General features: G+C 41.1%; 53 protein-coding genes (2 of these 53 only partly in view). 20 read left to right on the plus strand and 33 right to left on the minus strand.

Features of this window, described 5'->3' with window-relative positions; all coding sequences use genetic code 11:
* The 8 genes from E0E36_RS01480 to E0E36_RS01515 form a co-directional block, all read right to left on the minus strand.
* Positions 1-337, minus strand: partial view of a cytochrome c oxidase subunit II gene (locus E0E36_RS01480; RefSeq protein ID WP_013664843.1) — the beginning only. It extends 1019 nt beyond the left edge of the window; the window shows 337 of its 1356 coding nt (coding positions 1-337); it begins with the start codon at positions 335-337; its stop codon lies beyond the left edge, outside the window.
* A 50-nt stretch (positions 338-387) separates the two neighbouring features.
* Positions 388-1611, minus strand: coding sequence for a hypothetical protein (locus E0E36_RS01485; RefSeq protein WP_013664842.1), 1224 nt, complete (start codon positions 1609-1611; stop codon positions 388-390).
* Between the two features lie 23 nt (positions 1612-1634).
* Positions 1635-2240, minus strand: a complete 606-nt coding sequence (locus tag E0E36_RS01490) for a c-type cytochrome (RefSeq protein ID WP_013664841.1) — start codon at positions 2238-2240, stop codon at positions 1635-1637.
* Positions 2212-2748: a DUF3341 domain-containing protein gene (locus E0E36_RS01495; protein WP_130854490.1), complete on the minus strand. Its 537-nt coding sequence runs from the start codon at positions 2746-2748 to the stop codon at positions 2212-2214. The genes E0E36_RS01490 and E0E36_RS01495 overlap by 29 nt, the downstream gene beginning before the upstream one ends.
* 4 nt (positions 2749-2752) lie before the next feature.
* On the minus strand, positions 2753-4231 hold the full coding sequence (nrfD, locus tag E0E36_RS01500; RefSeq protein WP_130854491.1) for an NrfD/PsrC family molybdoenzyme membrane anchor subunit: 1479 nt from the start codon (positions 4229-4231) through the stop codon (positions 2753-2755).
* Positions 4232-4261: 30 nt separating this feature from the next.
* Positions 4262-7285 (minus strand): TAT-variant-translocated molybdopterin oxidoreductase, encoded by a 3024-nt coding sequence (locus E0E36_RS01505; protein ID WP_130854492.1) that lies wholly within the window; start codon positions 7283-7285, stop codon positions 4262-4264.
* Positions 7286-7323: 38 nt separating this feature from the next.
* Entirely contained in the window at positions 7324-8595 is a 1272-nt protein-coding gene (locus tag E0E36_RS01510; RefSeq protein WP_013664837.1) for a cytochrome c3 family protein, read from the minus strand.
* A gap of 376 nt (positions 8596-8971) precedes the next feature.
* A complete protein-coding gene (locus E0E36_RS01515) occupies positions 8972-9952 on the minus strand; it encodes a deoxyhypusine synthase family protein (protein ID WP_013664836.1) in 981 nt (326 codons plus the stop codon).
* Between the two features lie 135 nt (positions 9953-10087).
* Between E0E36_RS01515 and E0E36_RS01520 the strand changes: the two genes are divergently transcribed.
* Positions 10088-10882 carry a S1/P1 nuclease gene (locus E0E36_RS01520; protein WP_130854493.1) on the plus strand — a complete coding sequence of 265 codons (795 nt, stop codon included), beginning with the start codon at positions 10088-10090 and terminating at the stop codon, positions 10880-10882.
* Between the two features lie 37 nt (positions 10883-10919).
* Here E0E36_RS01520 and E0E36_RS01525 read toward each other — a convergent pair whose 3' ends face one another.
* From E0E36_RS01525 to E0E36_RS01555, 7 genes are all read right to left on the minus strand, one after another.
* On the minus strand, positions 10920-11498 hold the full coding sequence (locus tag E0E36_RS01525) for a 5-formyltetrahydrofolate cyclo-ligase (RefSeq protein ID WP_130854494.1): 579 nt from the start codon (positions 11496-11498) through the stop codon (positions 10920-10922).
* 96 nt (positions 11499-11594) lie between these two features.
* Positions 11595-12155, minus strand: coding sequence for an elongation factor P (gene efp / locus E0E36_RS01530; RefSeq protein WP_013664833.1), 561 nt, complete (start codon positions 12153-12155; stop codon positions 11595-11597).
* Between the two features lie 81 nt (positions 12156-12236).
* A complete protein-coding gene (locus tag E0E36_RS01535; RefSeq protein ID WP_130854495.1) occupies positions 12237-12860 on the minus strand; it encodes an ABC transporter ATP-binding protein in 624 nt (207 codons plus the stop codon).
* Between the two features lie 60 nt (positions 12861-12920).
* A complete protein-coding gene (lpxA, locus tag E0E36_RS01540; protein ID WP_130854496.1) occupies positions 12921-13715 on the minus strand; it encodes an acyl-ACP--UDP-N-acetylglucosamine O-acyltransferase in 795 nt (264 codons plus the stop codon).
* 1 nt (position 13716) lies between these two features.
* A complete protein-coding gene (locus E0E36_RS01545; protein ID WP_013664830.1) occupies positions 13717-15129 on the minus strand; it encodes a bifunctional UDP-3-O-[3-hydroxymyristoyl] N-acetylglucosamine deacetylase/3-hydroxyacyl-ACP dehydratase in 1413 nt (470 codons plus the stop codon).
* A gap of 50 nt (positions 15130-15179) precedes the next feature.
* A complete protein-coding gene (gene lpxD, locus E0E36_RS01550; protein ID WP_013664829.1) occupies positions 15180-16217 on the minus strand; it encodes a UDP-3-O-(3-hydroxymyristoyl)glucosamine N-acyltransferase in 1038 nt (345 codons plus the stop codon).
* A 79-nt stretch (positions 16218-16296) separates the two neighbouring features.
* Complete coding sequence (locus E0E36_RS01555) at positions 16297-17523, minus strand: HD domain-containing protein (RefSeq protein ID WP_130854497.1); 1227 nt, start codon at positions 17521-17523, stop codon at positions 16297-16299.
* 215 nt (positions 17524-17738) lie between these two features.
* Between E0E36_RS01555 and porX the strand changes: the two genes are divergently transcribed.
* From porX to E0E36_RS01575, 4 genes are all read left to right on the plus strand, one after another.
* Positions 17739-19289, plus strand: a complete 1551-nt coding sequence (porX, locus tag E0E36_RS01560) for a T9SS response regulator signal transducer PorX (RefSeq protein ID WP_130854498.1) — start codon at positions 17739-17741, stop codon at positions 19287-19289.
* Between the two features lie 92 nt (positions 19290-19381).
* Positions 19382-19828, plus strand: a complete 447-nt coding sequence (tsaE, locus tag E0E36_RS01565; RefSeq protein ID WP_013664826.1) for a tRNA (adenosine(37)-N6)-threonylcarbamoyltransferase complex ATPase subunit type 1 TsaE — start codon at positions 19382-19384, stop codon at positions 19826-19828.
* Between the two features lie 180 nt (positions 19829-20008).
* Positions 20009-21220 carry an alanine dehydrogenase gene (locus tag E0E36_RS01570; RefSeq protein ID WP_013664825.1) on the plus strand — a complete coding sequence of 404 codons (1212 nt, stop codon included), beginning with the start codon at positions 20009-20011 and terminating at the stop codon, positions 21218-21220.
* Positions 21221-21248: 28 nt separating this feature from the next.
* Positions 21249-22211, plus strand: coding sequence for a YihY/virulence factor BrkB family protein (locus tag E0E36_RS01575; protein ID WP_013664824.1), 963 nt, complete (start codon positions 21249-21251; stop codon positions 22209-22211).
* Between the two features lies 1 nt (position 22212).
* On the opposite strand, the gene E0E36_RS01580 is transcribed toward E0E36_RS01575, so the two are convergent.
* Positions 22213-23151 carry a hydrogen peroxide-inducible genes activator gene (locus tag E0E36_RS01580; RefSeq protein ID WP_013664823.1) on the minus strand — a complete coding sequence of 313 codons (939 nt, stop codon included), beginning with the start codon at positions 23149-23151 and terminating at the stop codon, positions 22213-22215.
* Positions 23152-23255: 104 nt separating this feature from the next.
* Between E0E36_RS01580 and E0E36_RS01585 the strand changes: the two genes are divergently transcribed.
* The 3 genes from E0E36_RS01585 to E0E36_RS01590 all read left to right on the plus strand — a co-directional run bounded on the left by E0E36_RS01585 (position 23256) and on the right by E0E36_RS01590 (position 26255).
* The gene (locus tag E0E36_RS01585) at positions 23256-24752 is read left to right on the plus strand and encodes a catalase (protein WP_130854499.1); all 1497 of its coding nucleotides are present in this window, start codon (positions 23256-23258) and stop codon (positions 24750-24752) included.
* 237 nt (positions 24753-24989) lie between these two features.
* Positions 24990-25190: a hypothetical protein gene (locus E0E36_RS27640; RefSeq protein ID WP_165446898.1), complete on the plus strand. Its 201-nt coding sequence runs from the start codon at positions 24990-24992 to the stop codon at positions 25188-25190.
* Positions 25191-25400: 210 nt separating this feature from the next.
* Positions 25401-26255, plus strand: a complete 855-nt coding sequence (locus tag E0E36_RS01590) for a transglutaminase-like domain-containing protein (RefSeq protein ID WP_130854500.1) — start codon at positions 25401-25403, stop codon at positions 26253-26255.
* Positions 26256-26292: 37 nt separating this feature from the next.
* On the opposite strand, the gene E0E36_RS01595 is transcribed toward E0E36_RS01590, so the two are convergent.
* Together E0E36_RS01595 and E0E36_RS01600 are read right to left on the minus strand one after the other, a co-directional pair.
* Complete coding sequence (locus tag E0E36_RS01595) at positions 26293-26922, minus strand: hypothetical protein (protein ID WP_130854501.1); 630 nt, start codon at positions 26920-26922, stop codon at positions 26293-26295.
* Positions 26923-27815: 893 nt separating this feature from the next.
* Complete coding sequence (locus tag E0E36_RS01600) at positions 27816-28028, minus strand: hypothetical protein (protein WP_130854502.1); 213 nt, start codon at positions 28026-28028, stop codon at positions 27816-27818.
* Positions 28029-28325: 297 nt separating this feature from the next.
* On the opposite strand from E0E36_RS01600, the gene E0E36_RS01605 reads away from it, so the two are divergent.
* Both E0E36_RS01605 and vapC read left to right on the plus strand, forming a co-directional pair.
* The gene (locus E0E36_RS01605; protein WP_013664818.1) at positions 28326-28517 is read left to right on the plus strand and encodes a type II toxin-antitoxin system VapB family antitoxin; all 192 of its coding nucleotides are present in this window, start codon (positions 28326-28328) and stop codon (positions 28515-28517) included.
* Positions 28514-28927 (plus strand): type II toxin-antitoxin system VapC family toxin, encoded by a 414-nt coding sequence (gene vapC / locus E0E36_RS01610; protein WP_130854503.1) that lies wholly within the window; start codon positions 28514-28516, stop codon positions 28925-28927. The genes E0E36_RS01605 and vapC overlap by 4 nt, the downstream gene beginning before the upstream one ends.
* Positions 28928-29072: 145 nt before the next feature.
* On the opposite strand, the gene E0E36_RS01615 is transcribed toward vapC, so the two are convergent.
* Complete coding sequence (locus E0E36_RS01615; protein WP_149105163.1) at positions 29073-30212, minus strand: hypothetical protein; 1140 nt, start codon at positions 30210-30212, stop codon at positions 29073-29075.
* Positions 30213-30880: 668 nt separating this feature from the next.
* On the opposite strand from E0E36_RS01615, the gene E0E36_RS01620 reads away from it, so the two are divergent.
* On the plus strand, positions 30881-31666 hold the full coding sequence (locus E0E36_RS01620) for an O-methyltransferase (RefSeq protein ID WP_130854505.1): 786 nt from the start codon (positions 30881-30883) through the stop codon (positions 31664-31666).
* Between the two features lie 74 nt (positions 31667-31740).
* On the opposite strand, the gene E0E36_RS01625 is transcribed toward E0E36_RS01620, so the two are convergent.
* The 3 genes from E0E36_RS01625 to fumC form a co-directional block, all read right to left on the minus strand.
* Positions 31741-32928 (minus strand): BamA/TamA family outer membrane protein, encoded by a 1188-nt coding sequence (locus E0E36_RS01625; protein WP_130854506.1) that lies wholly within the window; start codon positions 32926-32928, stop codon positions 31741-31743.
* A 34-nt stretch (positions 32929-32962) separates the two neighbouring features.
* Positions 32963-33430: a fumarate hydratase gene (locus E0E36_RS01630; protein ID WP_149105161.1), complete on the minus strand. Its 468-nt coding sequence runs from the start codon at positions 33428-33430 to the stop codon at positions 32963-32965.
* 72 nt (positions 33431-33502) lie between these two features.
* Positions 33503-34900 (minus strand): class II fumarate hydratase, encoded by a 1398-nt coding sequence (gene fumC / locus E0E36_RS01635; RefSeq protein WP_013664812.1) that lies wholly within the window; start codon positions 34898-34900, stop codon positions 33503-33505.
* A gap of 247 nt (positions 34901-35147) precedes the next feature.
* Between fumC and E0E36_RS01640 the strand changes: the two genes are divergently transcribed.
* From E0E36_RS01640 to E0E36_RS01650, 3 genes are all read left to right on the plus strand, one after another.
* Positions 35148-36335, plus strand: a complete 1188-nt coding sequence (locus tag E0E36_RS01640) for a serine hydrolase domain-containing protein (protein ID WP_242627109.1) — start codon at positions 35148-35150, stop codon at positions 36333-36335.
* A gap of 94 nt (positions 36336-36429) precedes the next feature.
* Complete coding sequence (locus E0E36_RS01645) at positions 36430-36735, plus strand: YbaB/EbfC family nucleoid-associated protein (protein WP_013664810.1); 306 nt, start codon at positions 36430-36432, stop codon at positions 36733-36735.
* A gap of 144 nt (positions 36736-36879) precedes the next feature.
* Positions 36880-37563, plus strand: coding sequence for a metal-dependent hydrolase (locus tag E0E36_RS01650; RefSeq protein WP_130854508.1), 684 nt, complete (start codon positions 36880-36882; stop codon positions 37561-37563).
* A 78-nt stretch (positions 37564-37641) separates the two neighbouring features.
* Here the strand turns inward: E0E36_RS01650 and E0E36_RS01655 are convergent, their stop codons facing one another.
* The 3 genes from E0E36_RS01655 to E0E36_RS01665 form a co-directional block, all read right to left on the minus strand.
* Positions 37642-38796 (minus strand): toxin-antitoxin system YwqK family antitoxin, encoded by a 1155-nt coding sequence (locus E0E36_RS01655; protein WP_130854509.1) that lies wholly within the window; start codon positions 38794-38796, stop codon positions 37642-37644.
* A 1-nt stretch (position 38797) separates the two neighbouring features.
* Entirely contained in the window at positions 38798-41584 is a 2787-nt protein-coding gene (gene polA / locus E0E36_RS01660) for a DNA polymerase I (RefSeq protein WP_130854510.1), read from the minus strand.
* Positions 41585-41896: 312 nt separating this feature from the next.
* Positions 41897-42586: a YiaD family glycine zipper/OmpA-like lipoprotein gene (locus E0E36_RS01665; RefSeq protein WP_013664806.1), complete on the minus strand. Its 690-nt coding sequence runs from the start codon at positions 42584-42586 to the stop codon at positions 41897-41899.
* Positions 42587-42683: 97 nt separating this feature from the next.
* Between E0E36_RS01665 and E0E36_RS01670 the strand changes: the two genes are divergently transcribed.
* Positions 42684-45611, plus strand: a complete 2928-nt coding sequence (locus E0E36_RS01670; RefSeq protein ID WP_130854511.1) for a M16 family metallopeptidase — start codon at positions 42684-42686, stop codon at positions 45609-45611.
* A gap of 54 nt (positions 45612-45665) precedes the next feature.
* On the opposite strand, the gene E0E36_RS01675 is transcribed toward E0E36_RS01670, so the two are convergent.
* Positions 45666-46442: a hypothetical protein gene (locus E0E36_RS01675; RefSeq protein WP_013664804.1), complete on the minus strand. Its 777-nt coding sequence runs from the start codon at positions 46440-46442 to the stop codon at positions 45666-45668.
* Positions 46443-46628: 186 nt separating this feature from the next.
* Between E0E36_RS01675 and E0E36_RS01680 the strand changes: the two genes are divergently transcribed.
* Genes E0E36_RS01680 through nadD form a run of 3 tightly spaced genes read left to right on the plus strand, consistent with a single transcriptional unit; the run spans position 46629 to position 48680 of the window.
* Positions 46629-47504: a YicC/YloC family endoribonuclease gene (locus E0E36_RS01680; RefSeq protein WP_130854512.1), complete on the plus strand. Its 876-nt coding sequence runs from the start codon at positions 46629-46631 to the stop codon at positions 47502-47504.
* A 20-nt stretch (positions 47505-47524) separates the two neighbouring features.
* On the plus strand, positions 47525-48091 hold the full coding sequence (gene gmk / locus E0E36_RS01685) for a guanylate kinase (RefSeq protein ID WP_013664802.1): 567 nt from the start codon (positions 47525-47527) through the stop codon (positions 48089-48091).
* 13 nt (positions 48092-48104) lie between these two features.
* A complete protein-coding gene (nadD, locus tag E0E36_RS01690) occupies positions 48105-48680 on the plus strand; it encodes a nicotinate (nicotinamide) nucleotide adenylyltransferase (RefSeq protein WP_130854513.1) in 576 nt (191 codons plus the stop codon).
* 59 nt (positions 48681-48739) lie between these two features.
* Here the strand turns inward: nadD and E0E36_RS01695 are convergent, their stop codons facing one another.
* Positions 48740-49090 (minus strand): hypothetical protein, encoded by a 351-nt coding sequence (locus tag E0E36_RS01695; RefSeq protein ID WP_130854514.1) that lies wholly within the window; start codon positions 49088-49090, stop codon positions 48740-48742.
* A gap of 232 nt (positions 49091-49322) precedes the next feature.
* Between E0E36_RS01695 and E0E36_RS01700 the strand changes: the two genes are divergently transcribed.
* Positions 49323-49505 carry a hypothetical protein gene (locus E0E36_RS01700; RefSeq protein WP_130854515.1) on the plus strand — a complete coding sequence of 61 codons (183 nt, stop codon included), beginning with the start codon at positions 49323-49325 and terminating at the stop codon, positions 49503-49505.
* Between the two features lie 329 nt (positions 49506-49834).
* Complete coding sequence (locus E0E36_RS01705) at positions 49835-51145, plus strand: FAD-dependent oxidoreductase (RefSeq protein WP_130854516.1); 1311 nt, start codon at positions 49835-49837, stop codon at positions 51143-51145.
* Between the two features lie 56 nt (positions 51146-51201).
* On the opposite strand, the gene nagB is transcribed toward E0E36_RS01705, so the two are convergent.
* The 6 genes from nagB to E0E36_RS01735 all read right to left on the minus strand — a co-directional run.
* Positions 51202-53121 carry a glucosamine-6-phosphate deaminase gene (gene nagB / locus E0E36_RS01710; protein WP_130854517.1) on the minus strand — a complete coding sequence of 640 codons (1920 nt, stop codon included), beginning with the start codon at positions 53119-53121 and terminating at the stop codon, positions 51202-51204.
* 123 nt (positions 53122-53244) lie between these two features.
* A complete protein-coding gene (gene trpC / locus E0E36_RS01715; RefSeq protein WP_130854518.1) occupies positions 53245-54027 on the minus strand; it encodes an indole-3-glycerol phosphate synthase TrpC in 783 nt (260 codons plus the stop codon).
* Positions 54028-54037: 10 nt separating this feature from the next.
* Positions 54038-54631: an anthranilate synthase component II gene (locus E0E36_RS01720; protein WP_013664796.1), complete on the minus strand. Its 594-nt coding sequence runs from the start codon at positions 54629-54631 to the stop codon at positions 54038-54040.
* A gap of 134 nt (positions 54632-54765) precedes the next feature.
* Positions 54766-56175 (minus strand): anthranilate synthase component I family protein, encoded by a 1410-nt coding sequence (locus tag E0E36_RS01725; RefSeq protein WP_130854519.1) that lies wholly within the window; start codon positions 56173-56175, stop codon positions 54766-54768.
* A gap of 244 nt (positions 56176-56419) precedes the next feature.
* On the minus strand, positions 56420-56872 hold the full coding sequence (locus E0E36_RS01730) for a cytochrome B (RefSeq protein ID WP_130854520.1): 453 nt from the start codon (positions 56870-56872) through the stop codon (positions 56420-56422).
* Positions 56873-56979: 107 nt separating this feature from the next.
* Positions 56980-57671, minus strand: the end of a protein-coding gene (locus E0E36_RS01735) for a TonB-dependent receptor (protein WP_013664793.1). The gene runs 1789 nt beyond the window's last position; 692 of the gene's 2481 nt are visible here — the last part of the coding sequence; its start codon lies beyond the right edge, outside the window; its stop codon occupies positions 56980-56982.

The raw sequence follows: 57671 nt of genomic DNA on the forward strand, positions 1-57671 counted from the left end.
ACACGAGGAAAAACAACAACACATAATAAAAGAAGTTTTTATATACCTGAGGGTCTATTGACTTTTCTTCTTCTTGTGCTGCTTGTGCAGCGTTGCTGGTTGCACTTGTCCCGGCGGGCGTCTTTGCAGCAACGGCATTACCGGTGGTATCCGCCGCATTTGTCCCGGCTGAATCCGCTTTAGCCTGCAACTCTGAACTTGAAACAGTAGCACTGGTATCGTTCTTGGCGGCAGTACTATCTCCTGACTGAGCAAAAGCTGGACTTTGCAATGATAGCATAACAGCCATTACCAAGCCGAAGATCGTTCTAAAATTGATGTACTTTCTATATCTCATTTCAATATTAACGGTTATTCGTATTTCAATTCGCTTTCTAATCGAAGAAACTAAATTTGATGATGAAGACTTTCTTCCAAAAATGGATGGTTCTTTGGGGCCAGCGGTTGCTTACTCAATTTACCTAAGGTTAAATAGGTAAATAAACCAACGAAACCTAATATCGAACCGATCTCACTTAGACCAAAACCTCTGTGGTTTTCAACCGTTCCGGGCATAATCATGATATAATAATCTAACCAATGTCCAGCTAACAGCAGGATACATACAAAAAGCATGATATTTTCTTTCCTTTTAGCATCACGATCCATCAAAATCAGAACAGGAGCTACAAAGTTAATGATTATTGACAACCAAAACCAAGGTTTGTACTCGGGTTCCCATCTTTTATAGAAATATACCGTTTCTTCCGGTATGTTTGCGTACCAAATCAACATAAACTGTGCAAACCATACGTATGTCCAAAAGATAGAGAAACCGAAGATCAGTTTACCCATGTCGTGTAAATGGTTTTCATTCACCCAAGCTAAGTATCCAGCGCGTTTCAACAAAATAATTATTAAGGTGATCGCACATAAACCACTTACCCACATTGCAGCGAAGTTATACCAACCGAACATCGTTGAGAACCAATGTGCCTCCAAAGACATCACGGTATCGAAAGACCATATAGGTGTTGTAAAACCAAATATCACAAGAAATATTGCAGAAAATTTGAAGCTCTTCTTATAAGAATTCAAACTTCCTTCCAAGTCCTCTCTATAAGATAGTTTAGACAAGGCTGCACCTAAAATGCTGTAGCAGCCTAAAAATATAATCTGTCTGGCAAAAAAACCGGGTACATTTAGAAAAGCAGACTTTCCTGCTACTAAAGCATCGTAGTGAGGACTATTCGGATCCGTTATTCCATCGGCGTGCCAATGATGGTATAGATTATGTGTAAATAAGCCCGCAGCGGTGATTACGATCAAAATAATCGATGCGATCGGTAATACACTGGCAAATGCTTGCGGAATACGTAAAAGGCCTGTTGACCATCCGGCTTGGGATACAAACTGGATAGCTAAGAAACAAGCTCCTGCTGCACACACACAGGTAAAATAATATCCCATTAACAATAAATTGGCGAACATGCGGTGGCTACCGTCCACATAAAAGCCCGCAACAATCGCAATAACACCAATTATTATTGCTGCCAAGCTCCATGTTTTCGCCTTTCCAACGAATTCAAAGCGCTCGTCAAAATTATATGTAGTGTGACTATGAGTTCCCATTTGATATATAACTGTTTATAATACTATTTTTTTTGCAATTCATGAACATACATCACCACTTTCCATCGTTCTTCAGGTGATAATTGTGAAGCATGCGAGCCCATTAGATTTAATCCGTAGGTAATCGTATGGTAGATTTTACCATCGGTCAAATCCTTCATTAATCCTCCACGGGAAGAGTTGCCCGTAGCATATGAAGGTGGCGGTGGAAACTTCTCCATGTTCACAATGGTTCCATCCCCATGCCCTTCAGGCCCATGGCAAGGCGAGCAAAAGGCCTGAAATAAATGAGCCCCTTCCTTTAGGTTCTTTTCGTTTCGTTCCAAAGGATTGTGCACATTTACACTTGCTGCTTCGTAGCCCTCTAACGTATTTGGATAATCAAAACGTTCAAAACCTACGGGAGTAGTTCCCTCCGGTGGAGTCTGAGCCGTTTGCCCATTGGCAAAATTCTTATTGGGTTGGTCTGGATTATATCCTATTGGATCGTACATGTTTCTTGAGAATTCCCATCCTGTACTCCGCGTTGTTTTATCTCCACAAGAAGATACTATCGCCGCGAAAGCTATTGCAAAACATGCGGTTCCAAACAGTCTAGTCTTATTCATAGCTAACATATTTCCTTTCATTGTACAGTACTTCTACCGCACCTGCGTCTTTTAATAAGCTGTCAATTTTTTCGTGATCGGTGTTCGATCTAGCATCAATTGCAATTACAAAGCGATCGTCCGTTGCGCGCAAATCCATTACTCGTGGAGCTCTTCCCGGAAAAAGATGGCTTCTGAAGTAAAATGCAGCCACCATACCCAACGCACAAAACAGGATAGTTAGCTCGAATGTTACGGGAACAAAATCGGGCATTGGCAACGTCGGTTTACCACCGATAATCATAGGCCAGTCTTTATGCAGTGTATAATATAGCAAACTGATACCAGAGATGGTTCCGGTAATACCACATATGAAAGCTACGATTGGCAAACGAGATGGCGGAACACCTAATTTTGCCTCAATACCGTGTATTGGCATGGGTGTATATACATCGTAAATAGAAATGTTACTCTTTTGCAACTTATCTATTCCATCCATCAAATCGTCCGGATGTTCAAAATGTCCTAAAATATATTTTGTGTCGCTCATCTTTTTATTTTGCTAATTCTTTAATTTCCTCTTCGCTGACACTATCATACTTGTCAAGCGATTCTTTGTAGAATTCAACCTGCTCGGATTTCAAGTGACCTTCCTTAACAAGTTTAAGCTTTTGCTGGTGACTAGCGGAATGCAATAATAATTTAACCTCTGCCATTGCTATACCCGGTAATACACGTAAGAACAATAAGAATAAGGTAAAGAATAAACCGATTGATCCAACAAATATACCAACGTCAGTCCAAGTTGGATAGAACATTGCCCAGCTCGAAGGTATATAGTCGCGATGCAGTGAGGTCACGATAATTACAAAACGCTCGAACCACATACCAATATTTACCACGATAGACAATACCCATGAAATCGGAATGCTTGTCCGTATTTTCTTAAACCAGAATAACTGAGGAGAAATTACGTTACAGGTCATCATCGACCAATATGCCCACCAATACGGCCCTGCAACACGATTGGCGAAAGCATACATTTCATATTCTGAACCTGAGTACCAAGCGATAAACAACTCGGTAAGATAAGCAACCCCTACAATAGACCCGGTAACCATGATGATCTTGTTCATTGACTCGATGTGGAACATGGTTATGTAGTTTTCGAAATTCAAAACTTTCCGGGTAATCAAGAGTAAGGTTTGAACCATGGCAAAACCCGAGAAAATCGCACCCGCCACAAAGTAAGGAGGGAAAATGGTTGTATGCCATCCCGGGATAACCGAGGTTGCAAAGTCCATTGATACGATGGTGTGCACTGAAAGTACCAGCGGTGTAGAAATACCGGCTAATATCAATGATACGATTTCAAAGCGTTGCCAAGTCTTCACATTACCCGTCCAGCCGAACGACAAGATCGAATATATTCTTCTTCTTAAGCCAGTAGCGCGGTCGCGAACCGTTGCAATATCCGGTAATAAACCTGTATACCAGAACACTAAGGATACTGTAAAATAGGTAGAGATCGCAAAAGCATCCCATACAAGGGGGGAGTTGAAGTTCACCCATAATGAACCGAATTGGTTCGGTAGCGGGAAAATCCAGTACGCCAACCAAGGACGCCCCATGTGGGCAACGACATAAGTTGCGGCACAGATTACGGCGAAGATTGTCATCGCCTCTGCTGAGCGGTTGATGGAGTTACGCCAGTTTTGACGGAAAAGAAGCAATACCGCAGAAATCAACGTTCCTGCGTGACCGATACCCACCCACCATACGAAGTCGGTAATATCCCATGCCCAGCCTACCGTTTTGTTTAGGCCCCAAGCGCCGATACCCGTCCAAAATGTATAACTTACGCTAAAAACCCATAGTAGCGCACCCAAGGCAGCTACAGTGAAACCAATCCACCAAGCCGCATTTGGTTTATTCTCTACAGGTACGAGAATATCATTCGTTACCTTGGCATAAGTAATATTCTTACCGGTAACTAATGGTTCTCTAAGTATTGATTCGTTATGCGATGACATATTCTTATTTTTTCAGATCAATTAAACCGATTAAGCTTCAAAAGTATTTCTAACTTTAGTCATATAACCAATGTTAGGTTGTACGTTAATTTCTTCCAGTACATAATAAACACGCTCATTTCTCAACGCCTTTGATACCTCTGAATTAGGATCATTGATATCGCCGAAGATAATGGCATTAGCAGAACATGCTGCTGCGCAAGCCGTATTTATATCACCGTCTCTCAACTTACGTTTTTCCAATTTCGCTTTCAATTTTCCACCTTGGATGCGTTGTAAACACATGGTACATTTTTCCATCACACCACGTGATCTAGATGTAACATCCGGGTTCAACACTAATTGAGTGAACTCATTGTTCAGGTAATTATCAAAGCGCGAATCATTCCAATAGTTGAACCAGTTAAAACGACGTACTTTATATGGACAGTTGTTCGCACAGTAACGTGTACCAAAACATCTGTTATAAGCCATATGGTTCAAGCCTTCTGAAGAGTGAACGGTAGCCAATACCGGACACACGGTTTCGCAAGGGGCATGATCGCAATGTTGGCACAGCATGGGTTGGAAAACAACCGATACATTATCCAGATTAGCATTTTCTCTGCTTAGTCTGTCTAATTCCTTTTCCTCTGTTACTTGTTCGCCATCATGCTCGAAGCTATAATAGCGGTCAATTCTTAACCAGTGCATTTCGCGGCGGCGACGTACTTCATCCCGTCCGACAACCGGCACATTGTTTTCCACATTACAAGCCACCACACAGGCACCACATCCCGTACAAGCATTCAGGTCGATCGCCATAACCCATTTATGCCCTGGCGACTCAAACTTATCCCACAAGTCGTAAGTCTTATGCTTTTCGCCATGATTACCACTTCCGTGCGCAGGGTCCTTCACGTAATCTTTAAAAGTAGTTTCCCTAATTACATTGCGTCCTTCAATGGTATGGTGTGTTTGTGTTTGTGCTAATTCATAGGTTCTTGAAACCTTTTCTAACTTAGCGGTTGTATTAAATTGGAGTGTACCATTCACGAACTTAGCAAATGGATACGCATTTTGTCCAACCTCGTTCCCTGCTTTACCAGCCTTCGTTCTACCGTATCCAATAGCAATAGAAACTGTACCTTGAGCTTGTCCCGGTTGCAACAGCACCGGCAGTTCCACTGAATAGCCGTTCTCTCCTGTAACCTTTACTACGCTATTCTCACCAAGCCCTAAGCTCTCTGCAAATTTAGGCGCAATGGCGACGTAGTTGTCCCAAGTCACCTTTGAAATAGGATCCGGTAACTCGTGCAAGTACGCGTTATTTCCCTGTTTACCATCTCTTATGGCCACACTTTGATATAATTGTACTTCCACATCTTTAGCCAAGGCTTTGCTAGCGCTCACTGCAGCCGCAGCAGCTGCGTTTACATCTCCTGCAAAGCTATAAGCTTGTGCGGGTTTGTCGCCTTTATATTCAAAGCCAGCTTGCAGCACATTTTCCCAGGTTGTACCGGTGCCGGCTAGTATATTCTTTTCCCAGTTTTCTTTTACAAAATCATGGTAAGCAAGCGCATTGTCTGACCATATAAGTAAGCTTTGCTCGGCTTGACGGGTATTAAATACCGGATTGATTGTAGGTTGAACGACTGTAAAGTACCCTTCTCTTGCGTTACTATCTCCCCAAGACTCTAAATAGTTATGATTAGGCGCTAAAATATCTACCAATTCCGCCGTTTCATCCTCACGATCAGCAAAAGATACTTTGAGCTTAACTTTGGCTAAAGCGCCTTTGACTTTTTCGCTGTCAAAATAATCGTATGCCGGATTCACATTTAAGAAAAAGGCTACGTCTACTTGACCAGCAGCAGCTTCATTCAAGAAAGTTGTAAAGTCAGAATCATTTCCTTTATACTGATAAGATACATTATCTAAATCGATCGTGCTTCCGTAATTGTTTAAGGCTGCATTGATGGCATTGGCAAGTGTTTGCAAAGCAACGTCATTACTTCCTGCTACCACCACTGATCTGCCTTTTGCATTCAGAAGTTCTTTTGATACAAGACCAACTACCTTTTGTGCCTTTTCATTAGCCGAAAGACCTCCTGCCAAAGAAGCTCCTGTAATTGCGTTATACAATGAGACAAGCACCGCAGCTTCCTCGGAAGGCTTAACCGCAACGCGCGCATCTGCATTTGCGCCAGTCATACTTAATCCACTTTCGAATTGAATATGACGCGACATTTTTTTGTTTTCAAGCGACTTATATCCGCGATTATCGGCATATTGTTGTGTATGCTCTTCTCCCGCTAACCAAGTTCCTAAGAAATCCGCACCCACACTCACGATCACATCCGCCTTATCAAAACGATAGTGAGGAATAGCGGCCTTACCGAAACTTGCTTGATTTGCTTTTATAATACCCGCATAGGACACGGCATCTACCTCAACCAGCTTAGCAGTTGGGTATTTGGCGATGAAACCTGCTATTGCAGCTAATGCTGAAGGGCTATTGATGGAAGACGAGATGATTCGTATTTGTTTACCGGCGCTGTTAGCTGCATTTAAGGCTGCTTTAACTTGTGCGTCAACCGACTCCCAATCCGCTTCATTACCTTTGATCTTCGGTCCTTTCAACTTGGACATATCATAAAGGTCTAAAACGGATGCCTGCGTTGCTGCATCGGTTCCCCGATTTACACCGATTGATTTAGGATTCGGTTCGATCAATATAGGTCTACCCTCTCTCGTTTTAACCAAGATACTCTGACCGTTGTAACTAGACGCGTAATAATTTGGAATACCCGGAGTCACTTCCTCCGGTTTTATTAAATAGGGTATAGATTTATGTACCGGGGTGCTTTGGCAAGCCGCTAGCGAAACTGCTCCCAATCCAAAACCTAACGCTTTCAAAAAGTCGCGACGAGGTGTTTTTGTACTTAAACCGGCCTCGTTTAATACGTTCTCTATAGGAAGGGATTCTGCGAACTCACCTTTGCTGTTTTTTACAAAAGCAGGTGTTTGTTCCAGTTCTTCTAAGCCTTTCCAATATTTCTTGTTGCTATCCATTTAAGCTATATATATTAAAGATGCGTATTCTCAATTTATTAATAATGACATTTACCACATTCAAGGCCACCAAGTGATGCAGCTGTAATCTTGTCGCCCTCTTTTAGTTTCTCATGAGCAGCGATCAGCTGATCGTAGTATGCATTGTCTTTGTGATTAACTTCTGTTTCACGGTGGCAATTCACACACCATTTCATGGTTAAAGGAGAGTATTGATAAACTTCTTCCATGGTCTCAATCGGTCCATGACAACGCTGACATTCGATTCCTGCAACTGAAACGTGTTGCGAGTGATTAAAGTAAGCGAAGTCGGGCAAGTTATGGATTCTAACCCATTGAATTGGACGTTGATTAGGTCCATATTTTTGACCATCCCAATCCAATGCATTGTAGATTTTTTGGATTTCAGGTGAAGTTTCTCCATTATACTTCTCACTGGCTGTAACGTATTTATGGCAGTTCATACAAACGTTCGCAGAAGGAATGGAAGCATTTTTTGATTTAAATGCGCCCGAATGGCAGTATTGGCATTCGATCTGATTAACGCCCGCATGCAATTGGTGAGAGAACTTAATCGGTTGAACCGGTTTATAACCTTGGTGAACACCGACATTCCACAATGTTTTCCAACCTGCCGAACCAAGGAAAGCTACCAAGCCAAGTACAAAGAAGAAAACCAATTTTTTATTCTTAGCTAACTTTTTAAGGGTCCCTAAGTAGTCTTTACCTTCTGTTTCTTCCTCTTCTTCCTCAATAAGCACCTTTTTGTTAAGAATGATTCGTTCCAAGGTTTTGATAACACGGTTCAGCACAACAATCACAATGAACGCGATTACAATTACCGCAATCAATCCGTACAGCATAAAATCACTCACGTCATCGCTCTTGGCAGCTGCAGCATCACCTCCCGCAGTTTTACCATCTCCACCGGCAGGAGCCTGTGAAGCATCGTCGATGTAGGCTAATATGTTTTTGATATTGTCATCGGACAAATCAGGGAAAGGAGTCATCACGACCTTGTTGTGCCCTTCAAAAAGCGCAACCGCTTGTTCGTCTCCCGCAGCAACTAAAGCCTGTGAATTTCTAATCCACTTAATCAACCATTCTTCCTCATGTCTTTTGCTTACATCTTTCAATGCAGGGCCAACCAGATCCTTATCGATGGCGTGACACGAGGTACATTTCTGTTTAAACAGAGACGCCCCTTCTTTAACGTCCTGCGCACGGGCAGACACAGCTGCCATACTTAGTACTGAAACTAAGATCAAGGACTTTACAACACTTCTAAAAAGTAACGAGATGTTTCTCATATTGAGAGCTTTATACTATTTTATATGAATGTAACCTAACAGATTCAAAGATGCACTGGGCATACCTCTTTAAAACCTGAGCACAAAAGTATAACTAATTAAGATATCAGTGACAATTTCGTGACTTTAATTATCAATTTATAATGATTCTAAATTGTTTTAAATCGCCTCTATTTAGTTTTCTAAGCCCTTTTTTAAAGGCCCGCCAAAAATCATCCGAAAAAATACGGGAAGGGAATTTGAAATATTAAAAAAATATTATTACTCTATTTAAGAGGGCGGCTATAAGCTCCGGCCATGGTAGAAATCTAGGTCGTAGTATGACATCCTACGGGCTGAAAAACAAGAAAGGAGCTCAAGAGCTCCTTATAAAATATTACTGTTTTAATATCCAAGCAAAAATTAATGGTGCAACGATAGTGGCATCTGATTCAACAATGAATTTAGGTGTTTCTATGCCTAGCTTTCCCCACGTAATTTTTTCATTGGGTACCGCGCCTGAGTAAGAGCCATAAGATGTAGTTGAATCTGATATCTGACAGAAATAACTCCAGAACGGAATATTCTCCATTTCCATGTCTTGATAAAGCATGGGCACAACACAAATCGGAAAGTCGCCCGCTATACCTCCCCCAATCTGAAAAAAGCCAATGCCTTTACCATCACTATTTTTTACGTACCAATCTGCCAGGTAAGCCATATATTCAATTCCGCTTTTCATGGTGGAAGCTTTCAACTCGCCTTTAATCACATAGGAAGCGAAGATATTTCCCATCGTGCTGTCTTCCCATCCAGGTACCACAATCGGAAGATTCTTTTCTGCGGCAGCCAACATCCACGAGTTCTTTGGATCGATTTCGTAATATTGTTCTAACACACCGCTTTTCAGCATTTTGTACATATACTCGTGCGGAAAATAACGTTCTCCTGCCTGTTCAGCATCCTTCCATATTTTGTGGATATGTTGCTGTAATCTCCTGAAAGCTTCTTCCTCCGGAATACAGGTGTCTGTTACGCGGTTATAGTGATTTTCTAATAGATCCCATTCGTCTTGTGGACTCAAATCTCGGTAATGAGGCACTCTTTTATAATGAGAGTGTGCTACCAGATTCATGATATCTTCTTCTAGGTTAGCCCCGGTACAGCTAATAATGGAAACCTTATCTTGACGGATCATTTCGGCTAGGGAAATTCCCAGTTCGGCCGTACTCATTGCTCCTGCCAACGTAATCATCATTTTGCCCCCCGCATCCAAATGGGCTTCATAGCCTTTGGCAGCATCTACCAACGATGCGGCATTAAAATGCAGGTAATTTTTCTCTATAAATTGTGATATTGGACCTCTTTCAACACTCATGATATATGTGTTTTGTTTTAGTTGACAAAGATAGGATTTTTATGGAGATCAGCGATCGGATATCAACCAATAAAAACGGAAATAAAACAGCAAACGGATTGCTAATGGCTGATGGCTTTTGACTAACTTTGCACTATGAAGAAAGTTGCCATACTCTATGTCATAGTTATCCTGTTTCTTTTTTCTTACCATTCTGCCTTCGCTTGGGGGCTTACCGGTCATCGTGTGGTAGGTGCGCTTGCCGATCAACATTTAAGCAAGCGGGCAAGAAAAAATATTCAGGAAATTCTGGGTAATGAATCTTTAGCAATGGCTGCGAATTGGCCCGACTTTATAAAATCTGACCCAGCTTTCAATTATTTAGGCAGTTGGCATTATGTAAATTTCAAAAGCGGCCTGACTTACGAACAGCTAAGCCAACAACTACATAGCGACACGACCGCTAATGCTTACAACAAGCTCCTTATGTTGATTCAGCAGCTTAAAAATCGACATTCTTTAGATAAAGCCACTCAGGTAATGTACCTTCGTCTTATTATACATATTGTGGGCGACATCCATCAACCGATGCATACGGGCCGCTTTGAAGATCTAGGAGGTAATAAGATCAAACTCTATTGGTTCAATATCCCCACGAATCTCCATCGAATTTGGGATGAGCAATTGATAGATTTTCAGCAGCTAAGTTTTACGGAATATACCCAAGCGATTAATTTCAGCACAAAGGAACAGCGCGCTATGTGGCAGAACAGCTCATTGGAAAACTGGCTGTATGAATCTTACCAGATTAGTGAATCTTTGTATAAAGATGTCCAACCTGAAGAGAAGCTCAGCTATCGCTATAACTTCGATCATATCAACACGCTGAATCAACAACTACTAAAGGGTGGAATCCGACTGGCTAAAATACTTAACGATTTGTTTGGTTAGCACTTAGGTGTTAAGTATTCGCATTTAGCGCTGCCGCCTATTTAGAAAAAACCCATATTTTTTCAGGTGTTACGCAGCTATCCAAAGGAATGTCATGTGCTTCACAATCAATAATCTTATCAACGGGATCAAATAGCGACAAACCAATTTTACGAATATCCGGACGGCATTCGCTTAAAAAGCGATCATAATAGCCCTTGCCATAACCTACCCGGTTCCCCTCCATGTCGAAACTTAGCAAAGGTAAGAGCACAGCATCTATCAATCCTACCGCTACTTGGTTGGTCGATCCTTCGGGCTCTACGATGCCCCACTTGTTTTTCATTAATGCTTGTTCGCCCAACACGTAATGGGTCATTATGTTCTTCTGCAAATCGCTTTTTGGCACCACAATTTTTGTATTGGGATAATTCGCCTTTATATAGTCAATGAGGAGAAATGTATTAGGCTCTCTTTTTTCCAATATAGGCAGAAAGGTATGGAGGTACGCAATTCTGTCCATTGGCAAGGACTGAAAGTTTCTCAGCAAACTTGCATTGAGCTGATGGTACTGCGTATCCGACAATTGATCGCGCATAAACTTAAACCGCAATCTGCTAGCTTGTTTTGTATACATTCCGTCTCTACTATATTAAAAGGCAAATAAAAAACGGCCTTAGAGAAGAGCTCTCAAAGACCGCCTAATCAACCTAAACCTAAAAACTTAATCAAATTATTTCACCCGTTCGATATAATCCCCGGTTCTGGTATCAACCTTAACTTTATCACCTTGGTTGATGAACAAGGGAACACGAATTTCAACGCCCGTTTCCACGGTAGCGCTTTTCAGGGCGTTTGTAGAGGTATCGCCTTTCACAGCAGGTTCCGTATAAGTAATCTCAAGCTCTACCGTAGTAGGTGTTTGAGCCATAATCGGTTCCTCACTTTCAAAGGCCACCAATACATTCATACCCTCTTTCAAGAACCGTGCCGAATCACCAAAAAGCGATTTGGGGATATTATATTGCTCAAAAGAGACATTATCCATTACAACGAAAAAGTCTCCTTCATCATAAAGGTATTGATAATCGTTCGTCTCAACACGCGCAATCTCAACCTCCTCATCGGTACGGAAGCGATACTCCACCAACTTACCCGTTCTAACGTTGCGCATCTTCGCTTGATAAAAAGCACGTAGGTTTCCCGGAGTTCTATGAATATACTCATCTACAGATACCAATTCGCCGTTAAAACGCAATATATTGCCCGTCTTGACATCAGAAGCTTTAGCCATATCTATAAGTTATTATGTAAAAACATTTTTTCGGTGGTGCAAAGGTAACCTTAAAATTTGGATTCCCAAAAATTTAGTCGCCTAGTAGTTTTTATACTGCTCAATATGAATTTGATGCCGACAAAAGCTATATTCATGTTCTTGATTGGAACAAATAATCAGCAATTTGTTCTTGGCGAATCGCTCAATTAGATTAAGATACCAAGCGATCCCCTGTGTATCCAAATTGGATGTGGGTTCATCTAAAAATAAGGTAGGGGTTTGCGAACAGCAAGCCAAGGCCAATTTCGTGCGCTGTCTCATTCCGGACGAAAAGTAGCGTAGTTCTTTGTCCGCAGCGCGTTCGAGATCCAATAATTCAACTAGCAATTGTGCGTTCAGGCCTTCTTCCATTCGTTTAAAAGAAAAGTGAAAATCGATTAATTCACGTAGCGTAAACTCTTCGATCAGCTCTTGGTAGGGCGCCGCTAAAGCACTCGAGGAAAAAAACATATCCGCATCCAGTTTCTGATCTTCATCGAGGTATCGAATGGTGCCTTCGGATGCTGTAAGACTACCGATCAACACCTGAAGTAAGGTCGATTTACCGGACCCGTTAGGGCCTAAAATCGCATAACTATTTCCATGCAAAAAATGGTAATTGACCGATTTAAAAATCCACTCTCGATTGAAACGCCGACCGATATTTTCGAGTATGATATCCAAGTGCTAATCCTCCAGCAGTAAAAACACCATAAGCAGCTTAATGCTGCTTAGGTTAAAATCTTACAGCGCAACCTTTCCTTGGCCAAAGCCTTTCATAATCCCGCGATTAGAGCTTCGCACAAAGTCCAGGATCTCGTCGCGAATCTCCGTCGGTTGGCATTCCGTTTCAATGATATCCAAGGCTTTCGTTAAATTGTTGTTTTTCACAAACATGGTACGATAGATATCTTGGATTTCGTTGATTTGCTCAGATGAAAAGCCCCTGCGCCTTAAGCCGACAGAATTAATCCCCACATAAGAAAGTGGCTCTCTCGCTGCTTTAACAAAGGGCGGAACATCTTTACGAACCAAAGAACCTCCTGCAACAAACGCATGAGACCCAATATGGCAAAACTGATGAACAGCAACCATGCCCGCCAACACCACATAATCGCCAACTGTAATATGCCCCGCTAACGTGCTGCTATTTGAAAAAATACAATTATTACCAACAAAACAATCGTGGGCGATATGACTATATGCTTGGATAAGGCAATTATTTCCAACTACCGTACGCCATCTATCTTTTGTGCCTCTATTAATGGTCACACATTCGCGGATGGTGGTATTATCACCAATTTCAGCGGTAGTGTCTTCACCCGCAAATTTGAGATCCTGCGGGATGCCACTTATTACCGCCCCAGGGAAAATACGACAATTTTTCCCGATACGCGCGCCATCCATGATAACAACATTCGAGCCTATCCATGTTCCTTCGCCTATTTCTACGTTTTTATGAATAGTTACAAAAGGTTCGATCACTACATTTTCCGCGATTTTGGCTTGCGGATGTATATATGCCAATGGTTGGATCATCTTATTGCTCTTTAATTTCTTCTTTTATCTTAACTATCTGTGCCATCAATTCTGCTTCTACCACAATCTTTTCGCCAACCATGCCAACACCTTTCATTTGAGCGATACCTCTTCTTATCGGTTGCAATAAACTACAGTGAAAAATAATGGTATCTCCCGGCTTCACCTGTGCTTTAAACCGAGCGTTCTCAATTTTCAAAAATAAGGTGATATAATTCTCTGGGTCGGGTACGGTATTTAACACCAATATGCCTCCTGTTTGCGCCATGGCCTCAATTTGAAGAACTCCGGGGAATAGCGGCTCATTTGGAAAATGCCCCATGAAAATGTCTTCATTCATTGTCACATTCTTCAAACCCACCACATGAGTTTTTGTAAGTTCCAGAATCTTATCCACCATCAGCATCGGCTGCCTATGGGGTAAAATCTTCATAATCTGCGCCGTATCATAAACGGGGGTCATATTCGGATCGTAAACCCGCACATACTTCTTGTTCTTTTCCCTACTAATCTGCGCTTTGATCTTTTTGGCAAATGCCACATTGGCAGCATGCCCGGGACGTGCAGCCATGATATGTCCCTTCAACGGCCGCCCTACTAAGGCCAAATCGCCAATCATATCCAACAACTTATGCCGTGCCGGCTCATTCTGATGGCGAAGCTTAATATTATTCAGGATACCTTCCCTTGCCACATCGATATCTTCCCGATTAAAGAGTTTCGCTAAATGCTTCAGCTCATCTTTACTCACATCTTTATCGACTACTACAATCGCGTTATTTAAATCACCTCCTTTAATCAGATTATGTTCAAGCAACATTTCTAATTCATGCAAGAAACAAAACGTTCTGGACGAGGCAATTTCCTTTTTAAATTCACTGATGCTAGTAATAGCAGAGTGTTGACTTCCCAATACGGGTGAATTATAATCAATCATACAGGTAAATCGATACCCATCTAAAGGCATCGCAACCATCTCTACTTTTCTATCAGCTTCGGTATAATGTATATTATGAGGTATTTCGTAATATTCCCGATCTGCTTCCTGATCTTTATACCCTGCCTTCTCAATGGCTTCTACGTAAATTAAAGCACTCCCATCCATAATCGGAACTTCAGGGCCATCAATTTCTATCAGCACATTATCAATCTCCATTCCTACTAAGGATGCCAGTAAGTGTTCTACCGTGCTTACGCTTGCGCCATTTTGTGTAATCGTGGTTCCTCTCGAAGTGTCTGAAACGTTATCCACGTCAGCATCGATGATGGGCTGACCTTCTAAATCTATTCGTTTAAATTTATATCCATGATTTACAGGTGCCGGCTTAAAAACTAATGTAGCATGTTTACCAGTGTGGAGGCCAACCCCTGAAATCGTAATTTCTGAATTAAGTGTTCTTTGTTTAACGTTCATCTCTTCCTAATAATTTAAGGCTAGCATACGCTGTCGCTGCTAGTACTCATTTATTCTTCGTCAAGTTTTTTAATTAGTTTTTCAATTTGATCCAAGCGGCGTTCCAAATCCGGTAATCGCTGCAATACTACTTGTGCTCGCATCTGATTCTGGAACTGACTTGCCGGTGTTCCCGCCCATTTCAACCCGGGGGTATCTATAGAACGGTTGATACCGGATTGCGCCTGCACTTGTGTACCATCAGCTATCGTGATATGTCCTACGGCACCTACTTGTCCTCCTAAAACTACATTCTTACCGATTTTTGTACTTCCTGAGATACCTGTTTGAGCAGCTATAACTGAATTTTCTCCAACCTCCACATTATGCGCCAACTGAATTAAATTATCCAGTTTTACACCTTTTCGAATGATTGTATGTCCCATCGTTGCACGATCGATTGTGGAATTAGAGCCGATTTCAACATCATCTTCTATAACAACGTTTCCGATTTGACTTATTTTACGATAGGTACCATCCTCTTGTGGAGCGAAGCCAAAACCATCGCTTCCTATAACAGTGCCTGAATGGATCACCACATTTTTTCCTAAAACACAATCGTGATATATTTTTACACCGGGGAATAAAATACTCCCCGCGCCTATCTTAACATTATCGCCAATGTACACCTGCGGATAAATGCTTACATTATCCTCTAGTACAACATTGTCTCCGATATAAGAAAAAGCCCCTACATATACATCCTCCCCTAGCTTAGCGGAGGGATGGATATAGGAAGGCGTTTCTACTCCCGTTTTATGAAAACGGAATTTATTATATTGCTCTAATAGCAAGGTAATTGCCGTATAGGCATTCTTCACTCGAATAAGCGTGGCACTTATCGGCTCCTCAACCGTTAAGTCATTATTGACAATAACAATGGATGCTTCTGTCGTGTAAAGGTAGTTTTCATATTTAGGGTTAGCTAAAAAAGTAAGCCCCCCTTGGCTAGCTTCTTCGATTTTTTCAACCCTCGATACCACAACATCTTCGTTTCCCTCTATAGAACCATCAATGATTTCGCTAATTTGTTTGGCAGTAAATTGCATCGCGCAAATTTATGTGTTAAATTTTTATGAACAAATTTTAAATTCCTTTGTATATCAATACTTTGCGAACTTCTGACAACTACCGCAATTCTTTTGGGTAAGCAATCATAAATTTCTTGACCTTTTTTGCCAGCACTTCCAAGTTCGATAAATCGGAGGCTGTCGTAATATCTTGGATGGTACCATCCTTCATCAAAATGTTAATATTTCCCTCACCGGCATCGTAAGCACTGTTTTCTACCGACTGCGTGAATACGAAATAATGCACTTCATCCTCCCCAACCTTGAACAGGTTCATAGCTGCGCGACGTAATGCTTCTATTCGTTCCTTGGTAGGCATAAAATTACTTAATTCGACATGATAGAGCCTCCTTGTCATAAATTGCTCACACAACTTAGATAAGACAGTATCCTCATGCTTTACCCCCATTTTCACAGTTGCCAAAATGTCTGTATCATCCAGCATGGTAAAAAATTCGAGATGGGCGCGATCTTGTAAAAAATCCTCCTTTGTGACTCTGTTATCAATAAAATGTTTCAACGCCTCTGTTGCAAATACGTTGTTTCCTTTATCGGTAAGCTCCTTTGCACGCTGTAAGATTTTAATCAACATCTGTTCAGCACTTAATACCGTTTTATGCAGGTATACTTGCCAGTACATTAGTCTACGGGCAATTAAAAACTTCTCAACCGAATAAATTCCCTTTTGTTCAATCACCAAGCCGTTATTAGCAACGTTCAGCATTTTAATAATCCGATCAAAGCTGATCACCCCTTCGGAAACACCGGTAAAAAAGCTGTCTCTGTTGAGATAGTCCATTCGGTCCGTATCAAGCTGACTCGACACTAATTGATGCAAAAATCGCTTTGGATATTTGTCTTTAAAGATATCAATCGCCATAGACAAGCTACCATTGAATTTCCGGTTCATTTCATTCATTATTAACGACGAAATATGCTCATGTGATACTCCCTGTACCAGGGTGTGTTCCAACGAGTGCGAAAATGGTCCATGACCTATGTCATGTAGTAATATGGCTATAATGGCGGCCTCTTCTTCCTCCGCTGTTATATCGATATCTTTACCTTTCAGGGTCTCTAAAGCTAAGCCCATCAAATGCATAGCGCCGAGTGCATGTTGAAAACGCGTATGTAGTGCCCCTGGATAAACTAAATGTGTTAGGCTTACCTGTTTAATATACCGAAGGCGTTGAAAATAACGATGCTGTATCAGATCAAATATCAAATCTGATGGTATGGAAACAAAACCATAAACAGGATCATTAATAATTTTTTTCTTATTCAAAAGCCAAAAAATTTAAGCACAAAGGTGCTATTTTTTAATGAAATGTCCATGATGCAGCTTCTCTTTCTACATCGAAATCAAATCTAAATTGAATTTATTTACGTCGCTGTTAATTTTTGTTAAAAAAGCGGAAAGGCTCCAAACAATTACGTAAGTTCGTAATTCTATATTGAGATAGGACATAGGACTTAGAACGTAAAACTTATAACGTAACGATGCAAGAAACAAATATATTATGGGCAGATGATGAGATCGATTTATTAAAGCCTCACATTATGCTGCTCAATGAAAAGGGATATGGTGTAAAAACAGTCACCAATGGACATGATGCCGTTGAAGCTTTCAAAAATTCCTTTTATGATTTAGTATTCTTGGATGAAAATATGCCGGGACTTACAGGTCTGGAAACCTTAGGGATTTTAAAGGGCATTAATCCGACCGTCCCCATGGTAATGATCACGAAGAATGAAGAAGAGTTTCTGATGGAAGATGCAATAGGTTCGCAAATCGATGATTACCTGATTAAACCGGTAAATCCGAAACAAGTTCTATTGACCATCAAAAAGTTCACTGAGAATAAACGCTTAGTAAGCGAAAGAACATCGATGGCTTACCAGCAGGAGTTTAGAACGCTTGGCATGACCCTGAATGATAATCTGGACTTTAATGAATGGGTTGATGTTTATAAAAAATTAGTTTATTGGGAGCTTTCACTCGAAAAATTGGAAGATGAAGGCATGCACGAAATCTTGACCATGCAAAAGGCGGAAGCCAATGCCCAGTTTTCGAAATTTGTTGAAAAGAATTACCTGCATTGGGTCAAAGATCCGGAGAGCGGGCCGGTTTCATCGCCTCAACTATTTAAGAAAAAAGTATTCCCGGTACTGGATAACAAGCCTACCTTTTTCTTTTTAATAGACAATTTACGATATGATCAATGGAAAGTGATACATGAAATCATCGGCAATTACTATCGTATGGATGCGGAGGAGACTTATTACAGTATTTTGCCTACGGCGACCCAATATGCCCGGAATGCTATTTTCAGCGGGATGATGCCGCTTGATATGGAGAAGAACTTTCCGCATATTTGGCAAAACGATGAAGACGAGGGGGGCAAAAATCTACACGAGGAAGAGTTTTTAGCGGCACAAATAAAAAATACGTTTCGGAAAGAATGCAAATTCAGCTACCATAAAATTCTTACACTGGAACAGGGAAGAGACATCACGGACAATCTATCCAATTTGATGGGAAACGACCTTAATGTGCTGGTTTATAATTTCGTCGATATGCTGTCCCATGCCCGGACTGACATGGCCATGATCCGGGAGCTTGCCAGCGATGAAGCAGCCTATCGCTCGCTCACGCTGTCATGGTTCAAACATTCACCACTTTTAGATACCCTAAAATGGCTCGCGCAAAAAAATGTACGTGTCATTCTTACGACTGACCATGGCACGATTCGCGTAAAACATGCAAGTAAGGTAATCGGCGATCGGAACACGAATAGTAATCTTCGTTACAAACAGGGTAAAAATCTAAACTTTATTGATAAGGATGTACTACACATCAAGAACCCACATGAAGCAAAATTGCCGAAACTTCACGTAAGTTCAAGTTTTATATTTGCCAAGGAAGACACCTATTTCGTTTATCCTAACAACTATAACCAGTTTGTCAATTACTTCAACGAAACTTTTCAACACGGTGGTATTTCTCTTGAAGAGATGATCATTCCGTATATTACGTATACACCGAAATGATGAAGGATCGTAATCGGTTTCACCGGTGAGTATTACGAAAAGACTTTAGAAAGCACGTTGCATATCCATGCCGGTTTCTCTAAGTTTGCTTCATGATTCTTACCGTTAACGACATAAGCGAACTACCTGATGTGGCAAAAAAAATACTCCTTTTTGTAGCCGATGATCGGGTAGTTTTGTTTTTCGCTCCAATGGGAGCGGGAAAAACTACACTTATTAAAGAGCTTTGCAAGCAACTACAGGTTACCGACCAAGCAGCCAGTCCAACTTTTTCAATCGTTAACGAGTACCATAGTCCTCAGGGAAACGTTTATCATTTTGATTTTTACCGGTTGAAAGAGGAACAGGAAGCTTTAGATCTGGGTTATGAGGAATACTTCTTCTCAGGAAACTATTGTTTTATTGAATGGCCTGAAAAAATCCCTAATCTCCTACCCGAAGAGGTAGTGAGTGTTACAATTGAGCTCGGAGAAAAAAATGAACGTAAAATTAGGATACAAAAAGGGATTCCATCTTCCCATTTGTCTGAACTTTATTAGCATGCTCCCATTTCTTCATTTATCCTGCTATTTATCTTTTTTTCTGTGTACCGATTAAAATGCTTTCGATCAAAATCGAGCAAGTTTTGCATCCGAATGGCAGACGCAATTATAAAACATGAACGAACTGTAGATACTTTTTCGTAAATTAACCCGATTTTTTGTGTAATTGAGCTCTGTATGACAGAATTATCTAACTTGGCGCGTCAAGCGATGATGCAGCCACAGGAGGCCATGCTAGAAACCGGCAAAAAGAAGAACAGTTTATTAATCGGAATCCCTAAGGAAGTGAGCTTTCAGGAGAACCGTATTGCGCTTACGCCTTTGTCTGTTGCTTTACTTGTAGAGAATGGTCATCAAATTATGTTAGAGTCCGGCGCAGGAAACGGTGCCAACTTTCTGGATCATCACTACAGCGAGCAGGGCGCTATCATTGTTCATGAAAAGGAACGCATTTACACCTGCGACATTATCGTCAAGATTGGGGCTCCCACCTTGGAAGAAATTGATTTAATGAAAACCGGCCAGGTCCTGTTTTCCAGCCAACAACCCTCTTTATTGGGCTTTGAGCATTTAAAAGCCATGATGAAGAAGAAGGTTACGGCGCTATCTTATGAGTATTTGCGGGACGAGGATAACCGGTTAACGGTTGTACGTGCAATGAGCGAAATTGTAGGCGCTACCTCTATTCTAATTGCCGGCGAATATTTAAGTAACGTGTTCCAAGGCAAGGGCCTGATGCTGGGGGGGATTACCGGCGTTCCTCCTACTGAAATAGTCATTATCGGTGCCGGAACGGTTGGAGAGTATGCGACCCGTGCCGCACTCGCCTTAGGTGCACAGGTAAAAGTCTTTGACAGTTCATTATATCGTCTTCGACGCTTACAAAACAATCTAGGGAATAAAGTATTCACCTCGGTTATTCAACCCATTGTACTCCAAAAAGCGGTCCTATCCTGTGACATCGTAATAGGTGCGATGCGCGCCACCAATGGCAGAAGTCCGTGTATTATTACCGAAGAAACCGTTTCTAAAATGAAACCCAACTCTGTGCTGGTTGATGTCAGTATTGACCAAGGCGGTTGTTTCGAGACCTCTCATATAACCAATCACGATTCCCCTGTTTTCAGAAAGTATGATGTTATTCATTACTGTGTTCCCAATATAGCATCTCGTGTTGCCAGAACAGCCACCTATGCGCTGACAAACATTTTCGCACCGATTTTGTTGGATATTGGGGAACAGGGCGGGCTATTGAAAGTTATCTGGAACAAACCGGGTATTCGAAATGCCATTTATCTTTACCAAGGACAGTTAACGAATAAAGATATAGCCAATAAATTTAATTTAACCCCGAAAGATCTCGAATTACTGATTGTATCCCATCGATGATCACTTTAGGTGTTAAATCAAGGCATATATGAAGGTTTTAAGAAAACAGTTTTATAAAGACGCTTTCACTCTACTTAAGGCAACGGTCATTGGCTTCGGTGACGACAAAGTATCGAAAATGAGTGCAGCATTATCTTACTATACCATATTTGCGTTGGCTCCTCTCCTGATCATTATATTGGCTGTTGTTAGCTTTGTTTTGGGTGATGATGCACAACAGGGAAGAATCTTTCAGCAAATAAACGAATATGTCGGGGCTGATGCCGCCGCACTTATACAATCACTTATAAAAGGCTTATCGGTCGGAAAAGGATCCATTATTGCAACCATTATTGGTGTGGGCACATTGATTTACGCATCGACAAAAGTTTTTGTAGAAATGCAGGATTCGCTCAACATGATCTTTAACGTGAAGCCCAAACCAAAAAGAGGTTGGGTAAAACTACTTGTTGATCGTGCGCTGTCTTTTTCCATTGTGCTTATTCTGGGCTTTTTGTTAGTTGTTTCTTTACTCTTGAATGTTGTCATTTCTGTTATTAGCACTACGCTCATCAAGTATCTTCCCGATTTTCAGGTTTTTGGTTTAGACCTTTTCGACGAAACAACCAACATCGCCTTATATCTTGCCAATACCCTTATAACCTTTATTGTTTTATCCGTTCTTTTTGGCTGTATTTTTAAATTCCTTCCAGACGTAAAAATCAAGTGGAAAGACGTACGGTCGGGTGCTTTCTTCACCGCCATCTTATTTATGATCGGCAAGTGGGCGATAGGCTTGTATATGCAGCATGCGGCACCTGCATCCGGATATGGTGCCGCCGGTTCCATAGTAATTATCTTGCTTTGGATAAACTACACATCCTCCATTCTATTTTTCGGCGCTGAGTTTACGGAAAAAAATGCAGAGATGTTCGGAGACGGTATCAAACCCTCCTCCATTGCCGTTCGCATCAATCAGCAGGAGATAACAGGTAATAGTTTCAAGCATTGATTTAACCAATATCCATCACCTCCTTTTTCTTCTTATTTCTAAAACGCTTCGGTAGAATCTGTAGAATTTCACTTTTCAAAGCTTCAATGGCTCTTTTCTTTAGGTAGTTCTGTTGCGTGATTAAACTAATTTCGCGAACCGGTTCGGGCGATTTAAAATAACGCACCTGATCAAGTTCCTTTACAGAAAACTCAGCAATACTCAATTCAGGCATAATCGTTACGCCCGCATTCGTATCCACCATCCGTTTTAGGGTTTCTACACTGCCGGTGTTATATTCGAAGGAATCGTCCGGGTTCATCGTTTTCCTCCTATTGCAGATATTCAGTACCTGATTCCGCATACAGTGCCCTTCGTTCAGTAACCAAAGTTTTTCATTCAATATATCACTTGCAGTAACGGCTTTTTTCTTTGACAAACTGCTTTCTTTAGCTATATAAGCAACAAACGTTTCATAGAACAAGGGGTGTTCCTGCAAATTGGGCTCGTGGATCGGTGTCGACAAAATACCGCAATCTAATACCCCTGTTTTTAACTCCCTGACTATCTTTTCTGTTGTATACTCCCATACATGCAAATGCAATTTCGGATATTTCTCCATGAAATTGCCTAATACCTTTGGTAATAGATACGGGGCAACCGTCGGAATCACACCGATTTTTAATTCACCTTCCACCTCGCCTTTCTTATAAGCGACAATCTCTTTAATTTTCTGGCTCTCTAAAACCGCCACTCTCGCTTGTCGGATGATTTCTTCTCCGATTTCGGTAGGCACAATAGGCTGCCGGGTCCTATCAAAAATCCGAACACCTAAAGATTCTTCTAATTTTTGAATCTGCATACTCAATGTAGGCTGCGTTACAAAACACTTATCTGCAGCGGCCACAAAACTTCTATATGTATCAACAGCTATAATATATTCTAATTGAACAAGCGTCATAATATAAATTTTGATTATACAAACATAGCAAAATTCGATGTAAGATGTTCATACCGAAGCACTACCTTTGGTCGACAGAGGAATCATACTAAACAATTTTACACATGGAAGAGAAAAAGAAGTTAACAACTGCCTCGGGTATTCCCGTCACTAACAATGAAGACTCGATGACCGTTGGGCCACGCGGCCCTATATTATTGCAGGATTTTCACCTGCATGAAAAAATGGCCCATTTTAATCGCGAACGAATTCCCGAACGCGTGGTGCACGCTAAAGGTTCGGGTGCTTATGGCACATTTACCGTAACCCAGGACATCACCACCTACACAAAAGCTAAAATTTTTAATGAGATAGGCAAAAAAACGCGTTTGTTTTTACGCTTTTCAACGGTTGGAGGGGAAAAAGGTTCAGCTGATACAGAAAGAGATCCACGCGGCTTTGCCGTTAAGTTCTATACGGAAGACGGCAATTGGGATCTCGTCGGCAATAATACACCGGTTTTCTTTGTAAAAGATCCAAAAAAATTCAGCGACTTTATCCATACACAGAAGCGTGATCCGCAAACCAATATGAAAAGCGCAACGATGTTGTGGGATTTCTGGTCGTTAAACCCGGAGAGTCTGCATCAGGTGCTTATACTGATGTCAGACCGGGGCACACCTGTAGGATATCGTCACATGCACGGTTTTAGCAGTCACACATTCTCTTTCATCAATAGCAATAATGAGCGTGTATGGACCAAGTTCCATTTCAAAACGGAACAGGGCATTAAAAATTTCACCAATGACGAAGCGATGCGCATGCGGGGAGAAGATCCTGATTTTGCACAGCGCGATTTATTTGAAGCGATTGAACGCGGCGATTTCCCTCGCTGGAAACTATATATACAGATAATGACGGAGGAACAGGCGAAGGCCTTTCGCTGGAATCCCTTTGACTTAACCAAAATTTGGCCTCAGAGAGAGTATCCTTTACAAGAAGTGGGCGTTTTAGAACTGAATGAAAATCCATCCAATTATTTTGCCGAAGTAGAACAGGCGGCCTTCGCACCGGCACATGTTATTGACGGTATTAGCTATTCGCCCGACAAGATGTTGCAGGGGCGGATTTTGTCTTATCCGGATGCCCATCGTTATCGATTAGGTGTAAATTATGAGCAAATTCCGGTAAACAGGTGCCCTTTTATGGTAGCCAATTATCAACGGGATGGCTATATGCGCGTAGACGGAAATGGAGGCTCCACGCCAAACTATTTCCCCAACAGCTTTGATAGCATCTATGAAGATGAAAGCTACAAACAGCCTGCATGGAATTTAGAAAGCGATATTGCCGATTGGTATAACCGCAACGCGCCGGGCGAGGATGATCACTATACGCAACCTGGAAATCTTTTCAGATTGATGACACCGGAAGCCAAACAAAACACCATTCATAATATCGTGACCTCAATGAAGGGTATCACCGGCTCCAAGAAGGAGCTCATTATTAACCGACAGCTGTGTCACTGGTTTAGAGCCGATGTGCAGCTCGGCATGGCCATTGCGCAGGGATTGGGGCTAAGTATGGAATCACTCAGTCAACATATGCCACAAGCTCAATAAACAAAACCAACCATCCAGGGGAGAGACAGGTCCTCTCCCCTGATTATGTAAACCTATATTTCAGGTACCATAAGGTTTTTAAACGCCTTTATAGGATTCGTCTAAAAAGCAATGGTGACAGGAAGGTTGAGTGCATTTAAAAAGAACCTTTTTCTTAGTCAAATTTATCGTGTTCTTTTTGTCTTAACACAAAAAGAACCAAAAAAGTCAAGGCGTGTGTAGGCTACCTTGCAACCGATGGCAAAGCATCGCTGGCGCGTATTGGAGCCGTTTCACTTCCTCAATCCGCTTGGATATTGCCGTATGAACAGACGTGCAAATGCTTTGCGGCTCGTTGCGTCGGTATCCTCCAAGGCCGATCTTCCAGCGCACAGGGCTATATTTAGGGCTGAAGAAATAATACGTCCGGTTAAAAGTAAAAGCCCTACGTTCTGCTAAAATATCACCTAGGAAATTTGCGGTTTGCACGTTGAGGCACTATCGTTGTAGCAAAGTTCCAAGTGATGGGTTTTTGGTTACTTTTTGCGGAAAAAAGTGACAAAAATAATCGTTCTTTTAATTTAAACATCCTATTGAATACGAGTGTGGTAACCTCGGTAGAGAAGCAACTCATAACACACAAATCACAACTTATTTTTATCTTTGTATATGCTTAATAACAAAGAGATAAATTCCTTGATACATCTATTAGACGATCCGGATGAAGAGGTATTTCGGCACGTTGAGGAGAAGTTGTTAACACTAGGGACAGCGGTTATTGCTCCGTTGGAAGCTGCTTGGGAAAAATCATTTGATTCTTTTCTTCAGTCGAGGATAGAGAACCTAATTCATAAAATCCAGTTTGAACAGGTTTTTAATGAATTGGAACTTTGGTATATGGGCGGGGGGTTTGATTTATTGCAGGGCTTGATTATTGTCAATAAATATCAATATCCCGATCTGGAAGATCAAACCATCATCAATCAAGTAGAAGAAATTAAGCGCGATGCTTGGCTGGAAATGATGTATAACATGAGCGCTGTGGAGAAAGTACGTTTATTAAATAACGTATTTTACAATATGCATGGCTTCAAAGGTAATACCAAAAATTACCACGATCCGCAAAATTCATACATCGGTAAAGTGCTGGAAACGAGGAGAGGAAACCCGATTTTATTAGCAGCACTATATAGTATTGTAGCGCAGCGTTTGGATATCCCAATTTATGGTGTCAATTTGCCACGCCACTTTATATTGGCTTATATGGACGAACAAATTAAGGCCGACGAAGCAGGAGTTCTTTTTTATATCAATGCTTTTAATAGGGGCCAGATATTTGGAAGACATGATGTCTTATCGTTTTTAAAGCAACTTAATTTGCCTAATGATGAACAATTCTTTTTGCCGTGTGATAACTTGGCGATCGTCAGCCGTGTCTTGCGTAATCTATTAGCTTCCTATAATCAAGCAGGCAGCTTAGAAAAAGCCGCTGAAATACAACGTTTATTGGGTATTTTCGGGTAAAGGCAAGGAGCCGAATTCGCCGGCCCCTTGCTCGGTATTATCTCGCCATTAAGCTAACGGCTTCACTCCAATCACTTACACCTTTTCCATTACGGGCACGCACGCGTACGCGGCAAACAACACCGGGAATCAGCGGAGCGATAATGTTGTTACGAGACGAAGTAGTAGATAAGATGTCGCCCCATAATATGTTTCCATTATCGTCTACTTCGGTAGCATAGCAGTATTCGTACTCCCAGGCTTTTTTAACCGGGTTAAAATCGAAGCGAATTTGTCCGCTCTGTGCGGTATCGCTCAGACGAAGACGCTCTGGTATAGCAGGAGCAATCAACGAGGACCGAAGCGGCTTTACGGGAAAGCCCGAACTTAAAATAATATGTAAGGCCCCGTCTGCAACGGCATCCACATAAAACGCTAATTGCCTAAGTCCTTTCTCGAGTGCCTGGCGACTCACATTTTTTTCACTGGTGTTCAAAGGACTACCCTTCCGGGTAGCCGCCAGTTTGAGCCGATAATCATCAAGGAGTAACTGTATATCTGTCAACGCCGGAACGGGCGTTTCGAAATTTGGATTGTCCGTCATGGCGGTAATGACGGTTGTTCCTAAAGTTGCCATGGCGTCGTCTGCGATATTACTAAATCCTATAGCGATGTATCTATTTTGCATATTTAAAAAATTAAAAATTAAAAAATAAAAAGTAAAAAGCTTGTCTCCCGAAGGGATGGCCTATTACTTAAAGCCTATCGCCTATTGCACATTTACGTTGGCTTGGACGGATGTTTTCTCTTTGTTATCATCTACTTATATTTGTATAAGTCCATCAACCGCTGATGAACAAAACAAAATTGAGTAGAATCAAAAAAAGCCATGTCCGAAAATGACGCATATGGCGTTTTTGTCGTTTTTTGACGCTTTTGTCCGATAAAAGAGGAGGAAAAGTACGTTTAAGGATGACCAAATCGAACGCTCTATTGACTAAATTTATTCCAAATCCATATAGATTTAATACAATCTTGATCGTTGTTAATATAAACTTAGAAAGGTCTGACAGAACGTTATAGAACTTTGTCACAACTGTGAACAACGTTAGAACAATTTTAACCAATTATGGGGTAATCTTGTTTGTGTTTAATTCAAACTTGATTAAGATTACGACAAACTTGGTCTAGTTTATAACAACATTGTTCATTGTTATTGCAAACGTAAACAAGTTTGCTATTTCTTTAGTTAAGTTTATAGCAGAGATGAGCAAGGTTAAAGCAAGCTTGATCAAAAGTGTCTCAACTTATCTTAAAATTACCTTCATATTGTTTGTATTTACTTCAAACGCTTCTACCTTCATAACAAACTAATACGTGTTAAGGATAAACTTAAGCATGTTTATCTCAAACTTATTTGCGTTTGTCTTAAACTTAATTGTGTTTATCCCAGTCTTACTGACATTTATTAAGGCTTTCTAGACCTTAGGTGTGCCGCAAACAAAAAAAGCCGCGGGCAATTGCCGCGGCTTACCAAGAAATTTTTTTACATCGGAGCAATCCCATTGCTCATCTATCCACTCAATTCCGGTTAATCTTCAGAAAGGCAGCTATTTTTGATACAGGCGTATCGAGGTATTCTGCAACATGATATACCGTAACGGGCTGCTGCTTTTCCAAAGCATACATGTCGCGGATCAACTGCATATGGCGTTGGCATGTACGCATGCTCTTGCCCAAGATCAGCTGTAGATCCGCGGTAAAAACAGATAATCGACGTAAATTTACTTCCATATCCTCCATTTTTGCTATCACAAATTTAGCAGCTACCATAAGCAAAAGCAAGCATAAGCGCAATAAAACACGGCTTTTATTGAATTTTTATCAAATTTTAAATACCTGTCGTACAAGCTTTTCAATTTTCGTAATGCTTGATCAAATACTCATTATGAAAATGTTAAGGTTTTTGTAACAAAGAGGGCATTGAAACATAGAAAAATAGATAAATCACACAGTTCGGGTCAAAGCCTTTTAAACTAGCCGTAATGTGTATAAATTTTATTATCTTTACACATAGTAAAAATTACAGAAATGAGAACTAATATAGAGCTAGACGAAAACCTCATTCAACAGGCGCTTCAAATAAGTAAACTAAGGACAAAGAAAGAAGTCGTTCATGAAGCATTAAAGCAATATATTGCCTCTCTGAAACGAAAAAGCATTATAGCGTTGAGAAAGAAGGGCACTTGGGAAGGAGATCTCGACCAGATGCGTAGCCTATGAGGAGTTCTTTGCTTTTTGATACGTCGGTATGGGTTGATTTCCTGAACAAAAATGACACACCGCAAGCTTTATTATTGCAAGAATATATAGAAACGGATCGTGAGGTATTACTTACGCCCACCATTGTTCAAGAAATTCTCCAGGGAATACGTGAGGATTCAACTTATACAGAAATAAAGGAAGCACTATCCTATTTCACTTTATTGGAATTGCCTCCACGACGAGCAGCCATAGGTGCAGCAGACCTGTTTCGATCTCTACGCAAAAAAGGAGTGACCATACGTAAGAGCAACGATTGCCTAATTGCCTATTATGCTGTTTCCTTTTCAGTTCCCCTAGTTCATACCGATCGAGATTTTGATCATATAAGTAAATACAGCAAATTGAAGATCTGGAAGCAAAAAAATTAAAAGATATGCAATTAGGGGTTACCTATGTCAAATAGGGTTCTTCATCCGCTTATTGAGCTATTTCATTTACTGCTATCTATGATAGACACAATTAGATTCAATCTTTGAGCTATTTATAAACAAAGTCTGATGTTCGCTTTATGAGTTACTCATTCGGTCCCCGAGAATCAAGATACATAAATTCTGGCGTTAAAGATAACGCCCTGCTTGTCTCGGGTTCGATATTCCCATTAGCATCTAATGCAAATCTTATGAGTCGCCTTGCTCGATCGATGACATATATGAACTGGTTTCGATTGGGTAAATCGGTGATTGCAACGTCTATTGGGTCCACCAAACCAGTAGCTGCTCCGGTAATAATTCTTGTTGGTGTAATCGTTCCACCAGCCATTATCGCTTGCTTTGCATTCTCGATAACATAAATTTTTCCATCCACACTATTATTACTTGGATTATCCGTGAGTTTCGCAGGACCTAAATCGGAAAGAACCAGGATATCAAGTCTCGGAGAATAAGTAATACCTCGAATATCATTTGCTCCCGCAATGGTGATTGTATAATTTGGTTTAGCGTTGTTAATAAAAGTGTCTTGTATGGAAGCAATATCTTTTAATGCAAAACCCCATATTTCTTTGGTATTCCCTTGCATCGACAGCAATAGCAAAGAATCACTTGTATTAAGTGTCATATTTGTTGAAATACCCCAAGGAAGATTTGCCAGTTTAAGCCTTTTTCTTGGGGATTGCTGTCCCACCAGCCGCGAAGGATTATAGTATATGTTTAAGGAAGCGCTGTCTGGATGATCATTCGTAATAAATAACTGATCGGATTTGTTATCGTAACGAATGGCACGAGGCATATAAAGGTGAATAGTGTCCTTAAAGCTGCGCGTGGAAGTACCTATAACTCCAGCATCATTCACCGAGAAATACTTAATAGTAGTATCGTTTCTACTGACCTGAAAACCTTGTCTTAAATCAGGGCTATATGTGATACCCATTCCAAGCCGAGGCTGCGTATTCGCGCCGCTGGGAGCTGGTATATAACCGGCGCTATCCGCAGGATCAATCACTACCGCGTTTTGATAAACCTGCGTATCCGAATTAGCGATATCCGAAAACGATATATACAGCCTAGAGATAGGCGTTGCGGGATAGATCGGCTCATCATCTACCCGTTTACAGGAAGTCCACAGGCAGAGGATAATCAGGTTTAGCGCGAATATACGGTTCATTTGCATCGAGTACATTTTTTCTTGGAAATCGAAAACAATGTCCTTCATCATTTCCGGCTTCGGTATTTTACTATATAACGGCAACAAGGCAGAAAATTGCACAGCTGCAAACAAAAATAGTATAGCAAACTTAGATAAACTTTCTTTTATAAAAAAGTTTATCCATCTATTCTTAAAACAGAGCATTTACCGCGGGATAGTGCTTATATTAAAGGAACCTTTTTGTTTTTCTTTTTTTCCGCAAAAAAGAAACAAAAAACTCCTCGCTTGGAACTTTGCTACAACGGTGGTGCATCAACATGCAAACCGCAAATTTCCTAGGCGATACTTTAGCAGAACGTAGGGCTTTTACTTTTAACCGGACGTATTATTTCTTCAGCCCTAAATATAGCCCTGTGCGCTGGCAAAACGGCCTTGGAGGATACCGACGCAACGAGCCGCAAAGCATTTGCATGTCTGTTCATATGGCAATATCCAAGCGGATTGAGGAAGTGAAACGGCTCCAATACGCGCCAGCGATGCTTTGCCATCAGATGCAAGGTAGCCTACACAAGCCTTGATTTATTCACTTTTGTTTGTTTTCAGATGAGTTCATGAGCTCATCGCTCTGCTCTTCGGTTTTGTCGGCTTTTTATCAAGAAAAAGCTGATTAAGAAAAAAGTTCCTTTTCTTTCAAAGAGAAAAGAACAAATATAAAAGCTTTATCTTTGCTGCCGTATATGGCAAACTACCGTTTCTTCATTGATTATCTAATACACAAATTCTCCGCTAAAACACGCCATGGTGTGCATTCTCCATTTGTTTATAAACTTGTTGATGAGGTTATATATGATTTTTCAACTAAACCTTACGAAGAAGAAATCGAAAGAAAGCGGCAAGCGCTAAAGAAGGACACACGAATTATCACGGTAACCGACTATGGTGCCGGTTCGATGATGAATAATGGAAAACAAAAGGCCGTAGGTTTGATTGCGAAGAATGCCTTGAAGCCAAAACGGGTTGCACAGCTTATTGCTCGATTAGCCAACCGCTTTGCACCGGTAACCATTATAGAATTAGGCACTTGCCTAGGAATCACCACTGCCTACCTAGCCAAGGCTAATCCTAATGCCTCCATCACAACAGTAGAGGGTTGCCCGGAGACTGCGGCTGTTGCCCGGCAAACCCTCGATGAGCTTGGTGCGTCGCAGGTCCAACTGAAAATAGAAAACTTTGATATAATCCTACCGCAGCTTATTCAAGAGCAGGAAAAAATTGACTTTCTCTTTTTAGATGGTAATCATCGGAAGGAGGCGACTTTAAATTATTTTTATCATTGCCTACCTAAAGTTCATGAACAGACTGTACTGATCTTTGACGACATTTATTGGAGTGATGGCATGAAAGAGGCTTGGCAGGAAATCAAAAACCACCCACAGGTAACTTTAACAATCGACCTATTTTTCATTGGCTTGGTTTTCTTCAAAAAAGGCCAGGAAAAAGAACATTTTAAGATTAGTTACTAGTAGGCCATCAGTTTTCGGAAATGAGTTATCAGCTTTATTTTTAGCTGATTACCGATTGCTGATAGCCGATCACTCTAAAACGCTTCGCCGAGCGATAAATAAAAGGCTGATTGCTGCGGCTCTCCGGGACGTTTTTCGCCTATACCGTAATCAATCCGGATGCTCGAATTATGTTCCAGATCAAAGAAGTAGCGCAAACCACCACCGAAAGAAGGTTTCAGCGATGAAAAGTCTATCTTTTTATTGTAGACCGTCCCAGCTCCCATAAAGGCCGTAAAACCAATACGTGGATGAACGCGATAGCGCAACTCTGCCTGCGAGGTCATCAATGTCTTGTCTCGGTATCTACCTGGATAATACCCTCGCATGACTTCATCACTTCCTAGCTGCGGAAATAAATAGAATGGCACATTGCCGAAGTATTCATCGTAGGTGGCATGTAGGCCAAGCGTTAACTTCGGTGTTAACGGAAAGAAGGCACGTAAGTCGAAATCCAAGCGACTTCCCTCAAAGTTATTCCCTCCCCAGAAATCAGGCATATAATGATAGACTGCCCGCGCATAGTAGCCCTTGGTAGTGTAGATATTTGTGTTACGGCTATCATACAACTGCGAGATTCCAAAGGCCAGGTATTTTCCACCTTCTTTACCATACAGTGGTGTCCAGTCGTAAATACCACCGGGAGCCTCGTCATTATATTCATAGTTCTCGTAAATCAAGCCGAGACCCACATAATAATTTTTAACAATCTTCTTTTCCCCTTCCAACCTGAGCCTAAACAATCGTTGAACCAAGGAGTCTTTATCTGCTTTTCGAGTTTGATCACCAATTCCATAAAAATTGAATGGAAAATCCTTATACCTTATCTCTGAAATGATATGATAATCATTGCCTTTTGTCCATATATCGGATGTCAATTTAAGATTCGATTGCTTTTTTGTGGTTAACGACCCCTGCAATACAATGCTGGACGTTCGGATGAGCGTATCGCTTTTATCAATATAGAAGTTGTAAATACCGGAAAGTCCATACTCTAGGCCGGTTTCCGGTGCATATCCCAATAAAGGCAACACCACAAAACCAGCTGATCGCGTAGAATCTTTTTCTGACGAGATGAATTTCTGGACCAGTTTACTCTGCATCAATTTGCCGTTCATGAACCTTTGATAGAGTCCGGGCTTCTTCTCCTGTGCGATTATATTGAGAGACGAGAGGCAAAGAATAGCTGTTCCAAGCAGGAACCGTTGAGCTAACATTCTCATAAAAAAACGAGCAAAAAATCTAAAATGTTTAATATCAAAGAGGTTTGGGCACACAGGTAATGTGCTCAATTTTCCTCAGATTAACCGGTGTTTGATAGTATTGGCTTTCGAGGTAAAGCGAGTCGGCCGTATGTTTTACTAACTTAAACCGGGGCAAAAATTGACCGATACGATGGCAGCCCGATAATTTCTGACGCCAGTTACTTCGGGTAAATGTAGATTCTATCAATAAGCTATCATTTCTAACCAGATACACTCCCCTAGCGTATTCTTCCCACTGTCCATCGCCGTAACAAGAATCAACTACCGTTCTTACCTTGCTAAAGGTTTTTAAGGTAATATAGACCGAGTCACAAGTAAACTTAAGACGATATAAACTGTAGGTCAATAGCTGATCTTGGTGGGCTATGGAGTCTTGCACCCACACCCCTTGTAAATAGGGCTCACCCTCTCCCTGTATATTCGGATTAAACTTGCAGGCAGAACAAAGCAATAAGCACATACCTACAAGCGTAAGGTATGTGCTTTTAAATATTAAATAATGATTCCGAGTCCTCATTATCCTTTAGAACCCCTATTTCAAACCACCGATCATATCTTCGGGGCGCACCCATTGATCAAATTGCTCATTGGTAAGTAGCTCGAGTTCTAAGGCCGCTTCGCGCAGCGACTTATTCTCTTTATGGGCCTTCTTCGCAATTTTGGCAGCGTTCTCATAACCGATATGCGGATTCAGGGCCGTAACCAGCATGAGTGAATTTTCCACATGTTTTTTAATACCATCATAGTTCGGCTCAATGCCGATCGCACAGTGATCATTAAAGGAAACGCAAGCTTCACCAATTAATCTCGCCGACTGGAGGAAATTGGCAGCCATTAAAGGCTTAAAGACATTTAGTTCATAATGGCCATTAGCACCTCCTATGGTAATGGCTACGTCATTTCCCATTACCTGTGCAGCGACCATCGTTAGGGCCTCGCACTGGGTAGGGTTCACTTTACCTGGCATAATAGATGAGCCGGGCTCGTTCTCCGGAATAAAGATCTCTCCGATGCCCGAACGCGGCCCGGAAGCTAGCATACGGACGTCATTTGCAATCTTCATAAGGGATACCGCCAGTTGTTTTAATGCGCCGTGACTTTCAACAATGGCATCATGAGCAGCCAGAGCTTCAAATTTATTTTCAGCGGTACGGAAGGGTAATTGCGTAAATTCCGCAATGTATTTGGCAACATTGACATCATACCCTTTCGGTGTATTAATCCCGGTACCTACCGCTGTACCGCCCAATGCCAGCTCAGAAAGGTGCGAAAGTGTATTATTTAAAGCTTTTAATCCGTAATTTAGTTGGGCTACATAGCCTGAAAATTCTTGGCCCAGCGTTAAAGGTGTAGCATCCATTAAGTGGGTACGGCCAATTTTTACAACATCTTTAAATTTATCAGACTTCTCTTTCAGTGTATCCCTAAGTTTTTCAACGCCTGGAATAGTAGTTTCCACCAACATCTTATAAGCTGCGATATGCATCGCTGTCGGATAGGTATCATTCGACGATTGCGACTTGTTTACATCATCATTCGGATGGATAAAAGTTTTTCCTTCTCCCAATTTATTTCCCTGAATAACGTGTGAACGGTTGGCAATCACTTCATTCACGTTCATATTGGATTGTGTCCCGGAACCGGTTTGCCAAATTACCAAAGGAAATTCACCGTCGTGTTTTCCTTCAAGTATCTCATCACAAACCTGCGCTATTAAATCCCGCTTTTCTGCCGGTAACACGCCTGCATCTGTATTGGTAAAAGCTGCGGCTTTCTTTAAGTAAGCAAAAGCGCGGATGATTTCTTTAGGCATCGAACCTTCCGGACCAATTTTAAAATTCTCGTGGGATCTTTCAGTTTGGGCTCCCCAATACTTATCGGCAGGCACCTTCACCTCGCCCATTGTATCGCGTTCAATTCTATATGACATGTTTATACGTTATGATATTGTTATTCCATCATCAACATGGGTTTGTGGCCACGTTGATTTATCCTTACAAAGTTATAAAACTTATACACTTGACCATATTTGCGCGCTAATTGTTTTTATTTTTCCTATTTCTTATTACATTATGCATACAGGCTGTGTAAAAATTTCATTAAATTAGCAATTAACACAATATTTTATCAATTTCGCCATTCCTATGATGTTGTACTTTTAATAGCAAATTCATTACGTGTTGAGACGATTATTACTATTTTCACTCCTTTCCTTTATTATATTCGCCGCTTGCAATTCTGCTGAAGAAAAAAAGGCGCAGCAAGCCAAAGAACAAGCAATTACCGATAGTATCAAGCTCATATACCACTCTCGGGATGCAAATAAAGAGGTAGATGCTTTTATGCAGAAACTTCATAAGAAATCGGCGTTTAATGGCAATGTACTGATAGCAAAAAAAGGAAAGATTATTTACGAAAATGCATTTGGTTGGGCTGATTATCTGCGTAAGGACAGCTTGAAGATTCGCTCTCAGTTTGAATTGGCTTCGGTTTCTAAACCATTAACTGCTACCGGTATTTTACTATTGGTACAAGAGGGTAAATTAAAGCTCGACCAGCAAGTGAAGGAGTTTTTCCCCGACTTCCCCTATGAAGGCATTACCGTCCGGATGCTACTAACGCATCGATCGGGCTTGATCAATTATGTTTATTTTACGGATGACCTATGGCCCGATAAGAAAAAAGGGATGACCAACATGGACGTTATGAAGATTCTTGCTGAGCGTAAGCCGGCACCCTATGCCAAACCCGACACTCGGTTTCATTACAACAACTCCAACTTTATGATACTGGGGGCAATTATAGAAAAGGTAAGCGGTCAATCATTTACGGTATTTATGCAAGAGAATATCTTTAGACCCGCGGGAATGAAGAATACGCATGTTTACTCTAAAGCTGATTATGAAAAAATACCTACCGATGTTGTCGGCCATGACAAGGTTTGGCGGAGGTCTGTTGTTCAAAATTTTCACGACGGCCCCGTGGGCGATAAGGGAATTTATAGCACCGTGGAAGATTTATTTCTTTTTGATCGTGCTATGCGTGAAGGGCGATTAATCAATCAAAGTTGGCAAGACTCTGCTTACGCACCACATAACAAAAAGTCCATCAAAGGTGTGTTTAATTATGGCTTTGGTTGGCGTACCTTTGAGCAAGGAAAGGAGCATGTTGTATACCATACAGGTTGGTGGCATGGTTTTAAAAACTTATATGTTAGAGATTTGAAAAACGATGTTACCATTGTTTTGTTAAGTAATATGGCGAACGGAAGTCTTACACATTTAGACGATCTATTTAAAATATTGGATATGCCCGTTATCAGGCAAGGCGCTTATAACGGTAGTGGAGATTATGTTGGAGAATAGGGACTAGTTGAGTGGGGAAATGGTTGAGTAGTTGAGTAGGAACTTAACGACTCAACTACTTAACGTTTTAACAGACAACTAAATATAAAAGAATATGTTCGATAAATTGTTTCAGGCACAGCAAAAGGCCGAAGAAATTAAAAAACGCCTCGACACAATAAGTGTGTCAGGTGAAGTGGAGGGAGGAGCGATTAAAGTAATTGCAACCGCCAATAAAGAAATTAAATCGATTACAATAGACCCAACGTTCCACGAAGGTGCTGATTTGGAGGAAGTGGAAGAGTTATTAGTGGTGGCTATCAACAAGGCTCTTCAGCAAGCTGAAAATGTAAGCCAGACCGAAATGCAAGCCGCAACCAAAGACATGTTGGGAGGCTTGGGTGGTATGTTTGGTCAATAGTTTGTCTTATGGGTGGTAAGTTATACGCTTTAAGAATTATGACTATCAACTCATAACGGGTAATGAGCAGTTTTACAGAAGGCAGGCTTTTTTACTTCCTGCCTACCGCATGCAGGTTTACTTTTAACTTTTTACTTTTAACACATGAAAGCAACATTTTATGGACATGCCACGATTGCCTTGGAGTTAGCTGGCGCCAATGTATTGTTCGATCCTTTTATTACACCAAATGAACAAGCAAAACATATAGACATCAATACGCTGAAGCCTGACTATATTATGCTCAGCCACGCACATGAAGATCATGTAGCAGATGTAGCGGCCATTCAAAAAAACTCGGATGCCACTGTCGTTGCCATCGTAGAAACGGCTGCCTGGGTAGGTCGGCAAGGCATTAACCAAGACAAGATTATTGCGTTCAATTTTGGCGGTACCCTAAAAACCTCTTTTGGTACAGCCAAAATGGTGTATGCACTACATACCAATGGCACGCCGGATCAGCAATATGGAGGCGTAGCCGCGGGATATCTCATCAAAAGTGGCGATAAAAAAATCTATTTTGCAGGCGATACGGCATTGACGCTGGAGATGAAGCTCTTAGCGGATGAGCAATTGGATTGGGCCATTTTACCCATCGGAGACCATTATACCATGGGCGTGGATGACGCCATTAAAGCCGCTGGTTTTGTTACTTGCAAGAATATTATCGGGATACACTATAACACCTTTCCTCCTATTAAAATCAATGAAGAAGAAGCCAAGCAAAAATTTGCTGCCGCCGGTTTAAACCTTCATTTGCTAGCAATCGGAGAATCGATAACCTTGTAAAAAAGATAAGGTGCACAAGCATCTCAAGTTGCGCATAGAATCAATCAATTAGCTAATTATTACATTAGCTAATTGACGTTATATTCCCTTTTCCCGCTGTATTTGTAAATTGTAAAAGCGGAGTCGTCCACTTTCATCGTCCACCATCGCGTCTACAGTAATATTAAAAACATCATCGATATAGTCAGTCTCGCCGTAAGAAGGAATCCAATAACTGATATTCTGTAAGGCATTAGCCATGATTTTATCGCCGTCTTTCTCCGCTAAGCCCTTAACGATCTCCAGTTCGCGCAGACTTCCTGTTTTGTCAACACTCGCCTTTATTTCGAGCTTGGCAGGTCCGGTGAGTAACCCGCGAGAATCATAAATAGCGAAAGCGGTCTCTAGTTTCTTCATCATGAACATAGAAAAATCCTGGTTCTCATCTATGGTGCAATTCTTGCTGACCATTCCTTCCGCCTGAAGGAAGAACAAGGAGGGACCGATCTGTATCCGCGATCCGTTCTTATAGGGAACCCCGGTAATTTCATCATAACCTCCTTTAAACACGCCCTCTTCAAATCGCTCATAGCCTGCGTAGTCGCGTTCATTTTTAGGATATACCAGAAAAATATTCCAATTACCATCCGGCTTTCCCGATTTAATGTTCCCTTGATAGTCGGTAAAGGTGTAGCCATATTCGTTGTAACCCTCAGCCTTTACCGAAAACTCATATTTTCCATTTCCATCTTTCACGCGTTGACGTCTTTTGGTATCCCAATAATTTTGGACAAAAGCTCCCTCCTCTTTATAAAGAATTTCCAGCATCGGCAAGCCATCCGGATAATTATAGCGAGAGACCCCCTCGGCCTTACCATTTTTAAAGGTAGTTGTCCACTTTATCTGTCCATTGGCAAAATAGGCCGTGAAAACACCCTCTTTTTTGCCTTGAAAATAATTCCCTGTCAGGATCACTTTGCCATCGTTATTGTAATCGGTAAAAGGACCGTCGAAGCTTTTGATCGAAATATTATATTTACCCACTCGCTCGATGGATTTAAATTGGCAAAATTTATCGACCAGAAAATAATGTTCATCGAAATAGAACTGCGTCGTGCCGTCCGTCAACTGTTCAAAATAGATAGGTTTAATTTCCGTACTATCTGTTTGCGCCCTTAAGCGTGGCCCAATTAATAGACTGCTGATCAGCAGCAGCCCCATTTTAAAAATCGTTTTCTTTTGTTTGATTTTCATTCTAGTGTGCTTCAAGCCAATTTTGCCCTTCACCAATTTCCACCACAATGGGAACTTCTGTTTTTAAAGCTCCCTTCATACGCGCTTCTATAATTTCCTTAAACGCTGCAACCTCATTCCTTGGTACGTCAAACACCAATTCATCATGTACTTGCATTGTCATTTTTCCTTTAAGATTAGCTTGCTGAATATCTTGATGAATGTGAATCATCGCAATTTTAATCAAATCGGCAGCCGATCCTTGTATAGGGGCATTGATCGCATTTCGCTCTGCAAAACCTCGTACCGTAGCGTTGGCCGAATTAATGTCCCTCAGGTAACGTCGACGTTTTAACAGCGTTTCTACATAACCGTGCTCTTTAGCAAAGGCGATGGTATTATTCATATAATTACGGATGCCCGGATACTGAATAAAATATTGTTCAATCATATCCGCTGCTTCCCGACGCGGGATTCCTAAGCTTTGCGACAGACCAAATGCCGATTGCCCATAAATAATCCCGAAGTTCACCGCCTTTGCATTCCGCCTTTGATTACCGGTAACTTCCTCCAAACCTACGCCGTACACCTTGGCCGCTGTCGCTGTGTGAATATCCAAGCCCTTTGCAAAAGCATCCAGCATATTGGCATCTTTACTGATTTCTGCAATTAAGCGAAGTTCAATCTGCGAATAATCCGCCGAAAGGATAACATGCTCGTCATCACGTGCGATAAAAGCTTTCCGAACTTCTCTTCCCCGCTCCGTGCGAATCGGGATATTTTGAAGATTGGGGTTGTTTGAACTTAACCTTCCAGTTGCGGCCACCGCCTGGTTATAAGAGGTATGTACACGTCCGGTTTTCGTATTGATCAACTGGGGTAGCGCGTCAACATAAGTTGATCGCAACTTTTGTAACTGCCTATATTCCAGTATATCCTGCACAATGTCACTCTTATTGGCAAGCGCCATGAGTACATCCTCTCCCGTTTGATATTGACCTGTCTTTGTCTTCTTTGCTTTTGGATCAAGCTGCAATTTATCAAATAAGACCTCTCCTAACTGTTTAGGGGAAGCAATATTAAAAGGCACACCTGCCTTCTCATAAATTCTTGCCTCCAGTATTTGAACTTCATTCTGTATCGCCAAGGAGAAGTCGGATAGCGCCTTCACATCGATCCGAACGCCTACCCTTTCCATATCTACCAATACCGGTACAAGTGGAAACTCGACTTCATGTGCCAGCTTATCAGCCTCAACCTTAATAAGCATGGGTTCAAAAATCTCTTTCAGCTGTAAAGTGATATCCGCATCCTCTGCGGCATAATCGCTAACCGTTTTAGGGTCTACATCGCGCATATTTAATTGCCCTTTGCCTTTTGGGCCGATTAACGTGGTAATGGACACCGGTGTATACCCCAAGTAATTTTCCGATAACACGTCCATTCCATGCCTAGTCTCGGGATCAATGAGATAATGAGCCAACATGGTATCAAAAAGCTCACCTGCAACCTTCACATCATACCAGCTCAAAACCAATATGTCGAACTTTAGATTTTGTCCGATTTTACCGATCGCAGGGTTTTCGAAAACAGGCTTAAATTGCTGAACCAATGCATGAGCCTCTTTTTGATCCGCTGATGCGGGTACATACCACGCTTGGCCTTTTTCTACCGAAAAGCTAAGTCCAACTAATTCGCAGCAATTAGCATCGGTACCGGTGGTTTCCGTATCGAAACAAAAAGACTTCTGGCTCGCTAAAAGTGCCAGCAATTCGTTCAGTTTTTCCTCGCTATCCACGAAGGTATAACTATGCTCCGTATTACCGATATGGTTTCCCGGAGCAGGCGATATTGTTGCTTCAGGTGCAGGCGCCGCGCTTTCTCCGGATGAGAAGAGATCCATTTGGCCACCGGCAGACACTTTATTGTCTACGACATTAAACTCTTCTCCAAACACTCGCTTACCCAATGTTCTGAATTCCAATTCCGCAAATAACGGCTCCAATAAATCTTTATTGGCCTCCCTTATCATCAAGGTTTCAGCCTCAAATTCGACAGGCACATCGAGGATAATCGTTGCCAGCTTTTTTGAAATAAGTCCTTGTTCAGCATAGGTTTCGATATTTTCTTTTAGCTTTCCTTTCAATTGATCGCTATTGGCAATTATTCCCTCAACCGATCCAAAATCCTGGATCAATTTTTTTGCTGTTTTCTCGCCAACTCCAGGGATGCCGGGTATATTATCAACCGCATCACCCCACAGACCTAAGATATCAATTACCTGCTCTACTCTTTCGATTTCCCACTTCTCTAACACTTCCTTTACGCCCAGTATTTCATGTCCGTTTCCCATACGGGCAGGCTTGTAAATTTTGATATGATCGCTTACAAGCTGTGCATAATCTTTGTCAGGCGTCATACAAAAGACTTCAAAACCCGCTTGCTCTGCTTTTTTTGCCAAAGTCCCAATAATATCATCGGCCTCAAAACCGTCCATGGTAATCACCGGAATATTGAAACCTTCAATTAATCGAAAAATATAGGGAATAGCCGCTGCCAAATCTTCGGGCATAGCCTCCCGATGGGCTTTATACGCCTCGAAAGAGGTATGACGCTCTGTTGGCGCTTCGGTATCAAACACGACCGCCATGTGCGATGGGTTTTCCTTTTTTAGTACTTCCAATAAAGTATTCGTAAAGCCCATAATAGCGGAAGTATTCAATCCTGTAGAGGTAAAGCGAGGACTTTTACTTAATGCGAAATGAGCCCGGTATATCAGAGCCATACCATCTAACAAAAAAAGTTTCATTGGAATATGTTTATTCGTTATCGTTCAATCTTGGACTTAGTAAGAAGACATTTTCTATCCCCTCCCATCGTTGGATACAAAGTTAACAGAATAGGCCGATTTTGAAATATCACTTGCTAATTCCATCAGGAATTTCGCTTTTAAAAAAGAAAGGTTTTTATTAGCCTATTTTTATAGCTTTTCTTTATGCTTGATCATAAAGGCCCGAACAACTGGGGAGCTTTGCGCTGAGCTTCTATGAATACCTTTAAAACAAAAAAAGAGTAAGCTTAAAATCGCTTACTCTCTTGAGTATGTAGTGAATGTTTTAGGCTACATTGAACTTTGCTGCTTCGCCTCTTCCTTCATCTTTTCGTTAGCAACAATTACGATTTCTACGCGTCGATTCTGGGCGCGTCCGGCTTCGGTACTATTATCAGCAATTGGCTCATTAAAGCTTTTTCCTTCTGTCTTTGCCCGGCTAGAGGATAATCCTTGTGCCACTGCATAATTTTTTACAGCGGCAGCCCTACGTTCCGATAGTCCCTGATTATACTCCGCTGTTCCTTTGTTGTCAGTGTGACCTATAATCAAAATGTCGGTATCAGGATTGTCGTTCAACGACTTAACCAAGTTCTTAATGTTAGTTTGGGCTTCCGGCTTTAAGGCTGTTTGGTCAAATCCGAATAAGATGCCTGAATCGAATTTGACAATGATACCTTCACCTGCTTGTACGACTTCCGCACCGTCTACTGTCCGCTCAATTTCTGCGGCCTGTTTGTCCATTTTCTTTCCAATCAGCCCACCGGCCACTCCACCAAGAGCTCCACCGATGATGGCTCCCACAGCCGTATTACCTGCTTTTTTACCAATAAGCGCACCTAATCCTGCTCCACCTACGGCACCTATACCTGCACCTTTTTGGGTGTTATTCATGGATTTAACTGTATTACAGCTGGTGAATAACATACTTGATGTAGCCAGTGCCACACCAAAAATAGCTATGTTCTTTTTTATGCTCATTTTAATATTTTTTGATGACGTTAAAAGTTATACAAACCAAGTGCCAAAAAGTTTTTGATTTAAAACATTAACTTTAGGCCAAGTTAATTTCACACATATGAAACATACAAATATACTATCCATTCTATTTCTTTTTATAGGCATAGGCACTTTATTCGGGCAGCAGGCATACGAATGGAAGACCGCTACTAGCGACGGTTATACTTACCGTTACGTCACAAACGACCCCACGCAGTCTAGATTTTATACCTTAAAGAACGGTCTTACCGTAATTTTAAGTCCTTCTACGAAAGAACCACGAATTCAAACCTATATAGCGGTCAAAGCAGGAAGTAAAACGGACCCGGCAAGCCATACCGGTTTAGCGCACTATCTTGAGCATCTACTCTTTAAAGGTACGGACAAATTTGGAACCTTAACGTGGTCGAAAGAACAGCCTTTGCTAAACCAGATTGATAAATTATATGAGCAATATAATTCAACAACCGACTCAGCGAAACGAAAAGCGATTTATACCGAAATTGACCGAGTTTCAGGTGAAGCGGCAAAATTCGCTATCGCTAATGAATATGATAAGTTGATGGCCAACATGGGTTCGCAAGGGAGCAACGCTTTTACATCATTTGAACAGACCGTTTACATCGAAAACATCCCCTCTTCGTCCATCGATAAGTTTTTAGCCGTACAGGCGGAGCGATTTCGGAATCCGATTTTCAGAATTTTTCACACCGAATTGGAGGCTGTCTATGAAGAAAAGAACAGGGGCTTGGATAATGATGGCACTAAGGTATTCGAATCCATGTTTGAAAATCTATTTCCAAACAGCTATGGTAAGCAAACAACCATAGGGACAATCGAACATTTAAAGAATCCTTCTTTAATTGCAATCAGAGATTATTATCGAACATACTATGTCCCCAATAATATGGCCATCATTATGTCGGGAGATTTTAATCCAGATCTCGTGATAAAAAAAATCGATACTGGCTTTTCCTTTATGAAGGAGAAAGAAGTACCGGCCTACCACTTTGAACCTGAAAAGGAAATGGTAACACCAATTCTTAAGGAAGTGGTTGGGCCAACACCTGAAAGTGTGATGATTGGCTACCGCTTTCCGGGATCTCAGAGTAAGGACACCCAATTACTAGAGCTGATCGGTAGCATTCTTACCAATGGTAACGCAGGTCTATTCGATCTCAATTTAGTTAAAAAACAACGCCTGCTTTCTGCCGCAGCCTTTCCTTATGTACTCAAAGATTATAGTACGCTACTCTTGCAAGGAAGGCCTATGAAAGGTCAATCATTGGATGAGGTAAAACAGCTGATGCTGGACGAGATTGAAAAGCTCAAAACAGGCATGTTCTCTGATGAGCTTTTAATTGGCATCCTTAATAACGCCAAAAAGTATACTATCGAGTCGAACGAAAGCTACAGATCCAGAGCAAGCAGCCTGATGGATGCCTTTACATCGGATATAGATTGGCGACGAATGGTCGCTTATAATAGTACACTGGCGACAATCACGAAGCAAGACATCATGCTTTTCGCAAAGAAATACTTAAATAATAATTATGTCGCCGTCTATAAGAAGAAGGGGGAGGATAAAAGTATAAAGAAAGTTGAGAAACCGGCAATTACACCGGTTGAAGTGAACAGAGATGCTCAATCTGCTTTTTTGAAGCAAGTGAATGAGATGCCGGAAACACCGGTCGCTCCTATGTGGATCGATTACGGCAAAGATATTAATCGAGACCGAATTAATGGGCTAACGCTCTTGTCGGTGGAAAATAAAACGAACGATATTTTTCGCTTGAGCTATCGATTAGAAATGGGTAGCTATCACAACAAATTACTGCCCATTGCCGCCGAATATTTACAATATATTGGTACATCGACAAAAAGCGCAGAGGATATCAGTAAGGCCTTTTATCAAATTGCATCATCCTTTGATGTTAACGTTTCTTCGGAAGTTAGCTCCATTAGCTTAGATGGCTTGCAGGAGAATTTCGGACAGGCGGTTCAATTACTGGAGGATTTATTGAAAAATTGCCAGCCGGATGAACAAGCTTGGCAGCGTTTAAAATCGCGTCTGAAGAAAGCACGTGAGGATGCTAAACTGGATAAAAGTGCTATCTTAAAAGGCTTGGTGAGTTACGCCCAGTATGGTGCAAAAAATCCATTTAATTACGTGTTAACAGATGAAGAACTGGAAGCAGTTCAAGCCAGTGAATTAACGGATATTTTGCACGATCTGATAAACTACGAACATCAGGTTATCTACTATGGCCCTAAGAGTACGGCATCGCTAAGCAGTGAATTAAGCGCTTTGCATGTTACAGCCAGTCCCCTAAAGGCTTATCCAGCTCCGGTAAAGTTCGAAAAGACGACGCAGAATGAATCAAAAGTATATTTTGCACATTATGATATGGTGCAAGCTGAAATCGATTGGTTCAGAAATTCTGATGTGTATGATCCGGATAAAACGGCGGTTATTCAACTTTTTAATAACTATTTTGGTGGCGGGATGAGCGGTATTGTTTTTCAAACGATTCGGGAATCTAAAGCACTTGCCTATTCTACCTATGCGGTTTACTCTTCTCCAAGTAAGAAGGATGATCGTTACAGTATTCTGGCTTACGTAGGCACACAGGCGGATAAACTGAAGGAGGCTATATCAGGAATGAACGAGCTGCTTCACGATTTGCCTGCCTCTGAAAAAGTCTTCAATACCAGCAAAGAAGGGTTACTCAGGTCGCTCGAAACCAGCCGTATTACAGAAGATGGCATTATTTATTCTTTCTTAAATGCGCGGCGATTAGGTGTCGATTATGATATGCGTAAGAAAGTATATAATGAAGTGAAAGACATGAATTTTTCGGACCTGCAGTATTTTCATCGTAGTGAGTTTAAGGGAAAGGCCTATTCATATTGCATCGTAGGAAGCAGAGAACGTGTGAAAAACACGGATCTCGCAGCATATGGGACGGTGCAAGAGCTTGATCTGAAAACGCTTTTTGGCTACTAAATCTCTGAGAAGAGCTGTTTGAAAATGACAAATCAAACAGCTCTCGCAAACGAACTAGTATTCCTTTTTATTGAGTTGTTGTTCAGGAATTGGAATCTTCGGCAAGGTTTCTGCCTTTGGTCTACCATCGCGTTCAAATTTTTCCAGAGACGCCTTTAGATAATCCCGAATATCGTACTCATTCCAGTACCTACACTGCTCGTAACTCGGACGGTAGAGCGACATAAAATTCATGAGATCATCTCCCTGCAAACCGGTAATCTCGCCAACATTATATTTATTGAATTTTTTATCGACCTCAGTCTCTTTTATTTCATTCTGCGCATAATTGTTGAATCTTCTGGCATTCTTTGCTGACCGACTGAAAGTACCATACAAAGCGCTTAATGGATTAAAGAAGTAGGCCAATGCCTTAGGCTTGCGAGCCCCATAGGGTGTCTGCTTTTCGTAATCCTCCAATATATCCTGAAGCTCTTCTTTTCTGGTTTTGCCCGTAACAGTGACCGTTTCCAATTCAATGGTGGGATTTAAACTTACCACAATATTTTTGGGATCGGTAATACGATAATACTCTGATGAATAGGCATACTTAGTAACTATAAGCGTATCCCCAGCCTTAGCAGGAATGACAAAACCGCCCTCACTGTTTGAAATCGCTTTCTCCAAGGTCCTTCTATTGGTAATTGTAGCTTCCGCGACTCTCTTTGGGGTGCCTTTCTCCAGAACTATTCCCTCAAGTGTCTCCTGCGCGTGTACCAAGGAGCCCAAACTAAGTAAAAATAGTGTCAGAACGGTGTTATATATGCTTTTAAAGTGTTTTTTGCGCTCCATACTTCTCCTCGGTAAACATAACAAATCATTTGCATTAATAGTGCTAAAAAATGTTAAATTAGCTAGTGACTATCAGTTGCCGACAGTTGTCCCGTCATTATGATCCCATTAGCTAATTACCTACGATGAACAACGATATCATTACCTGATGTTCGCAAATGTCAAGCATTTTATCTAAGTTTGCATATGATAAAATCAATGACCGGATTTGGTTTAGGGACCAAAGAAAGTGCCAAAGCGAAATATACGGTAGAAATTAAGTCGCTAAACTCAAAATATTTAGAACTTAGTCTGAAGTTACCTAAAACTTTCTCTGAAAAAGAGTTATTCCTTCGTAACGAGTGTACTAAACTGATTGAACGGGGGAAGGTCAATATAACGGTCAACGTCGAATATGCCGATGCCGCAGCGAAGGCGGCCACCATTGATGGCGGTTTGTTGAAAAATTACTATCACCAACTAAAAGCCATTGCAACAGATCTTGGCGATCCTACGGAAAATATATTCGAATTAGCACTGAATTTGCCGGAGGTCATAAGCTACGCCGAAGAGGCTGCCGATGAAGAAGAATGGCAAGATTTGCTGGATACATTTTATTTAGCATTGGAGAAATTCCAACAATTCCGGTCGGATGAAGGAAAAGTTCTCAAAGATGATCTTTTTAAACGAAACCAAATCATTTTGGAGCTTCTATTAACCGTAGAAAGCCAAGAAGTAGCTCGGATTCCATTAATCAGAGAACGTATCAGTAATTATATGGAAGAGGCCGTAGGCGGCGAAAATGTTGATAAAAATCGTTTCGAACAAGAGTTGATTTTTTATATTGATAAGTTAGATATAACAGAGGAAAAGGTCAGATTGCGAAGCCATTGCGAGTACTTTGGTAAGATCCTGACTGCACCGGATGCAAATGGAAAAAAATTAGGTTTTATCTCCCAGGAGATGGGACGTGAAATCAATACGCTTGGATCGAAGGCAAACAATGCACAGATTCAGCAGACGGTTGTTCAAATGAAGGAAGAGCTGGAAAAAATCAAGGAACAATTACTAAATATTTTATAGAATAAACTTGTCATTACCGGATGGAAGGAAAGCTAATTATCTTCTCCGCACCCTCAGGCGCTGGAAAAACAACAATAGTAAAGTGGTTACTGGAAAAATTTAATGACAAGATTGCCTTTTCAATCTCTGCTAGCACAAGAGAGCCCCGTGATGGCGAAGTGAATGGAAAGGATTATTACTTCATCACTAAAGAAGAGTTCTTACACCGCATTGCAAAAAAGGAGTTTGTAGAATTCGAGGAGGTATATTCCGGCACTTTTTATGGTACACTACGTGCTGAAATAGAACGCATTTGGATGGAAGGAAAAGCGGTTATCTTCGATATTGACGTCATTGGAGGCTTGCATTTAAAGAAAAAATTCGGCGAAAATGCGCTTGCAATTTTTGTACAGCCGCCTTCATTGGATGTGTTGGTAGAAAGATTACGTGGAAGAGGAACGGATACAGAAGAGAAACTTAAGGAGCGCATTGAAAAGGCCGGGAAAGAATTGGCTTATGCAGAGAAGTTTGATGTTATCCTAAAAAATGACGATCTTGACAAAGCGTGCCAAGAGGCGTCTGAATTATTGCTTGATTTTTTGAAATAAGGCGATTAACGGAATGCAGAAAATAGGACTTTTTTTTGGTTCATTTAATCCTATTCATATTGGCCATTTAATTATTGCTAATTACATGGCCAATTATACCGACCTTTCGGAGGTGTGGCTGGTGGTTTCACCGCATAACCCACTAAAAAGGAAGGATAGCCTTCTGAATATGTATGATCGATTGGAAATGGTAAACTTGGCCATTGACAATACAGACCGCATACGAGCAAGTGATATTGAATTCCGTCTTACGCAACCTTCCTATACCATTGACACCTTAGTCCACCTCAAGGAACGTTACCCTACCAAAGATTTCGTTTTAATTATGGGTTCCGACAACCTAGTTACATTGAAGAAGTGGAAAAACTACGAAATCATTTTACGTGATTTTTTCGTTTATGTGTATCCAAGACCTGGTTATGATGCGGGCGAATGGGCGGAACATCCCCGAATTACTTTTACCGAAACGCCGTTAATGGAAATATCATCCACCTTTATTCGAAATGCCATAAAAGATCATAAAAGCGTAAAGTATTTTTTACCGGATAAAGTATTGGACTTTATTGATAAAAAAGGCGTTTATTTGTAGTTGCATCGGCTATCAGCACCCAGTTGTTACTTATTCGTTATCCCCCGATCAATTATGAACTAATTTCCCAATTCTTCCAGCTCTGCTTTCTCGTCAATAGGCACATCGAGTATGAATGCATCGTAATCGGCAGCATCTTGATCTGAATAGGTACCATAGGCATTTAAAAGAAATCCTTTTTTACCATCTTTCGTTTCTATGGCATATAAAACAGACATATCGGCAGGATCACTTTCCCCTTCAAAACGGTAATTTCGAACAATGGTTAAGTCTTGTGGTTGGTAAACGGGTGATTTCAGGTTACCTAAATAAGCCCCTTCTTTTTTTATCGTGATTTCTTCGCCATATCCTTTAGCGGCTAATTTATTCATAACCTGTGAAAGTGGCGTCATAGATGCAGATGTACTCATAATTTCCTGATATGATATTTCAAACTAAGTATATAACAGTTATTGTTAATAAATAGTTTGCTTATCGCTTAAATGAATTATTTAGAGATTTCGCTTTTCATGTATGTTTGGTGTTAGTATTAGAAGAATATGACTATCGGCTTTTTGACCTAAAACAGGGATCGATTTAACACATAGATGAATTGTTTATATTAAAGGAACTATTATTTTAATCAACTTTTCTTGATAAAAGTTGAGCAAAATCAAGGCTCATGTAGGCTACCTTGCAACCGATGGCAAAGCATCGCTGGCGCGTATTGGAGCCGTTTCACTTCCTCAATCCGCTTGGATATTGCCGTATGAACAGACATGCAAATGCTTTGCGGCTCGTTACGTCGGTATCCTCCAAGGCCATTCTTCCAGCGCACAGGGCTAATATTTAGGGCTGAAGAAATAATACGTCCGGTTAAAAGTAAAAGCCCAACGTTCTGCTAAAATATCACCTAGGAAATTTGCGGTTTGCACGTTGAGGCACTACCTTTTATAGCAAAGTTCCAAGTGATGAGTTTTTGGTTACTTTTTGCGGAAAAAAGTGACAAAAAAAACGTTCTATTTTTAAGTAAAACCGACCAAGGAAGCTCCCAAAGCAATCCCACTTATCTTTAGGTATTATTCCCGATAGTCATTTAGAATTGGAAATTATTCATCATCTGCGTAACTTGCAGGCAAACGGAACAGACCTAACAGCAATTCATTCTATGCAAGATGGTAAATAGACTCTTCTTCTTGATTTTATGCTGTTCAATACCCTTTCAGGGAACGGCACAAAAAAGTAAAAAGCCCCCTAAGCCACAAGTACTGGTATACGGACATGGAGCCGATGCTTTTTCTGCAGCCATGCAGTCTGCACAATCCGGTGTTGAAACTTATTGGATAGTAGATTCAACCAATATAGGAGGGACACTAATACAAGGTGAAACGAAAAGCATTTCATCCAATCACTTGCTCGATGTTGGGACCTGGGCATTTTTTTTAAAGGGAATTGCTAATGTTAAAGAAATCTCGGATTCTGCATTATTTGCTGCAAAAAAACATATAGCACCTAGAATAGCGCAAAACGTTTTTGAAAACAGCGCAGACACGATTAAGCGATTATCTTATAAAAAAAATCTTACGATTTCTGCTATAGAGAAATCGGGTAAAGGATGGCAGATCACACTAAGCAACAGGAAAAAAATAAAAGTAAGGGCAATAGTAGATGCTACCGATAAAGCTTCGCTATTAAGTTTATTAAAGGAAAAGGATATTAAAGATAAGGAATATTTTCCTTCTGAACTGGTTAAGCAAATCAACTATGATTCATCTTTATACAGAACGGGGGTTGCTGTCGGACAAATAGGAAAACAGATTTTCAATATACCGCTAAGTAATCTGTTGCCCGACAGTTCACTAAGAAACTATTTCTCAACAAAACCGAATGAGAAGCTATTATCCCCCGATAATATAGAGCGGATACCGCTATTGATGTTGCGCGCACAAGCCTGCGGTGCTGCAGCAGCTTACTGTGCTTTTTTTAATACTACCTCTGACAAAATTAATGTCAGGACATTACAGGGCGAGCTTTTAGCCTTTAAGAGTTTTATGATGCCTTTTCAGGACATCCGTTTATCCGATGTACATCACCCGCAGATCCAACGAGTTGGAGCCACTGGTATCCTGCGGGGTGTCTATAAAAATAACGAAAACTCTTTTCAGTTTTCTCCCGACAGTTTGGTGTCTTCAAAAGAAGTCGAATTTCCCATCAAACAGTTATATACCAGAAGTCAGATATGGTTTAAAGACAAAGATATCCCTGTATTTAAGTTAAGTGACTTATTGGATTTAATAAAGTATGTTGCCAATAGGGGAGAGGAGTTAAATGCTGAAGTTGAGAAAGGTTGGATAAAACGCTTTAAATTTAAAGGTTCTTACGATCCGGAACGAAAACTAAGTCGTAGAGAATTTGCAGTTTTAGTTGACACGTATTTACAGCCCTTTCATGTTCGCGTTAATTTGAAAGGCGAATTACAATATTAGATTGAGGTTTGTTCAAGCATCTCAATAGATACTTAAACAAACCCAATCTGTATTCATTAAAATTTCCAGCGAACAAAAGCCTCAATGGCTTCATAATCCGCTAAACCTAGTTCATCGTATTTTCTCGCCGTTTCACTGGTTCTATCCTCGGCACGTACCCAGAACTCACGAGCATCATCTCCCGGAAACACAGGCAGATCTTTTTGTGATTGATGTTTAAAAATAGCGTGGCGTTTCCGAATCACTTCTTGTGGTGACAAGGGAACGGCCATTTCTATTTCATGAATCTCAAACTCGTGCCATGCCCCTCTATATAGCCACAACCAGCAATCTTTTGTCCACTCCTCCGTTTTACTTAATCGGGTCAACGCTTCCAAAATAATGTCGAAACAAACTTTATGCGTTCCATGCGGATCGGCAAAATCACCGGCTGCAAAAACCTGATGCGGTTTGATTTGCTGCAATAACTCCATCGTCTTTACGATATCGTCCTCATAAGATACAACCTTTGAAAATTTGCCCCTATCGTAAAAAGGTAAATCCTGAAAATGGATATTTTCGTCAGGCAGACCCGCAAATCGGGCACCCGCTATTGCTTCTCCTTTACGAATTAGCCCCTTAATGGTACGGATTTCTTCTGTATCAATTTGGTTCGGTTTTTTGGCTGCTATAAATCTTCGGGTTTCGTTATATAATGCTTCTAATTTTTGGGTCCCTAAATTCAGCGACTTTGTAAAGTCAGTAGCAAATTCTATATACCGTAAGACATCATCATCCCAAACAGCTGTGTTCCCGGAAGTCTGATAAGCAACGTGTACATTATGTCCCTGATCAGCCAAACGTATAAAAGTACCACCCATAGAAATTACGTCATCATCCGGGTGTGGTGAAAAGATAATCGCATTTTTCCTCGCAGGCACTGCACGTTCAGGACGCTGACTATCATCCGCGTTAGGTTTCCCTCCCGGCCAACCGGTAATCGTATGTTGAAGCTGATTAAAAATATCTATATTAATGTTATAAACCGGCCCTTTTTCCGTGGCCAATTGCGCCATGCCATGGTTGTTGTAATCTTCTTCGGTTAATTTGAGAATTGGCTTTTTAACCGTTTGGGCCAACCAAATTACTGCCTTTTTTATGGTTTTAGAGTTCCAAACACAGTCTTTGACCAACCAAGGCGTGTTGAAACGGGTCAATTCACTTGCGGCTCCCTCATCCAAAACGAATTCAACATTATCAGAAAGCTGAAGGAAGGTTGCGGGCACATCCGAAGACATTTCCCCCTCCACTGCCTTTTTAACAATTTCGGCCTTAACAGGACTCCAAGCCATCAAAATGATTTCGCGAGCCTTAAAAATGGTACCGATACCCATAGTAATAGCCTTCGTTGGCACGTTCTCCTTCCCCCCAAAATCGCGAGACGCATCTCGACGGGTAAGGTCGTCCAAAGTAACCAAACGGGTACCTGAATTCGGGGCCGAACCAGGCTCATTGAAACCTATGTGGCCGGTTCTACCGATTCCTAAAAGTTGAAAATCCAAACCACCCAGTTCACTGATCTTACGCTCATACTCCATACAATAGGTCGGTATGTCCGATAGATCGAGTGTTCCATCAGGGATGTTAATATTTTCCCGCTTAATATCGATATGATCAAATAAGTTTTTGTTCATAAAGGTAACATAACTCTGGGCAGAGTCGGGTTGCATGGGATAATATTCATCCAAATTAAAAGTAGTAACGTTTTGAAAGCTTAGTCCTTCTTCGCGGTGAAGTCGTACAAGCTCTGCATAAACTTGAACAGGAGTTGCACCTGTAGCGAGACCTAATACGGCCTGCTCACCTTTTTCTTGCTTTTCTTTAATTAGGGTTGCAATACGAGCAGCGACAGCTAATGAGGCTGCCTTTGAATTTTTGTAAACGGTTACGGGGAGTTTCTCGAAACGCGTTTCTTCCAATAGATTTAATCTAGCCATTTTTGAGGATAGTTTCATTTAAGGTGAGACGCAAAAATAACGAAATATTATATACCTCATAATAAATTGACTAGCTTTTTGGCAGATGTTCATCTTTTTGTGTAAAGCAATCGACTGCGTAAATTATAATTCGTTCACGAACTGTTTAATCGATGCTGAAGGGTCCGTTGTTTTCATGAAGTTTTCACCGATCAAGAACGCCTGAAAACCCGCCTTTTTCAATTGCTTAATAACAAGAGGATCGCTTATGCCGCTTTCCGAAACTTTAACAAAGGATTCCGGAATGCGGTTCACCAGCGCTAACGAGTGATCAATTGATACTGTAAAATCTTTAAGGTTTCGGTTGTTTACGCCAATAGCATCTACCGTGTCGAATAAATTCGTTTCCAGCTCCTGCTGGTTATGTACTTCTAAAAGCACATTCAAACCTAAGTTTTTAGCATATTTGGCCAGCGATTCCACCTCTTCATTATTTAAAACAGCGGCTATTAACAATATGATATCGGCACCATATGCTTTTGCTTCGGCTATCTGATATTCGTCAATGATAAAATCTTTTCGTAACAAAGGTACATTCACCGTTTCCCGAGCTTTTATTAAATCTTGTAAACTGCCCTTAAAGAAATCACGATCAGTTAAAACTGAAATAGCGGAGGCACCTGCCTCTGCATATCCCCTGGTAACTTCTTCAACGGTAACCTGATCATTGATTACGCCTTTTGATGGAGAGGCTCTCTTATATTCTGCAATAATGCCGGTTCTCTGCGGATCAAGTACCGAGTCTCTGAGATTGTAACAAGTACGATCGAAAAGTGGCCGACGCATCAGGTCATCTATTGTTACTTGCTGTTTAGCAATTAATAGTTCTTCTCTTTTTCTGCTTATAATCTTATCCAGTATATTCATTGTATGCCGATTAATTATTCAACCAGTTGGCGATCATTTGTTTTCCGTGCTCACTTAAAACAGATTCAGGATGGAACTGTAAACCCTTTACATCATAATAGCGATGAGACAAGGCCATAATCACCCCCTCATCATCGACAGCGGTTATCTCAAGCTCTTCGGGAAATTGTTCCTGTGCTACGGCCCAAGAATGATAACGACCAATGTTAAAGCGTTCGGGCAAGCCTTTAAATAACGGTTCCGTTGATTTTAGAATCTTTAAGGGAGTTGCGGTACCATGCACAGGCCTTTTAAGATTAAATAGTTTCCCTCCATATACTTCAGCGATTGCTTGCTGTCCCAAACAGATACCGAGAATACTTTTAGATGCACCATAAGTACGAATAACGTCCATGAGGAGCCCGGCTTCTTCCGGAATCCCGGGCCCGGGCGAAAGCAAAATTTTATCATAAGCCGCCACCTCTTCGATGCGAAATTTGTCATTTCTAACCACTGTGCAATCCAAGCCACATTCTTGCAGCAGATGCACTAAATTAAAGGTAAAAGAATCGTAATTATCTACCACCAGTATCTTTGGTTCAGTAGCAAGTTTTTTCTGCGTCATTGTTGTTTTTATCAGCGTTTAGCCTTCAGCAATCTGCTGTCAGCTTATTTATTCATTTCTATCGGCTTTTAGCTATCAGCAATCAGCCTCAGCTACCTCGCCATTTCACTACTTAACTATTTCTTATCAACAGCCTAGAGCTCTTCGGCTAAAGTTAACGCTTTTCTGAGAGCGGCTATTTTATTATTAACTTCATTTAATTCGCCTTCTGCCGACGAGTCTGCTACCACACCACCCCCAGCTTGGTAGTGCAATCTATTATTCTTGCTCAAAAAAGTTCGGATCATGATCGCATGATTGAAATCTCCATTGAAACCCATAAAGCCGATGGCGCCACTATAAAATCCACGTTGTTGTTTCTCGTAGCGATCGATCAACTGCATGGCCATATGTTTGGGTGCACCGCTCAAGGTTCCGGCCGGAAAGGTATCGCCTACCACATCAAAAGGATTAGCCCCGTCCTGTAAGGTTCCACTCACTTTCGAAACGAGGTGAATGACATGCGAATAGAATTGCGCCTCCTTGAAGGATCTAACTTCCACATCGATGCAGTGCCTACTTAAGTCGTTCCGTGCTAAATCAACCAACATAACATGCTCTGCACTTTCCTTAGGGTCGTTCTTCAAAGCTTCCGCAACTCGAAGATCCTCTATAGTATTTCCCGTTCTTTTGAAAGTTCCTGCAATAGGATAAATGGACGCCTCATTCCCCTTAATTGTCAGTTGGGCTTCCGGCGAAGAGCCGAATAATTTAAAGTTACCATAGTCAAAATAAAATAAATACGGAGATGGGTTCACGGAACGTAAGCTTCTGTAAACGTTAAACTCGTCTCCTAAAAACGGCCTACTAAAAGCTCGCGACGGAACAATCTGAAACACATCTCCTCGGAAGATATGCTCTTTCGTTTTTTCAACCAATGATTTGTATTCCTCATCCGTTTTATTGGAACGCTCCTCGCCATTAAGCTCAAATTTGTATTCAGGAAAATTTTTATTTTGAATCAAGTACTGGATTTTGCTCAAACCGTCTTCCTCAGGTTCACCCAAATAATGCTCAAACACATAGAGCTCATTACGGAAATGGTCGATGGCAATCACATAACGATAGACGTGATACTGCAGAAAAGGAATATTTCGTGCTTCATCAATAGGTGTCTTTAAAGTGATATCTTCGAAATGAGCAACGGTATCAAAGGTGAAATATCCAAATAACCCGTTCGTAATAAATTTGAAATCATCAAGGTTATCAGCCGCGAAAGACCGGCGAAAATTGGAAACTTCTTCTCTTAAATTAACGGCATCTGCTGGCTTGCTGCGTTTTTGGCCATCGGGAAAATACATATTTAACTGCTTTTCATTGAGGCTGATACCAGCTATTGGACTGCAACAAACATAACTCATGCTATTTTCGCGACTGTGGTAATCTGAACTTTCCAACAGTAGACTATTGGGAAAAACGTCCCGCAATCGTAAATATATACTCACCGGTGTGGTCGTGTCCGCTAATAACTTTTTAAATCTCGTCTTTAATTGATATGTCTCCATTCTTAAATTGTTAACATTGCTGTAATCATAAGCACAAAAAAACCCGACGTATATGCGTCGGGTTTATAAGTTTCGGCTTTGGTTGATCAATCTATGCCATTATATATGCTCCCGGCGCTGTTCTTTAACAGGCCACCACCAGTTGCGTATTGTAGTATCGATTGTCATGATAAAGCAAACCTACTATAAAATTTTAATATTTCAAATTTTTTTGACTAAAGTTAACATAAAAAGGCTCAAGCCTTTAGAATCCCCAGAAGGTTATAAAGCCTTTTCCAACAGCCATCATAATAGCGGCCAGTATAATAACCAAAGCAATCGTGTAAAATACAGCAATAGACTTGTGTTTAGCGGAGGCATCCATCGCCTTTTTTGATTTGGAATGCCCTACGGTTATTAATATAATGGCCAATACCATCATACTAATATGTTCCACTGTCCAATAACGCAGGTTCGCAGTTTTCATGACGTTGCTCATATCGTTAAACGTAACCATCGAGCTCATTGCATACAGTGCTAAACCTATCAATAACTGGATGTGGCCCGAAATTAAGGTAAATAAATTCAATTTACGATTTCCTTCTGTGTAGGGTTTCTTTCCAGCCAATCCGCTTATCGCTGAAATAATCGCTAATATTAACAATAAAAGAACCACATAGCGCAGCCCCGAATGTAAATGTTTAAGTCCTGTATACATGTTGTCTAGTTTTTATCGTTAGCAAACTTAGCCAAACTTTCCTTTATATGAAAGTTTATCGGTTAGCTTAGCTGCCATAAAGAAGTAATTTATAGCGGCGAAATATTTTACTGCATTTCGCCACCACTTTGGAAATCTTCCGTATTTTCTTCTCTTCTACGCTTGCGTTCTTGATCGGGGTTACGTTTGCCAAAGCGATAAGAAAGTGTCAACATAGCACGCGGACCTTTCATGAAATTACGTTGGAATTCGCTGTAAAACTGCGCAGTTGTTCTTGTTCCTCCAAACCGGGCCTTGTTGAAGATATTTTGAACATTCAACATGATACTTCCCTTATCTTCCAAAACAGACCACTTGAGTCCGGCATCCGCAAAAAACATGCTGGTCGATGTCCCTTGTGCCATGACACGTGGAGCCATATAATTCCCTCTAAGTTGAGCGGTCAGGCCCTTAGCAATCCTGCCATTGGCCGTTAAGTTAGCATCCCAGTTAAAACCGCTGTTTGCGTCAACGCCGTATTCTTCACTCCCACTGAATGACTGGTAGTTTCCATTGAAGTTGGCCATAAAATCAAAATTTTGGTTCAGTGTGAACTGCGAAATAAGTTCAATCCCCGTTGCGCGATTTTGACTAATGTTACGGAAGGTTGAATAGGTAACATTAGTGCCTGACGCTGCCGAATCGACGATCATTTCCACTACATCGTTCGTAATGCGATGGTATACCGAAGAGGTTAGGTTCATTTTTCCCAGCTTTTTACTATACGCTAATTCCAGGGAGTGAATATCTTCCGGCTTAA

It is taken from the genome of Olivibacter jilunii, assembly GCF_900607235.1.
In the GTDB taxonomy this organism is placed as follows: Bacteria; Bacteroidota; Bacteroidia; order Sphingobacteriales; family Sphingobacteriaceae; genus Olivibacter; species Olivibacter oleidegradans.

What these genes read in the sequence shown, in the direction of transcription:
- E0E36_RS01525 (WP_130854494.1), bottom strand. Translation starts at nt 11,498, where the DNA reads ATGTATACAAAACAAGCTAGCAGATTGCGGTTTAAGTTTATGCGCGAT.
- E0E36_RS01665 (WP_013664806.1), bottom strand. Translation starts at nt 42,586, where the DNA reads ATGAGCATAAAAAAGAACATAGCTATTTTTGGTGTGGCACTGGCTACA.
- nadD (WP_130854513.1), top strand. Translation starts at nt 48,105, where the DNA reads ATGCAGAAAATAGGACTTTTTTTTGGTTCATTTAATCCTATTCATATT.
- lpxD (WP_013664829.1), bottom strand. Translation starts at nt 16,217, where the DNA reads ATGCAATTTACTGCCAAACAAATTAGCGAAATCATTGATGGTTCTATA.
- E0E36_RS01570 (WP_013664825.1), top strand. Translation starts at nt 20,009, where the DNA reads ATGACAGAATTATCTAACTTGGCGCGTCAAGCGATGATGCAGCCACAG.
- polA (WP_130854510.1), bottom strand. Translation starts at nt 41,584, where the DNA reads ATGAAACTTTTTTTGTTAGATGGTATGGCTCTGATATACCGGGCTCAT.
- porX (WP_130854498.1), top strand. Translation starts at nt 17,739, where the DNA reads ATGCAAGAAACAAATATATTATGGGCAGATGATGAGATCGATTTATTA.
- tsaE (WP_013664826.1), top strand. Translation starts at nt 19,382, where the DNA reads ATGATTCTTACCGTTAACGACATAAGCGAACTACCTGATGTGGCAAAA.
- E0E36_RS01595 (WP_130854501.1), bottom strand. Translation starts at nt 26,922, where the DNA reads ATGCAAAATAGATACATCGCTATAGGATTTAGTAATATCGCAGACGAC.
- E0E36_RS01620 (WP_130854505.1), top strand. Translation starts at nt 30,881, where the DNA reads ATGGCAAACTACCGTTTCTTCATTGATTATCTAATACACAAATTCTCC.
- E0E36_RS01485 (WP_013664842.1), bottom strand. Translation starts at nt 1,611, where the DNA reads ATGGGAACTCATAGTCACACTACATATAATTTTGACGAGCGCTTTGAA.
- E0E36_RS01510 (WP_013664837.1), bottom strand. Translation starts at nt 8,595, where the DNA reads ATGAGAAACATCTCGTTACTTTTTAGAAGTGTTGTAAAGTCCTTGATC.
- E0E36_RS01605 (WP_013664818.1), top strand. Translation starts at nt 28,326, where the DNA reads ATGAGAACTAATATAGAGCTAGACGAAAACCTCATTCAACAGGCGCTT.
- E0E36_RS01505 (WP_130854492.1), bottom strand. Translation starts at nt 7,285, where the DNA reads ATGGATAGCAACAAGAAATATTGGAAAGGCTTAGAAGAACTGGAACAA.
- fumC (WP_013664812.1), bottom strand. Translation starts at nt 34,900, where the DNA reads ATGTCATATAGAATTGAACGCGATACAATGGGCGAGGTGAAGGTGCCT.
- E0E36_RS01730 (WP_130854520.1), bottom strand. Translation starts at nt 56,872, where the DNA reads ATGTATACAGGACTTAAACATTTACATTCGGGGCTGCGCTATGTGGTT.
- E0E36_RS01630 (WP_149105161.1), bottom strand. Translation starts at nt 33,430, where the DNA reads ATGTGCTTATTGCTTTGTTCTGCCTGCAAGTTTAATCCGAATATACAG.
- E0E36_RS01705 (WP_130854516.1), top strand. Translation starts at nt 49,835, where the DNA reads ATGGTAAATAGACTCTTCTTCTTGATTTTATGCTGTTCAATACCCTTT.
- E0E36_RS01615 (WP_149105163.1), bottom strand. Translation starts at nt 30,212, where the DNA reads ATGATGAAGGACATTGTTTTCGATTTCCAAGAAAAAATGTACTCGATG.
- E0E36_RS01645 (WP_013664810.1), top strand. Translation starts at nt 36,430, where the DNA reads ATGTTCGATAAATTGTTTCAGGCACAGCAAAAGGCCGAAGAAATTAAA.
- E0E36_RS01680 (WP_130854512.1), top strand. Translation starts at nt 46,629, where the DNA reads ATGATAAAATCAATGACCGGATTTGGTTTAGGGACCAAAGAAAGTGCC.
- E0E36_RS01655 (WP_130854509.1), bottom strand. Translation starts at nt 38,796, where the DNA reads ATGAAAATCAAACAAAAGAAAACGATTTTTAAAATGGGGCTGCTGCTG.
- E0E36_RS27640 (WP_165446898.1), top strand. Translation starts at nt 24,990, where the DNA reads ATGGCAAAGCATCGCTGGCGCGTATTGGAGCCGTTTCACTTCCTCAAT.
- lpxA (WP_130854496.1), bottom strand. Translation starts at nt 13,715, where the DNA reads ATGATCCAACCATTGGCATATATACATCCGCAAGCCAAAATCGCGGAA.
- E0E36_RS01585 (WP_130854499.1), top strand. Translation starts at nt 23,256, where the DNA reads ATGGAAGAGAAAAAGAAGTTAACAACTGCCTCGGGTATTCCCGTCACT.
- E0E36_RS01720 (WP_013664796.1), bottom strand. Translation starts at nt 54,631, where the DNA reads ATGACGCAGAAAAAACTTGCTACTGAACCAAAGATACTGGTGGTAGAT.
- vapC (WP_130854503.1), top strand. Translation starts at nt 28,514, where the DNA reads ATGAGGAGTTCTTTGCTTTTTGATACGTCGGTATGGGTTGATTTCCTG.
- E0E36_RS01670 (WP_130854511.1), top strand. Translation starts at nt 42,684, where the DNA reads ATGAAACATACAAATATACTATCCATTCTATTTCTTTTTATAGGCATA.
- E0E36_RS01495 (WP_130854490.1), bottom strand. Translation starts at nt 2,748, where the DNA reads ATGAGCGACACAAAATATATTTTAGGACATTTTGAACATCCGGACGAT.
- E0E36_RS01725 (WP_130854519.1), bottom strand. Translation starts at nt 56,175, where the DNA reads ATGGAGACATATCAATTAAAGACGAGATTTAAAAAGTTATTAGCGGAC.
- E0E36_RS01650 (WP_130854508.1), top strand. Translation starts at nt 36,880, where the DNA reads ATGAAAGCAACATTTTATGGACATGCCACGATTGCCTTGGAGTTAGCT.
- E0E36_RS01675 (WP_013664804.1), bottom strand. Translation starts at nt 46,442, where the DNA reads ATGGAGCGCAAAAAACACTTTAAAAGCATATATAACACCGTTCTGACA.
- E0E36_RS01580 (WP_013664823.1), bottom strand. Translation starts at nt 23,151, where the DNA reads ATGACGCTTGTTCAATTAGAATATATTATAGCTGTTGATACATATAGA.
- gmk (WP_013664802.1), top strand. Translation starts at nt 47,525, where the DNA reads ATGGAAGGAAAGCTAATTATCTTCTCCGCACCCTCAGGCGCTGGAAAA.
- E0E36_RS01520 (WP_130854493.1), top strand. Translation starts at nt 10,088, where the DNA reads ATGAAGAAAGTTGCCATACTCTATGTCATAGTTATCCTGTTTCTTTTT.
- efp (WP_013664833.1), bottom strand. Translation starts at nt 12,155, where the DNA reads ATGGCTAAAGCTTCTGATGTCAAGACGGGCAATATATTGCGTTTTAAC.
- nagB (WP_130854517.1), bottom strand. Translation starts at nt 53,121, where the DNA reads ATGGCTAGATTAAATCTATTGGAAGAAACGCGTTTCGAGAAACTCCCC.
- E0E36_RS01590 (WP_130854500.1), top strand. Translation starts at nt 25,401, where the DNA reads ATGCTTAATAACAAAGAGATAAATTCCTTGATACATCTATTAGACGAT.
- E0E36_RS01695 (WP_130854514.1), bottom strand. Translation starts at nt 49,090, where the DNA reads ATGAGTACATCTGCATCTATGACGCCACTTTCACAGGTTATGAATAAA.
- E0E36_RS01575 (WP_013664824.1), top strand. Translation starts at nt 21,249, where the DNA reads ATGAAGGTTTTAAGAAAACAGTTTTATAAAGACGCTTTCACTCTACTT.
- nrfD (WP_130854491.1), bottom strand. Translation starts at nt 4,231, where the DNA reads ATGTCATCGCATAACGAATCAATACTTAGAGAACCATTAGTTACCGGT.
- E0E36_RS01545 (WP_013664830.1), bottom strand. Translation starts at nt 15,129, where the DNA reads ATGAACGTTAAACAAAGAACACTTAATTCAGAAATTACGATTTCAGGG.
- E0E36_RS01600 (WP_130854502.1), bottom strand. Translation starts at nt 28,028, where the DNA reads ATGGAAGTAAATTTACGTCGATTATCTGTTTTTACCGCGGATCTACAG.
- E0E36_RS01625 (WP_130854506.1), bottom strand. Translation starts at nt 32,928, where the DNA reads ATGAGAATGTTAGCTCAACGGTTCCTGCTTGGAACAGCTATTCTTTGC.
- E0E36_RS01490 (WP_013664841.1), bottom strand. Translation starts at nt 2,240, where the DNA reads ATGAAAGGAAATATGTTAGCTATGAATAAGACTAGACTGTTTGGAACC.
- trpC (WP_130854518.1), bottom strand. Translation starts at nt 54,027, where the DNA reads ATGAATATACTGGATAAGATTATAAGCAGAAAAAGAGAAGAACTATTA.
- E0E36_RS01515 (WP_013664836.1), bottom strand. Translation starts at nt 9,952, where the DNA reads ATGAGTGTTGAAAGAGGTCCAATATCACAATTTATAGAGAAAAATTAC.